The sequence below is a fragment of the Janthinobacterium sp. 61 genome, assembly GCF_002846335.1.
Classification (GTDB): Bacteria; Pseudomonadota; Gammaproteobacteria; order Burkholderiales; family Burkholderiaceae_D; genus Janthinobacterium.
Map to the genome: position 1 here is coordinate 395,544 of NZ_PJMQ01000001.1, position 56,323 is coordinate 451,866.

Below are 56,323 nucleotides of genomic sequence, written 5' to 3' on the forward strand. Positions count from 1 at the left end.
CGGCGCACAAGCTGCTGAAGGCGTGCGCTGGGAGTCGGCTGGCGAAGGCGACTACAGCATCGAGAACATCGACAAGCCGTCGCGCGGCACGGACATCATCCTGCACCTGCGCGAAGGCGAGGACGAATTGCTGTCGAGCTGGAAGATCAAGTCCATCATCCGCAAATACTCGGACCATATCTCGCTGCCGATCGTGATGCAGAAGGAAGAGTGGGACGAGGAGAAAAAAGAAACCGTCCTGAAGGACGAATTCGAAACCGTCAACCAGGCCAGCGCCCTGTGGGCCCGCAACAAGGCCGACATCACGCCGGAACAGTACGACGAATTTTACAAGCACGTGTCGCACGACTTCCAGTCGCCGCTGACGCACACGCATAACCGCGTGGAAGGGCGCAGCGAATACACGCAGCTGCTGTACATCCCGGCCAAGGCGCCGTTCGACATGTGGGACCGTAACAAGCGCGGCGGCATCAAGCTGTACGTCAAGCGCGTCTTCATCATGGACGATGCCGAGCAGCTGATGCCGACCTATTTGCGCTTCGTGCGCGGGGTGATCGATTCGGCCGACCTGCCGCTGAACGTGTCGCGTGAAATCTTGCAGGAATCGCGCGATGTGAAAGTCATCCGCGAAGGCTCGACCAAGCGCGTGCTGGGCATGCTGGAAGAATTGGCGAACGCGGACGAGCAGGACAAGAAGGACAAGTACGCCGCTTTCTGGAAGGAATTCGGCCAGGTGCTGAAAGAAGGCATTGGCGAAGACGCGGCCAACAAGGAACGCCTGGCCAAGCTGCTGCGCTTTGCCTCGACCGCCAATGACAGCGACGCGCAAATCACCGCGTTCGCCGACTACGTGGCGCGCATGAAGGAAGGCCAGGACAAGATTTATTACGTCACGGCTGACAATTACGCCGCCGCCAAGAACAGCCCGCACCTGGAGATCTTCCGCAAGAAAGGCGTCGAAGTGCTGCTGCTGACGGATCGCGTCGATGAATGGATGCTGTCCTTCCTGCAGGATTTCGAAGGCAAGGAACTGGTCTCCGTCGCAAAAGGTGGCCTGGACCTGGGCGCGCTGGAAGACGAAGCGGAAAAGAAAGAGCACGAAGAAACGGAAACCTCGTACGCCGACCTGGTGGGCAAAATGAAGACCGTGCTGGCCGACAAGGCCAAGGACGTGCGCGTGACGTTCCGCCTGACCGATTCGCCAGCCTGCCTGGTGGCCGATGAAAACGAATTGTCGGGCAACCTGCTGCGCATGCTGAAGGCGGCGGGCCAGAGCGCGCCGGAATCGAAGCCGATTCTGGAGATCAACCCTAACCACCCGCTGGTAACGCGTCTGAAGTACGAAGACGCGCAAGGCGGCAAATTCGGCGACTGGGCCAACATCCTGTTCGACCAGGCCATGCTGGCCGAGGGCGGCTCGCTGGCCGATCCTGCCAGTTTCGTCAAGCGCCTGAACGAATTGCTGCTCAATACGGCGAAGTAATCGCTTTGCTGTCGACGTAATCAAGCCGGCCCTTTCTTCGTGAAAGGGCCGGCTTTTTCTTTTGGGAGTCTCATGAAAATCCGCTTGATGGCGGGCCTGGGCGCGCACGCGCTGGGCTGCCTGCTGTTTATTGTATTGAGCTGGCTGGGTTTTTACCTGTACACGCAGCTGTTTGGCAGCCTCGGTTCGCGCGGCGTGGCCGGTGGCCTGGCCTTGCTGCTGGTGTTCTATGTGTATGCGGCGACGAATCTGCTGCTGGCGCTGCTGCCGCCCGGCAGGGTGAAACCGCTGCTGTGCGGCTTGCTGGGTGCGGCGGTGTTCGCGTATCTGCTGCCCCAGCATCCGTTGCGCGCCATCTATTTCAGCGTGCTGTCGGGCGCCTTGAGCTGGCTGGCCGTGCTGGCCAGTTCACGTTTAGTTGGGCGCCTGCGGGGCTGACAGACCCGTGAGAAAGGCGGCGACCGCGCCGGCGGCCGCTTCCGGTGCCGCTTGCAGCAGCATGTGCGGCGCGGCGATATCGACCAGCTGCGCGCCCGCTGCCTGCCGCAGTATCTGCAGGGCGTTTGCCGGCGGCACCAGGCGGTCATGGCGGGCGCGCAGATACAGCACGGGCAGGCTGCCGCGCGCGAAGCTGGGAGAGGCATCTGTTTCCAGCACGGCTCGCAGGCGCTGGCGCAGCACGCTGGGCGGCACCTGCGCCAGCGCCGCTGCCAGTTCCGCCTGCAGTGGCGGCGTGGCGTAGGGCGCCAGCAGCGCCTGGCGCAGGGCGAAGCCGGGCAGGGCGCCAAAGGGGACGAGGTCCAGCAGGTGGCGCAGTGGCGCCAGCATCGGGCGCGGATTGCGCACGAAGGAACAGCACAGGATCAGGGCGCGCATGCCGGGCGGCGGATCGGCGCGCAAAGCTGCCCCCAGCGGTCCCGAAAACGATTCGGCCAGCAGTACGAAAGGGCGGTCGCACGGCAAGCGTTCGCGCACGAACGCTTCCAGTGCCGCATAGTCCAGCGGTGCTGCCGGATAAGCGATGGCCCGGGTGTCGATGGCGGCTTGCGCGCGCAAGGCGGCATCAAAATGGTGAAAAAGTCGGGCCGTACCATCCATGCCGGGCAGGAGGACAAGCAGTGTCGAGGCGGGGGGAGAGATCGTCATTGCGGCCATCATAACAGCCGCACCGGCACACCCGCCGTCCGCCAGCCGCACCGCATGGGGGCTGGCGCCATGCTAGAATCAGCGGCGCGTCATGCGTGGCCGTCACAGCGGCCAAATTCCCGACAGACAGAATCATGCATATCATCTTTTCGAATTACCGCACCCTGGGCTGCGCCTTGCTGGCAGCGGCCTGCGTCCTTTCCCAGCCCGCCCGCGCCACGGCGGCACCCTCGGCGCCTGCCGGGAAAAGCCTGTCTTCCCTGGCGGCCGGCGGTCCCTTGCCGCGCCTGAGCGACGATGCGCAGGTGCGTGCGGCCCTGTTCGATTTCTTTGGCTATGCGCGCGGCAGCTACACGGAAGACGATGAACTGCTGCTGGCGCAGGCGCTTGAAGCGATCAGCGAAAAGCGCGACGCCACGCGCACCGTACTGGCCGATGGCCGCCAGTTGCTGGCGTCGATGAATGACCGCAAGCAGGGCCGTGAACGGGGCGCCATGCTGCTCGACAAGCGTGGCGCCATCATCGCCTTTGGCCTGGTCAACGGGCATTGCCGCCTTGAGGGCCAGCCGCTGGCGAAAGTCTGCAATCCCGACCCGAATGCAGTGCTGACGGTGTTCCACCGCAAGGGCATGCTGGTCGGCGAAGCGGCGCCCTTGCTGGCCTGGTCCCGGCAATTGCCGCCCATGCTGGCGCTGATCGCGGGCGACAAGGAAGCGGGCGCCGATGGGCAGAAGATCTCCAGCGTCGAATATGTGCTGGCGCAGCCGGCCTTGCCGGGCTGGAACCGCGCCCAGCTGCCGCCCGCGTATCCGCCGGCGCTCTTGCCGCTGCTGCTTGATAAATCCACGGTGCTGACCTCGGCCGGCGCGGGCATATTTGCCTATCCGCTCACGCTCAAGGGCAAGAAACAGGACAATGTGCTGGATCATGCCGAAGGCCGCCCGCCGCGCGACCTGGAAGTGGCGCTGCGCAGCTACGCCAGTTTCGATGCGGTGGTGGAACGCTACCGCCAGCTGGCCAAGGGCGCCCGGCTCCAGCGCAACGAACGCACTGCTTACCTCGATGGCGACATGGGGCAGGGCAGCTACCGCGTCTACATCCGCAACACGGGTGCGGACGGCGTGATGATCGACGTGGCGCTGTGGCAGCGCAAGCTGGCGGCCAGCCGCTAGCATCAATAGAAGCGCGCCTTGTCGTAGCCCAGTTGCGCCAGCTGCGCGGCGATGGCGTCATCGCGTGTTTTCCTGCCGGTGCGCAGGCGCGCATGCGTCAGGGACGCGGGCAAACCATGCGCCAGCAGCGCGTCGATGTCGAGCATGGTCTCGGATGCCGACAGCTGGCGCAAGGTGGGCAGTGTGGCGAGGCCGGGCAGGCTGTCGAGCGTCTTGCAGGTGTGCAGGTCCAGGCGTTCGAGCATGGGATTGGGGCCCAGTGCGATCTGCCGCAGCTTGATCTGGTCTTCCACCCATAGCGCCTGCAGGAAGGGGAAACGGCCAATATCGCCCAGCGTTTCCAGGCCGCGCACACGTATCACTTCCAGTTTCTTCAACAGCGGCGCCTCGATGTGCGCGAGCGATTCGCGGCCACCCAGCTGCAACAGCAGCCTGTCCAGGCGGGCCATTTCCGATATGAAATCCAGCGGCACCTTGTTTTTGATGCGGTACAGCGACAGCGCATGCAGCGCCGGCAGGCCAGCCAGGGTGTCGATATGCTGGTGGTGGCCCTCGATGACCAGGCTGGCCAGATGCGCATAGTGGCGCAGGGGGGCCAGATCGATATTGTTCCTGGCCGCCTCGCCCAGGTTCAGGTATTCGAGGCCGCGTAAATTTTCCAGCTGCAGGATGTCGGCTTGCGCCAGCTCGTACACGCCCAGGCTCAGGCGCTTCAGGTGGCGCAGCTCGCCCAACGCTTCCAGATGGATGGCTTGCCGGTGGCAATCGATGGACAGGCTGGCCACATGCGGCAGCGCGCGCAGGATGCGGGCATCGAACACCCTTGGGTCGTAACCGTAGATACGGATGGTCAGCGCCGTGCCGCAAGTAGCGGCCAGGGCGTCGAGGTCGGCCAGCAGCGGCTCCGGCTCGCCCAGGGCATTGAACTGCACCAGCACGTTCTGGTCGTTCGCGATGGCGGCGCGGATCGCCCCGGCGTCGATGCGCTCGGGGTTCTGGATGTACTGCGGCTGTCTTGCTTGCGTCATTGTCACAGTCCTATGGGGTAGTCCACCTGCCTGGCGGGCGGGCAGCCTTCCGGTCCCGGGAACGTCTGCTTGCCCGTGTCATCGAAGCGCTTGCCGCAATCGACGAGCACGCGTTTGCGGAAAGTGAAAATGCTGGCCACCTTGCCGTTCGGGTGGTAGCAGATATTGTCGCCATCGCGGTCGGCCGAGCCGTAGCTGATCATGCTCTGGCCATTCACCGTGCGTGTGCTGTGGCCGCTGCGCGGTTCCGTGCATTTGAGCTGGCCGCTTTCGTAATACGCGTTGACGACGGAAGTGTCGGCGGCGCGGTCGACCAGCAGTTCGTCCTTGCGCTTGCCGTTCGGGTAGTTCGAATAGCCTTCCTGGCGCTGGCCGTACTGGAAGGCGTAGTAATACTGCGGCTTGCCGTCCGGGTAGTACATGTGATGGTATTCGCATACGTCGTCGCGCGTGCTGCCGTACTCTTTGAAGGTGCAGCGGTGGATGTCGTTGAGCAGCTGGCCGTCTTCGTAGTATTCGCGCAGGTGCGTGAGGAGTCTGCCCTGGTCGATGACGGCCAGGCGCTCCGGCTTGCCGTTCGGGTAGTAGCGCGCGTCCAGGCCCTGCTTCTTGCCGTTGTCCCACAGCGTATCGAGGCGCAGGATTTTGCCGCTGTCGTCGAACGCCTGTTCGCGGCCATCGAGCTGGCCATTGCGGTAGGTGGCCGTGTAGATCACGTATTCCTTGCCGGCAGGACCCAGATAGCGCGTGCGCGCGCCTTCCAGCACCCCCGCCTGGTAATGGTCGCGCTGACGCAGCGCGCCTTGCGCATCCGTGTCGACTGCCTCGCCCTGTTTTTTGCCTTTCACGAAAGTGACGCTTTGCGTGACCTTGTCCTTGAGCTTGAGTTTCCACGGCCCGTCGCGCAAGCCTTCGATAAAGCTGCCGTCGCCGTCTTCCGTGATCCACGCTCCATGGCGCGTGCCGTTGACGTAGTTGCCGCGCGTTTGCAGCTTGCCTCCCATGCTGCGCTCGTGCGGCCCATTCAGCTGGCCGCCCGCGTAGGTGTCGAAGCCCGTCACCTCCTCTTCAGCGGCATAGTTGACGATTGTCCAGCGGCCTTCGCGCTTGCCGGCCCGGTACATTCCGCTCTCACTCTGTTTGGGATAATCGAAGTGCCACAGGCCTTCCTGCAGGCCGTTGACGAAATGTCCCTTTTCGCTTCCTTCGTGCATGCCTTCGCGTACCCACAGGCCCTGGCGCTTGCCTTTCACGTATTGACCCCGTTCGACCACCGAGCCATCGTCCCAGGCCAGGCTGTAAATGACGGACGGGCCGTCTGCGCTGCCAGTGAATTGCTTTGGCATCGTCTCCCACGTCACTTGCCACAGGCGGTAGTTGGGCAGGATGCCCGCGCCCGCGTCGCTGTACAGGGTGTAGCTGGCGGTGAGATAGCGGTCGCCTTTTTTCTGGAAGGTTTTCTTGTAGGTGATGGCGTCCTTGCCACCGCTCGCCACGGGCTTGCCGTCATCGCTGTAGTAGCCGACGATGGTGCCTTGCGTATGGTCGATGGCGTCGAAGTCCGCATTGCCGCTCTTGCCGCGCGGGACGCTGTAGTCCATCGGCGCCAGTTTCGCCAGTGCGGCCTTGACCTGTCCCGCGTTGGGAGCGCTGCTTTGCGCCACGATACGGTTCAGTGCCGGCTGCAAGCCGTCCAGGCGCCGGTATTTGCCGGAGCTGCGATGGTAGCGGTAGGCGCGTAAGCCATTTTTGTCGCCCTGGCGGAACAGCACCAGCATGGTTTGCACGCTGTCGTCCGTTTCCTTGTCCAGTGAGGCGTAGAAGACGGAACGGATGAGGGCATTGCCGAACTGGTCGAGCAAAACGGGTTTCGCGCTGCTGCTCTTGCACTCGCAGTAATAGCCGTTGACGCTTTCTTTTTCCTTGAGAAAGGCGACATCCAGGCCGCTGTCTTGCGAAGCGCTGATGGCGGGATGGGCGAGGCTCTTGCCTTCGTAGAAGGACGCGCCGTGGGCGAGGGCGGAGCAAAGCAGCAAGGGCAGAAGCAGACGTTTCATCGTGAGGCTGGCGCCAGAGCGCCGCAATGGAAAGGCCACGATTCTGCCTGTGTTCTTACTTGCGGGCAAATACTGGTCTATCGTGCGCGCCCCGATTCAGGGCTGGTGCGCGGCGCAAAAATCCAGCAGCATATGCTCGCCTTCCGGCCACGGGCCGTAGCCGGCATCGCCATTGACATGGCCGGCGTCGCCGATCATGGTGAGATCGCTGTCCCAGGCGGCGGCAAACGCGCGTGCCCGCGCGAAGCTGACATAGGGATCATCACCGCTGGCCACCACCAAGCTGGGAAACGGCAAGGCTTGCAGCGGCATGGGCGCAAAGCCCGTCGTGCCGGCGGGATAGGAGGGCGCCTCTACATCGCTGGGGGCGACGAGGAAGGCGCCGGCGATCCTGTGCGGCGAGCCGCTGGCCGCCCAATGGGCCACCAGCGCGCAGGCCAGGCTGTGCGCGGCCAGCACGGGCGGGCGCTCGCAGGCGGCGATGGCGCTGTCGAGCTCCGCCACCCATTCGTCCTTGTCCGGCGTCTGCCATTCCCGGTGCGGCACGCGCGACCATTGCGGGTGGCGCGCTTCCCAATGGGTTTGCCAGTGCTGCGGCCCGGAATTCCACAGGCCGGCCAGGGTCAGGACGAGAGGCGACATCGATGCTCCTTAAAGTTCGGTGCGTAGGGCGAAAAGCTCCGGGAACAATACCACGTCGAGCATCTTGCGCAAATAGCTCACGCCCGCCGTGCCGCCGGTACCTGTCTTGAAGCCGATGATGCGTTCCACCGTCGTCACATGGCGGAAGCGCCAGAAGCGGAAGGCCGTTTCCAGATCCACCAGCTTTTCTGCCAGCTCGTACAGGGCCCAGTGTTTCGACGGGTCGCGGTAGACTTCCAGCCAGGTCGCTTTTACCGAGGCGTCGGTGGTGGTTGGCAGGGTCCAGTCGGCGTTCAGGCGCTCGGGCGCGATGGGCAGGCCGCTGCGCGCCAGCAGCTTGATGGCTTCATCGTAGACGGATGGCGAGCGCAGGGCGGCATCGAGCACTTTGTAGGTGTCGGGTGCCGTCGTATGTACATTCAGCAGGGCGGCGTTCTTGTTCCCCAGGATGAATTCGATTTCGCGGTACTGGAAGGACTGGAAGCCGGACGAGGCGCCCAGGTAGGGACGGATGGCTGTGTATTCGGGTGGCGTCATGGTGGCCAGTACGTCCCAGGCATGCACCAGCTGGTCCATGATGCGCGCCACGCGGGCCAGCATTTTAAAAGCGGGCGCCAGGTCGCCGCTTTGCAGGTTGGCGCGCACGGCGTGCATTTCGTGCAGCATCAGCTTCATCCACAGTTCGCTCGTCTGGTGCTGCACGATGAACAGCATTTCGTTGTGGTTCGGCGACAGCGGATGCTGGGCCGTCAGGATGCGGTCCAGTGCCAGGTAGTTACCGTAGCTCATCGATTCACTGAAATCCATCTGCGCGCCATGCCACTGCGCATCCTGGGCGCCCGCATGCATGGGGCAGCCACTGGTGTTTTCCTTGTTCATATTCTTGTCGTCGCTCATGGGATGCTTCAGGTGACGGCATCGCGCTTGGCAGCGATGTCATAGGCTTGGGTGTCGAGGATGTCGCGCAGGATTTCCACGGCATCCCACACGTCGGCAAAGCTCGTGTACAGGGGCGTGAAACCGAAGCGCATGATGGCCGGCTCGCGGTAGTCGCCGATCACGCCGCGCGCGATCAGCGCCTGCATCACGGCATAGCCGTGCGGATGCGTGAAGCTGACCTGGCTGCCGCGCCGCGCATGCTCGCGCGGCGTGACGAGGCCCAGCGGATGGCTGGCGCAGCGCTGTTCCACCAGGGCGATGAACAGGTCCGTCAGAGCCAGCGACTTGCGCCGGATGGCTTCCATGCTCGTCTGCGCAAAGATCTCCAGGCCGCATTCGACCAGGGCCAGCGAGACGATGGGCTGCGTGCCGCACAGGGCGCGGGCGATACCGTCGGCGGGCGCAAAGCCCGGATCCATGGCGAACGGCGTAGCGTGGCCCCACCAGCCGGACAGCGGCTGGCGGAAGCGCGCCTGGTGTTTTTCGGGTACCCAGATGAAGGCGGGCGAGCCTGGGCCGCCGTTCAGGTATTTATAGGTGCAGCCAACGGCCAGGTCGGCGCCGGCGCCGTTCAGGTCCAGCGGCACGGCGCCGGCCGAATGGGCCAGGTCCCACAGCGCCAGCGCGCCTTGCGCGTGGCAATGGCTGCTGATGGCTGCCATGTCGTGCTGGTAGCCGGTACGGTAGTTGACGTGCGTGAGCATGGCGACGGCACAATCGGCGGCTATGGCCTGCGCCAGCTCCTCGGGGCTGTCGACCAGGCGCAGCTGGTAGCCGCGATCGAGCCAGGCGGCAAGACCTTGCGCCATGTACAGGTCGGTAGGGAAGTTGCTGCGTTCGCTGACGATGATTCTGCGCGCGGCATGCGCGGGATCGCTGGCCTGCATCTGCAGGGCGGCGGCCAGGGCCTTGAACAGGTTGACGGAGGTGGTGTCGGTGATCACCACTTCACCCGTGCCGGCGCCCAGCAGGGGGGCCAGGCGGTCGCCCAGGCGCTTGGGCAAGTCGAACCAGCCGGCGGTATTCCAGCTGCGGATCAGGTCGGTGCCCCATTCGGCCGTGATGACGTGCTGGGCGCGGGCAAGAGCCGCTTTCGGCCGCGCACCCAGGGAATTGCCATCGAGGTAAATCACGCCTTGCGGCAAGTCGAATTGCTGGCGCAGGGGCGCCAGGGGATCGTCGAGATCGCGCGCGCTGCAGTCGTGTCGAGAAATCATGGTGGCTTTCATGTTGATACTTGTCTCAATGGCATGATATTGCTTGAGGCTTAAAGTATTGTGCGGAAGCAGGCAGTGTAGCAAATCCCCGCCAAAATGCGGAATTTTCGCCCCGGATGGGGTGCGGAAAGTATCTCTTTGCCGGGCGTCAACGAAAAAAATCACGTTTTTTTTAAAATATTTTCAAATCACCCTAAAGTTTAGCCCGACGCCGCCGTCAACGATTACATGAACGGCGTCAAGCCGCCAAAAAGAATGCGGGTTTTTAAATATTTTTCAAAAAAACCCTAAAGTTCCTGTCAAGGCAGCCGTTATCTAGGTAAGCAGACTTGACTTTGGTCAAGTTGTTGTAAAAAAGTGATATTTTTTACAGGCCTGAAACTGGGTAAATCCCACACAGCGGCCACCTTCCACATCCGCGCCGCTACGGGCGTGCGACCATGATCGAGTAGTGTTTGTCAGACAAACACCTACGGTCCTGCCCGTCATTTCCCGACCAAAAATACAGTGCTTCGCCTCTGTTGCATTTGATGTTGCTCCTGCAGAATGTATCTCACTGGCAACATACAACGCCAGCTGAATTCAACGGATTGAGGAGATGGAAATGACTGCTAACGACATGATGGCTGAGATTCGCGACGCTAACCTGAGCTACCTGATGCTGGCCCAGCAAATGATTCGTGCGGACAAGGTAACGGCCATCTTCCGTTTGGGCATCGCCGCTGAAATCGCCGAATTGATCGAAGGCATGAGCAACGCGCAGATCCTGAAGCTCGCTGGCGGCAACATGATGCTGGCCCGCTTCCGCTTCGACGACAGCGCCATCCTGGGTATGTTGACGAACTATAATAAAGACCGCTCGCTGGCCCAGTCGCATGCCGCTATCCTGATGGCCGGCCAAGGCGTCGAAGAAATCGCCTAAGTTTTTAGATTAGTACTCGTCAGTCCCGGAGCAGTCAGCATGGCCAAGAAAAGTGTCGTATCGGAAGCGCAAGAAATCCAGCTGGCCATCGAGTTGATACAGCTGGGCGCACGCCTGCAACTGCTGGAGACGGAAGTCTCGCTGTCGCGCGAACGCCTGCTGAACCTGTACAAGGAATTGAAAGGCGTCTCGCCGCCCAAGGGTATGCTGCCCTTTTCCACCGACTGGTTCCTCACCTGGCAGCCGAATATCCATTCCTCGCTGTTCATCAATATCCATAAATTCCTTGTCGACCACGCTGGCGCCACCGGTATCGAAGCCGTGATGAAGGCGTATAAACTGTATCTGGAGCAGATGCCGCCCGAAGCCGGTGAAGAGCCGCTGCTCTCGCTGACGCGGGCCTGGACACTGGTGCGCTTTTTCAGCAGCAAAATGCTGGACATGGCACCCTGCGGCAAGTGTGGCGGCAAGTTTGTCGTCAACTGCCTCGACCTGAATTCCGATTATGTCTGCGGCCTGTGCCACATGCCTTCGCGTGCCGGCAAGACCAAGAAGGCGCGCGATGAAGCGGCCGCTGTTGCCCACCGAGCATAAGCACCTGAGATTGCTCCGCATCGTACCAGCCGGAGCCGGTCGCCAGACCGGGCTCCGGCTTTTTCATGCTGCTTTCGCTTACACTGGCGTTTTCCTCCGACGACTGTCCCATGCTGCAACAAATCCTGCGTGCGCCCGCGCTCAAGGCCATCCTGATCCAGGTGCTGGCTTTTCCTTTGATGTTGCTATTGGTCTATTGCCTGGCGCGCGCAGGGATGGTCATGTCATTGCCAGTCGTGGCCTTGCTGCAAGGTGTGCTGTCGGCCCTCATTACCTGGCGCGCTGGCCTGGCGCGCTGGTGGTGTGCCATCGGACTGCTGTTTGCGCCCGCGCTGCTGGCGGCCAGCCTGCTGCACTGGCCCCCGGCCGTGTTCCTGGCGGCCTTTGTTTTCCTGCTGAGCCTGTATTGGTCCACGTTTCGTACCCAAGTGCCGTTCTATCCGTCAGGGCCGCGCGTGTGGCATGCGGTCGCCGAGTTGATCGCGGACCGTCCCGGCGTGCGTCTGGTCGATATAGGTAGCGGCCTGGGCGGCCTGGTGCTGGACCTCGCGCAACGCCGTCCCGATGGGCAGTTTTCCGGCATCGAGCTGGCGCCGCTGCCGTGGCTGGCAAGCCGCCTGCGCGCGCGGCTGTCGGGAAGTCGCGCGCGCTTCCTGCACGGCGACTACGAAGCGCTCGATTTCAGCCGCTACGATGCGGTCTTTGCCTACCTGTCGCCGGCGGCGATGGCGGCCCTGTGGGGCAAGGCGGAAAGGGAAATGTTGCCCGGTAGCATGCTTCTTAGTTACGAATTTCAGATTGCGGCACGCGAACCCGATAAGACCATCGCCGCCACAGAGGGTGGCCCTTTGCTTTACATATGGTGCTTTTAAGCAATTGTCTGCGTTATTTGCTTGCCCGGAGGGCAATCTCACGTTATTGTAGTTCCACACGGCATTTTCTCGGAATTGCGTTGAAAAGCAGGGCATTTCAATTAACTTCCGGTTACTTTTTTTTGCCGCTGTCTTCGTCGGCGGCGCAGCCGCCAGAGGGCAGGAACAGGTTTGAACATGCCGGGCACACAGCCCCGGCCATTATTGGGAGTCAGGGCACTTGTTAGTCATAATCGGATACATCATCGTCTGCGCCTCGGTCTTTGGCGGCTTTGCGCTGGCCGGCGGCCATCTGGCGGCGCTGTTCCAGCCGCTGGAGTTGCTGATGATCGGCGGCGCCGCCCTGGGCGCCTTCCTTGTTGGTAACAATAACAAGGCGATCAAGGCGACGATCGCCGCCTTGCCCAGCCTGTTCAAAGGCTCCCGCTATACCAAAGAGCTGTACATGGAACTGATGTCGCTGCTGTTCGAAGTGCTCAGCAAGGTGCGCAAGGAAGGCTTGATGTCGATCGAAGGCGATATCGACAAGCCCGAAGAAAGTCCTTTGTTTTCCAAGTATCCGGCCGTGCTGGCCGATCACCACATCGTCGAATTCATGACCGATTACCTGCGCCTGATGGTATCGGGCAATATGGATGCCTTCCAGATCGAAAACTTGATGGACAACGAAATCGAGACGCACCATCACGAAGGCGCTGTGCCAGCCCACGTGATTGCCAAGGTGGGCGATGGCTTGCCCGCTTTCGGTATCGTCGCCGCCGTCATGGGCGTGGTGCACACGATGGAATCGGTGGGCATACCCCCAGCCGAGCTTGGCATGCTGATCGCGCACGCGCTGGTCGGCACCTTCCTCGGCATCTTGCTGGCCTATGGTTTCGTGGGCCCACTGGCCAGCCTGCTGGAGCAGAAGCTGGAAGAGTCGAGCAAGATGTTTCAGTGCGTGAAAGTAACCCTGCTGGCCAGCCTGAACGGTTATGCGCCGGCGCTGGCCGTGGAGTTCGGCCGCAAGGTCCTGTTCTCGACCGAGCGCCCGACGTTCAACGAGCTGGAAGACCACATCAAGAAATCGAAAACGAAGTAAGCAGTGAACATACGCCTGAACACCATGAGTCATTTGCAGCACACGGAAGGGGGACGCCATGGCCGATGAAGGCATGCGCCCGATTATTGTCAAGCGCATCAAGAAAACGGCCGGTGGGCACCATGGCGGGGCGTGGAAAATCGCCTACGCCGACTTTGTCACGGCCATGATGGCCTTCTTCCTGCTGATGTGGCTGTTGGGCTCCACGTCGAAGGGCGACTTGAACGGCATATCGGAATTTTTCAAGACACCCCTGAAAGTGGCGATGGCGGGCGGCTCCGGCAGCGGCGAGAGCAATTCCGTGATCCAGGGCGGCGGCCAGGACCTGTCGCGCCAGGATGGGCAAGTGCGCAAGGCGCAGGAAGAGCAGCAGCGCAAGTCGTTCGACCTCAATTCCGCCAAGGCCGCGCTCGAACGCGAGGAAGGCAAGCGCCTGCAGGCGCTCAAGGCGCGCATCGAAGCGACCATCGATGCCAATCCCCTGCTGAAAAAATACAAGAACCAGTTGCTGCTCGATATCACCAGCGAAGGCTTGCGCATCCAGATCGTCGACGAGCAGAACCGTCCGATGTTTGCACTCGCCAATGCGAATCTGCAACCATATACCAAGGAAATTCTGCATGCCATTGGCTCCGTGCTCAATGAAGTGCCGAACCGCATCGGCCTGTCCGGGCACACGGACTCGACGCCCTACATGAGCGATGCCGGCTACAGCAACTGGGAATTGTCGGCTGACCGCGCGAATGCGTCGCGGCGCGAACTGGTGATTGGCGGCATGAAGGAAGAAAAAGTATTGCGCGTGGTGGGACTGGGCTCGGCCGCTCACCTGGACAAGCTCGACCCCTTCAATCCGATCAACCGGCGCATCAGCATCATCGTCATGAACAAACGCACGGAAGAAAATGTCCTGCGCGATGGATCGGCGATAGAGCTGCCGGTGACCGATGCCGCTTCCGCCGCTGTTGCTTCGGGGCTGGCGGCCGGTGCGCCGCCTGCGGCGGCACCCGCTCCCGGCCCGGCAGCGGCGAAAAAATAACACGCATGGATGTCAACGCGTGGTGTATTGAAACAATGAGACCTTTATGACAAGAAAGAAAATACTTGGCTCGCATGTAAAGCGCCTGCTGTCTGGCGTATCGGACCATGGCCGCAAGCACTTGACGGAGGTGGAAACCGACCTGGTGCAGACCGGCATCTTGCTGGAAGAGGCGATCGAGAAGCTGTCCTTCAATTTCATGGCGATACACGCAGCCGTCGCTGCGCAGCAAGATACCATCGCCATGCTGCTCGAAGGCGGTATTCCGGCCGAGCAGCAGCGGGAAAAACTGCTGGCATTGCAGGACGAAGTTGGGGGGTACGTGAATGCCGCCATCACCAGCCTGCAGTTCCAGGACATGACCAGTCAGCTGATCGAGCGCACCTTGAAGCGCGTGACGGGCTTGCGCGAGTTCCTCGGTACCTTGGGCTCGCATGGCGCGGAGATGTTGCCGGAAAGCGACAATGAAGAAATTGTCGCTTTGCTGGGGCGGGTCAGCATGGCGCTGGCGATTCAAAGCCTGGAGTTGCGCAGCGTGCTGCGCAAGGCTGTCAGTCAGCAGCATTTGGAAAGTGGCGACATCGAGCTGTTCTAGCATGCCAGTGCGGAACACTTGCGGTTGCATGGATTGATTAATCAAATACTCGGGCAGGATGTCCGGAATAAGTGGGAGCAAAGATGGCCAAAACGATACTTGCAGTGGACGATTCCAGCTCATTGCGCCAGATGGTGGCGTTCAGTCTGAAAGCCGCCGGTTACCAGGTGGTGGAGGCCGTCGACGGCCAGGACGGACTGGAAAAAGCCAAGCTGCAAACCGTGGACCTGGTATTGACGGACCAGAACATGCCGCGCATGGATGGCCTGGAGCTGATCAAGTTGCTGCGAGAACTGCCGACGTACCAGAAGGTGCCCATTCTGATGCTGACGACGGAGTCGTCGGACGAAATGAAGTCGAAAGGACGTGCTGCCGGCGCCAATGGCTGGCTGGTCAAGCCCTTCGATCCGCAACGCCTGATCGAAGTGGTCAAGAAGGTAATCGGCTGATGCCAGCCGCGCAGCGCAACGATGCAAATGACGGAGTCACCCTATGACCATCGATATTAGCCAGTTTTTTCAGGTCTTTTTCGATGAGGCCGAAGAACTGCTGGCTGAAAAAGAACGGCTGTTGCTGGCCGTCGATATTGCGGCGCCCGACGCCGAAGACCTGAATGCCATTTTCCGCACGGCCCATTCGATCAAGGGCGGCGCATCGACGTTCGGCCTGAGCGACATGAGCGAGGTGACGCACATCCTCGAGTCGCTGCTCGACCGCATCCGCCAGGGCCAGATGGCCCTGACGGCGGAACACGTCGACGCTTTTCTGGCCGCCAAGGATATCCTCAAGATGCAGCTCGACGGCCATCGTCTTGGCAGCGCCGTCGACCAGGATGCCGTGGCCAATGTGCGCATGATGCTGCAGTCGTTCTCGCAGGACGTGCCCGTGGCCGCGCTCACGCCCGTCGCGCCAGCCTTCCATACGGCGGAAAAAGCAGCCGTCAGCCACGCCGGTGGCCAGCGCTACCGCCTGGAGCTGCCGAAGATGGAGGAGCGCGAAGTCGAGGCACTGGCGGCCGAGCTGGGCTTGCTGGGCGACGTCGCCATGTCCACCCTGGCCGACGCACGCAAGGTGCTGGAAGTGACGACGCATGAAAGCCTGGACGATATCCTGGCCATCTGCTCGTTCGTGCTCAATCCCGACGACATGGTGATCACGCAGGCACCGCCATTGGCGCCAGGCGAAGCCGAAGCGGCCCGCGCGGCGCAGGAAAAGGCCCAGGGTTATGGTTTCTTCGACCCGCTGCCAGGGGCGCCTGCCGCTCAGGGCGCGGTGGATCCCGGCTATGGCTTCTTCCAGCCGCTCGAGGATATCCGCGCCGCCGCCGGTGTGCAGAGCGAGGCCGAACAGGGCTACGGTTTTTTCCAGCCTTTGGCCCAGATCCGTGCCGATGCCGCCAAGGCGGGCAACGCCGGCGCTGCCGCCGTGCCGGCCGTGGCGAGCGCCGCGACCGAGGTAGAGCAGGAAAAGAAACCGGCCAAGAAAGAGGGCGACAAGGCTGGTGCCGAATCGTCGTCGATCCGCGTCTCGATCGAAAAAGTCGACCAGCTGATCAACCTGGTGGGCGAACTGGTGATCACGCAGGCGATGATCGAGCAGCGCGCCAGCGCGCTCGACCCGATGCTGCATGAAAAACTGCTCGACAGCGTCAGCCACCTGACGCGCAATACGCGCGACTTGCAGGAAGCGGTGATGTCTATCCGCATGATGCCGATGGATTTCGTCTTTTCGCGCTTCCCGCGCATGGTGCGCGACCTGGCGACCAAGTTGGGCAAGAAGGTCGACTTCATCACCAATGGCGCCGCCACGGAACTGGACAAGGGTCTCATCGAACGCATCGTCGATCCGCTGACGCACCTGGTGCGCAACAGCATCGACCACGGTGTGGAAATGCCGGCCGCCCGCGTGGCCGCCGGCAAGACCGAGGCCGGCCGTTTGTTCCTCTCGGCCAGCCACCAGGGCGGCAACATCATCATCGAAGTATCCGATGATGGCGCGGGACTGAACCGCGAGCGCATCCTGGCCAAGGCGCAGCAGCAGGGACTGGACGTGTCCGAGACGATGAGCGACGCCGACGTGTGGCAGCTGATTTTCGCGCCCGGCTTTTCCACCGCCGAAGCGGTCACCGACGTGTCGGGCCGCGGCGTGGGCATGGATGTCGTCAAGCGCAATATCAGCGCCATGGGCGGCGTGGTCGACATCCGTTCGGCGAAGGGTTTTGGTACGACGATTTCCATCTCGCTGCCGCTGACCCTTGCCATCCTGGACGGCATGTCGATCCGTGTCGGCGATGAAGTGTATATTTTACCGTTGGGCTTTGTCATCGAATCACTGCAGCCAGCCGTTGAGGATATCAAGGACATCAGTGGCAAGGGGCAAGTGGTGAAAGTGCGCGGCGAATACCTGCCGTTGATTCCCCTGTACCAGATGTTCGACATCGCACCGCGCTTTACCAGTCCATCGGAAGGCATCTGCGTGATTCTCGAGACGGAAGGGCGCAAGGCAGCCCTGTTTGTCGACGACCTGGTGGGACAGCAGCAGGTCGTGGTGAAAAACCTCGAATCGAATTACCGCAAGGTGGTCGGCATTTCCGGCGCCACCATCCTGGGCGATGGCGGCGTGTCGCTGATTCTTGATGTCGCCGCCCTGATCCGCTCCTCTCGCCAGTTAGCCGACGAGTCCATTTTTTCGTAATACCGATAGATAAAAGATAGGAAAACGCACCATGTCAGATACTCAACAAACATCCGGAAGCAATACGGGCGACGGCAAGGACATCGCCGGACGTGAATTCCTGGCCTTCACCCTGGGCTTCGAAGAGTACGGCATCGATATCCTGAAGGTCCAGGAAATCCGTGGTTACGAAGCGGTCACCCGCATCGCCAACGCGCCTGAATTCATCAAGGGCGTGATCAACCTGCGCGGCATCATCATTCCCGTGGTCGACATGCGCATCAAGTTCAACCTGGGCACGCCCGTGTACGACCAGTTCACGGTGGTGATCATCCTGAACATCGGTGGACGCATCGTCGGCATGGTGGTCGACAGCGTTTCCGACGTGACCACCCTGACGCCGGAGCAAGTGAAACCGGCGCCGGAAATGGGCACCGCCTTCTCGACCGACTACATGATTGGCCTCGGTACCATCGACGAGCGCATGCTGATCCTGGTCGACATCGACAAGCTGATGTCGAGCAGCGAGATGGGCCTGATCGACAAGCTGGCGGCGTAAGCAGCCGCATGGCAGCAAGGCGGCGCCCGGTGCGCCGCCGTTTTGGCACGCAAAGAATCACTACAGATATGCATGTACCGGCGCGAGCAGCATCTAGAGGCGCGCCGGCAGGCTGCAAGGTCCGATAGAGACCAGGCCACAACACGGCGCCGTCCGGTTGAACGGGCGCCGTTCACATAAATATTGGAGACTGTAATGAGTTTGCGCGATTTCAAGATAGGCACCCGGCTGGGGATAGGTTTTGGCAGCATCCTCGCCATCCTGGTGGTGGTGATCGTTTCGGCGAATGCACTGAATTATCGTAACAAGGCCCAGTTGCTCACGGGCCTGGAGCTGGCAAGCGAAAAAAATACGCAGGCGTCGTTGATGAAAAGCGCGATGCTGGAAACCGGTATCGCCATGCGCAATATCGGCCTGCAGGGCGATGTTGGCCTGATGCAGGTGGAGGAGGGCAAGGTGCGCGAGCAGCGCAAGCTGTACGACGGCGCACGCGCCAAGCTGTCCAGCCTGGGCCTGTCCGATGGCGAGAAGACGCTGCTGGCCAATATCGCCAAGGTCGACGGCGAAGTCGATGCCGCCTTCAAGGAGGCGATGGGGCAGGTGCTGGCGTTTAACAGCGAGGGCGCGGCCAAGGTGATTGCCACCCGCATCGACCCTTTGAACAAGACGACCCTGGCCGATATCAACAAGCTGCTCGCCTTGCAGCATGTGGCCCAGCAAAGCTTCATGGACGACTCGCTGACGGCTGACGCGCGCCTGATGACGGTACTGTTCATCCTGGGTGGGGCGGCGGTGGCGATCGGCGCCTGGTGCGCCATCTTCATCACGCGCTCGATCACGGTGCCCTTGTCCGGTGCCCTGGCGGTGGCGCAGAAGGTGGCAGCGGGCGAGCTGACATCGCACGTGGTGGTCGAAGGCAAGGATGAAACGAGCGCGCTGCAGCAGGCGCTCAAGGACATGAACGAGAGCCTGGTACAGACGGTCAGCGACGTGCGCAATGGGACGGACACCATCACCGTGGCGTCGCGCGAGATCGCCAGCGGCAATGCGGACCTGTCGGCGCGCACGGAAACGCAGGCCAGTTCGCTCGAAGAAACGGCGTCGTCGATGGAAGAGCTGACGTCGACTGTGAAGCAGAACGCGGACAACGCGCGCCAGGCCAACCAGCTGGCCGTGTCGGCATCGTCGGTGGCGGAGCAGGGCGGCAAGGTGGTGGCGCAAGTGGTCGATACCATGGGTTCCATCAAGGACAGTTCGCGCAAGATTGTCGATATTATCGGCGTCATTGACGGCATTGCGTTCCAGACGAATATCCTGGCGCTGAATGCGGCCGTCGAGGCGGCGCGCGCAGGCGAGCAGGGACGTGGCTTTGCGGTGGTGGCATCCGAAGTGCGCAATCTTGCCCAAAGATCCGCTGGCGCAGCCAAAGAGATCAAGGGACTGATCGGCGACTCGGTCGACAAGGTCGATGCCGGCAGCCGCCTGGTGGACGAGGCGGGGCAGACCATGGGTCTGATCGTCACGTCGATCCGGCAGGTGGCCGACATCATGGGCGAGATTACGGCGGCAACGCAGGAACAGAGCCATGGCATCGAGGAAGTGAACCAGGCCATCGCGCAGATGGACCAGATGACGCAGCAGAATGCGGCGCTGGTCGAGGAAGCGGCGGCCGCCGCCGAAAGCATGCAGGACCAGGCGCAGAAACTGGCCGACGCCGTCAGCATCTTCAAGCTGGGCGGCGAGAGCGCGGCGCAGGCGTCCATGCCGGCGCCCGTGAAGGCGGTGGCACGGCCGGCACCGAGTGTGGCGGCAAATACACGGCGGGTGGCAAAGGCGGCGCAGGCCGGCACGCCACCGCCTGCGAAAAAGCTGGCGGCGGCCGGCGGCGACGATTGGGAAGAGTTCTGACGCCAACCCGGTCCCGCTAGTTATACTTGCAAAGGCATTGGTCAGAGTAGTCATAGAGAGGTAAAAACAAATGCCGCAAACTAAAACGGATTCGGTCAAGGAATTTGATTTCACTGGCAAGGACTTCGAGCGGGTCCGCGCCATGATTTACAAGCGGGCCGGCATCGCGCTGGCCGACAGCAAGCAGGAGATGGTCTACAGCCGTCTGGCCAGGCGCCTGCGGGCGACCGGCATCTCCTCGTTCGTCCGCTACCTGGACGACCTGGAAGCGGGCCGCATGGGCGACGAGTGGGAAGCGTTCACGAATGCGCTGACGACCAACCTGACGTCGTTTTTCCGCGAGGCGCATCACTTCCCGTTGCTGGCCGAGCATGTGAAAAAACTGAGCGGGCCGATCACCATCTGGTGTTCGGCCAGTTCCACCGGCGAGGAGCCATACTCGATCGCCATGACGGTGTGCGAGGCGTTCAATACGCTCACGCCGCCGGTCACCATCATCGCCACGGATATCGACACGAATGTGCTGGCCACGGCCGCCAATGGCGTCTACAACCTGGACCGGCTCGACAAGATGCCGGCCGACCGTGCGCGGCGCTTTTTCTTGCGCGGCAAGGGCGATCGCGAGGGGCAGGTGCGGGTGCGCCCGGAACTGCGCCAGATGATCACCTTCAAGCCGCTCAACCTGCTGGCCGACAGCTGGCCCCTGACGGGACAGTTCGACGTCATCTTCTGCCGTAACGTGATGATTTATTTTGACAAGGCGACGCAGCGCAAGATTCTGTCGCGCTTTGTGCCGTTGATGAAGTCCGATGCCCTGCTGTTTGCGGGCCACTCGGAGAATTTTCTGTACGTGTCGGATTCATTGAAGCTGCGCGGTAAAACAGTCTATGAGCTCGACCAGCCGCGGGGCGCCGCACCCAAGGCATCGTCGCATCGTACATGAGAGTGAAATATGAGCCTGGAATCCAAAGAGCAATTTGCCACTAACGTCTATTACGACAGGACGTTCAATTGTGACGCCGCCAAGATCTTGCCTGGTGAGTATTACTTTACCAACAAGGACATGCTGATCGTCACCGTGCTCGGCTCCTGCGTCTCGGCCTGCATCCGCGATCGTGTCACCGGTCTGGGCGGCATGAACCATTTCATGCTGCCCGACGGCGGCAGCGATCCGAATAGCCCGATTTCAGCGTCGATGCGCTATGGCACCTACGCCATGGAGATATTGATCAACGATCTGCTGAAGGCCGGTGCGCGGCGCGAGAACATGGAAGCGAAAGTATTTGGCGGCGGCGCCGTGCTGCGCGGCTTCACGGCGATTAACGTCGGCGAACGCAATGCGGCCTTCGTCATCAATTACCTGAAGGCGGAAAAGATGCGCGTGGTGGCCGAGGACTTGAATGATATCCACCCGCGCAAGGTGTATTTTTTCCCTCGCAGCGGCAAGGTGCTGGTGAAAAAGCTGATGCAGACGCATAACGATACCTTGGTGCGCCGCGAGCTCGATTACGCAAGCCGTCTCAAGGTTGCGCCCGTGGGTGGCGAGATCGAGCTGTTCTAGTATCACCAGGCCCAACCTGCTGCGCGTCGTGCTTTGCGGCCTGCGATGCTCACCGTGCTTCAGCACGGTTGCGCTTCTTGGCCACAAATCACTGCCGCTCGCTACGGTTTTGTCTGGCGTTTTTACCGATTAAGAATAAGGGCCGCAAGGTCTGGAAGGGTATTGTATGAAGATCAAAGTATTGATCGTGGATGATTCGGCGCTGATCCGCAGCGTCATGACGGAAATCGTGAATAGCCAGCCCGACATGGAAGTGGTGGGGGCGGCGCCCGATCCGCTGGTGGCGCGCGAGATGATCAAGCAGACCAACCCCGATGTGCTGACCCTGGACGTCGAGATGCCGAAGATGGATGGCCTCGATTTCCTGGAAAAACTCATGCGTTTGCGTCCGATGCCGGTGCTGATGGTGTCGTCGCTGACCGAGCGCGGTTCGGAAATCACCATGCGCGCGCTGGAGCTGGGCGCTGTCGATTTTGTCACCAAGCCAAAGATTTCCATCCAGAGCGGCATGCGCGAGTACACCGACATGATTGCCGACAAGATCCGCGCCGCCGCGAAGGCGCGCATCCGCGCGCGCACCCTGCCGTCGGCCGGCGACAGGGTCGCCGCACCGTTGCCTGCGCTGCGCAGCCCCTTGACGTCGAGCGAAAAGCTGATCATCGTGGGTGCCTCCACGGGCGGTACGGAAGCGATCCGCGAATTCCTCATGCAGATGCCGTCCGATTGCCCCGGCATCCTGATCACGCAGCACATGCCGGAAGGCTTTACGCGTTCGTTTGCGCGCCGCCTCGATTCGCTGTGCAAGATCTCGGTGCAGGAAGCTGCAGGCGGCGAACGCGTGCTGCCCGGCCACGCCTACATCGCGCCCGGTCATTCGCACCTGACCTTGACGCGTAGTGGCGCCAATTACATGACCAAGATCGACCAGGGTGAACCGGTCAACCGTCACCGCCCCTCGGTCGATGTGCTGTTCCGTTCGGCCGCGCAATCGGCCGGCAAAAATGCCGTCGGCGTGATCCTGACCGGCATGGGCAAGGATGGCGCACAAGGCATGTTGGAGATGAAGGCCGCAGGAGCGTATAATTTTGCGCAGGATGAAGCCAGTTGCGTGGTGTTCGGCATGCCGCGCGAGGCGATCGCCATCGGTGCTACGCATGAGGTCGGCGCTCTGACGGCGCTGCCCGGCATGGTGCTGGGACACCTGGCTGCGCATGGCATGCGTGCTTTGCGCGTGTAAGCCACGTTTTATATGATCTGGGGCAAGTTTGTTCGCCTAAAAGCAACGAAAATGCTATCCTACAGCTTGCTGCCGTAGTGTCGACCATAATGTCGGCATTCATGTCGATATTATTAACAAACCGCTACAGAAACAACGGAGTTATTCATGGCTGATCCAAAGATGAAATTTTTAGTCGTTGACGATTTTTCGACGATGCGCCGCATTGTCCGGAATCTGTTGAAGGAACTGGGTTATGCCAACGTCGATGAGGCGGAAGACGGCGTGATGGGCCTGGCCAAGCTGCGCGCGGAATCCTACGATTTCGTCGTCTCGGACTGGAACATGCCTAACATGGACGGCCTGACGATGCTGCAGCATATCCGCGCCGATCCCGCACTGGCCAAGTTGCCCGTGCTGATGGTGACCGCCGAGGCGAAAAAAGAGAACATCATCGCCGCCGCGCAAGCTGGCGCCAGCGGTTATGTTGTCAAGCCGTTCACGGCCGCGACCCTCGATGAAAAGCTGAACAAGATTTTCGAGAAGCTGGAAAAAGCCGGCGCCTGATCACGGTTTGAACCGCTTCAGAAAAAACGCTGCCAGTGCGAACTGGCAGCGTTTTTTTTCGTCGGCCTGCACCTGCTTACACCAGGCCGCCGTTGGCGCGCAGGGTCTGGCCATTGACCCAGCGGCCGTCGGGGCCAGCCAGGAAGGCGACGGCGGCGGCGATGTCGTCCGGCGTGCCCAGGCGTTCCAGGGGGGCCATCTTGCTCATGCGCTGTATCGCTTCTGTCGTCTTGCCGTTCAAGAACAGGGCCGTGGCCGTGGGGCCGGGGGCGATGGCATTGACGGTGATGTTCTTGCCGCGCAATTCCTTGGCGAAGATGGTCGTCATCGTCTCGATGGCGGCCTTGCTGGCGCCGTAGATAGCATAGCCGGGCAGGGCCAGGCCAATCACGCTGCTCGAGAAGTTGATGACGCTGCCGCCCTGGCGCAAGCGCGTCGCCGCCCGGCGCATGGTGTTGAAGCTGCCCTTGACGTTGATGGCGAACAGGGTGTCGAAGGTGGCGTCATCCGTGTCTGCCAGGGCAGGCAGCGCGGGTGGCATGATGCCGGCGTTGTTGACCAGCACGTCAACGCCGCCGAAGGCCGCTTCAGCCGCAGCGAACAGCGCCTGCACCTCGTGCGCATTGGCCACGTTGGCCTTGACCGCGATGGCGCTGCCGCCGTCGGCGAGAATGGTTGCCACCAGCTCGTCTGCCGCCTCCTTGCCGCTCGCGTAATTGACGACGACCTGCATGCCGTCGCGCGCCAGGCGGCGGGCGATGGCCGCGCCGATGCCGCGCGAGGCGCCCGTGATGATGGCGACCTTGGCCGGGGTGGATGCTGTATTCATGGTGTTTCTCCTGTCGTGGTGGCAAGCCTGTGGAATGTCGTTGCGAGCCCGTATGGCGATTGTGATCTTTATTGTTGCGTGGATAAAGATGGCTGGAATAGTTTAAGTGTGCAATCCAGATTAACAATCCTGTTCAATCCGCTGCGCTGCCGGTCTGGCAAATGGGGTCACGCAGCCAGTTGCGGTATGGAATGAAATATTTCTGAAAGTTAACTTTACACGTCAACTAAAGTGGCTCATGATCGCAGCACTATTCCACCTCTGTCCCCGCCCCCGACAAGAAGGAGCGCAATATGCGCCGAGCACCCGTATTATTCTTTGCCCTGAGCACGGCCTTGCTGGCTGCTTGCGGCGTGAGCCTTGAACAAACCAGCGTCGCACCGGCCATCGTCGAGGCGCAGCCCGGCGATGTCCAGGAGCCGGCCACGCAATCGCCTGCCGAAGGCGATGGCCGGCATGCCTATCTGCACCGCCTGGGCGGCCACGATTACGTCAGCCTGAGCCAGTATGGCCCGCAGGGCGGCTTGCCGATCCTCACGGGGGCGCAGCGCGGTGCGCACGCCATCCGCCTGCTGGCGGCCGATCCGGCCCAGGCCAGGGCCATCCTGCGCAGCCTGAGGTTGCCTGCGAACCAGCGCAAGCTATGGTCGGGAGAGGAAATCGTGCTCGATGCGGCCAGTTATGACATGCTGCAGGCGGCACGCGGCCACAACAAGCCGCTGTTTGCCGAGCTCAAGCTGGTAGGGATGGAGAAGTAAGAAAAAGAAACGGGGCCGAACGGCCCCGCTGTGACTGCGCTTAAATTTCCAGGTTGTCGATCAGGCGCGTCTGCCCAAGCTTGGCGGCAGCCAGCACCACCAGCGGTTCACCGGCGGCCAGTTCGGCGGCGCTCGGCGCCTGCAGGTTGGCGCGCTTGCGCACGGCGATATAGTCCGACTTCCAGCCACGGCTGTTCAGTAGCTGCATGCTGGCCTGTTCCAGTTCAGCGACGGCCAGATTGCCCTTGCGCACTTCCTCGGCCACAAAATTGAGTCCCTTGAACAGTTCCGGGGCCTCGGCGCGTTCACTTTCCGACAGATACATATTGCGCGACGATAAAGCCAGGCCATCGTCGGCCCGGTACGTTTCGGCGGCAATGATTTCCGTCGGCAGCGCGAACTGGCGCGCCATGTTGCGGATGATCATCAACTGCTGGTAATCCTTCTTGCCGAACACGGCCACTCTCGGACCCACGCAGGAAAACAGCTTGGTGACGACCGTGCACACGCCTTCGAAGAAGCCGGGGCGGAATTCCCCTTCCAGGGTATTGCCCAGGTCATCAGGCGGGCGCACGCGGTATTCCTGCGGTTCTGGGTACAGTTCCTTTTCCGTCGGGGCGAACAGCACGTACACGCCTTCCTTTTCCAGCTTGGCGATATCGGCCGCCATGGTGCGCGGGTATTTTTCGAAGTCTTCGTTCGGGCCGAATTGCAGGCGGTTCACGAAGATCGAGGCGACGACGGGGTCGCCATGCTTGCGCGCCAGGCGCATCAGCGACAGATGGCCTTCGTGCAGGTTGCCCATGGTGGGGACGAACGCCGTGCGCAGCTGTCCGCTGAGCTGGTCGCGCAATTCTTCGATGTCGGAAATAATTTTCATGGATTGCTTTCGCTAAAACCCCGTTGTACGGTGGTCAGTGACAAAGGGAAGGGATCAGGCGGGCGAATACGCCAGCCGGACGTAGATGGGGGCAAACGGTTCTGCCTGCGTGATTTCGATCAGGGTTTCCTTGGCCAGTTCCAGCAGGGCCACGAAGTTGACCACCACCACGGGCACGCCGCCGGCAATGTCGAACAGCTCGCTGAACTCGACGAAGCGCGACGATTGCAAATGGCGCAGGATGCTCGACATGTGCTCGCGCACGGACAGTTCCTGGCGGCTGATGCGGTGGTGCTGGGTCAGCTTGGCGCGTTTCAGCACATCGAGCCACGCCTGCTGCAAGTCCACCGGTTCCACGTCGGGCCAGGTGGGCGTCAGGCTTTGCTCGATGAAAATCTGCGTGCGCACGAAATCGCGCTCGAACTGGGGAATGGCGTTCAGGTCGTAGGCGGCCAGCTTGATCTGCTCGTACTCGAGCAGGCGGCGCACCAGTTCAGCCCGTGGGTCGCCGCCATCTTCCTCGACGTCGCTCTTGCGCGATGGCAAGAGCATGCGCGACTTGATCTCGATCAACATGGCGGCCATCAGCAGGTATTCGGCGGCCAGTTCCAGGTTGCGCACGCGGATCTGGTCCACATATTTCAGATATTGCAGGGTCACCTGCGCCATCGGAATATCGAGAATATTGAAGTTTTGCTTGCGGATCAGGTAGAGCAGCAAGTCGAGCGGGCCTTCGAAGGCTTCGAGGAAGATTTCCAGCGCGTCCGGCGGAATGTACAAATCCGTCGGCATGCGCAGCATGGGCTCGCCATACAGGCGGGCGATGCCCAGGGGATCGGCGGCGGGCGCCGCATCCGTCACCGCTGTTGCAGAAGTTGCAGGGTCGCCGCCGCCGCCATCGCCGCCAGCGACGGTTTCGGGCAACTCGATGACTGCGCCTGCACCGGAGGCGTCGGCTTCCGGCGTGACTGCAGACTCTTCAGGCAACATCGTGCCGGGTCCAGGTCTTAGTTCTTGTTCTGGTAAACGTAAGCCTGTTGCTTGACGGCCGATGCCAGCTGGCGTTCCTGCTCATCGATGCTGACGGCCGGCTTGTCCCACAGCAGGGCGCGGCCCGCTTGCTGGCCCGCTTCCATGCCAGGATTCTTGGCCTTCAGTTCGGCGATGAACAAGGTGTGGTCGGATACGTAGTTGTTGTGTTTTGCAGGCAGTTTCATATTCTCTTCTGAGTGTCTTATAAGTAAGGTCAGCCGGCCGTATTTTACCGCGCCATGTCGCTTGGCGGGTTGTTGTATCGGCAAGTCCGGGGGCGAAATTGCTAAAAATCAATAACGCAACAAACGCCGCATCACCATCGGCGCCGGTTCGGCGGGGTTGGCGTGCGAATATTCCAGTTCTTCGGCCAGTTCGAATTCAAAGGCCGCATAAAAATCGATGAGTTTGCGCTGGTCGCGTCGCACGGCGAGGCGCAATTCCTCGGCCTGGCACGACAGGCCGTGATGAATGATGGCTTCCAGCAAGTGCTGCGAGACATGGCTGCCCCGGTAAGCGGGCAGCACGCCCATGCGTGAAATCTTCCAGATGGCGGGGTCGCTGTCGAGCGGCATCCAGCGCAGCGAGCCGGCTGGAATGTCGTCGATCAGCAACACAAAGCCGCCGCCGTGGCGCAGTTGCTCTTCCACCTGCCGTGCCGTCTCGTGGTGTCCACTGGACGAGGCCGCCACCTTGCCGGCCCACGCAGCGCGGGTCAGCTCGGCCATCAGTTGTGCATCGGCATTTGTTGCTTCGCGCACCACGATATTCATCATTGGTCCTTAGCGGATGCGCATGCCAGGTTCGGCGCCCGGCCACGGGTTCAGGATGTAGATGCCCGGATTCGCCTTTTCATCGGCGGCGGACGCTGCCATGACCATGCCTTCGGAAATGCCGAACTTCATCTTGCGCGGCGCCAGATTGGCTACCAGCACCGTCAGCTTGCCGATCAGTTCTTCCGGCTGGTAAGCCGAGCGGATGCCGGAGAATACATTGCGCAAACGGCCTTCGCCCGCGTCCAGGGTCAGGCGCAGCAGCTTGTCCGAGCCGTCCACCAGTTCGCAGTTGACGATTTTGGCGATGCGCAGGTCGACCTTGAGGAAGTCGTCGATCTTGATCTCGGGCGCCAGTTCCTCGATGGCGGCTGCTGCTGTGGTAGCGGCTGGCGCGGCGGCGTCATTGGCGGCGTCGCCGGCGGGCGCGGCAATAGCGGCGGCCGCTTGCGGCGCGTCGAACAGCGCTTCGATCATCTTTGCATCCATGCGCGTCATCAAGTGGCTGTAGGCGCCGATGGTGCGGCCCAGCATGCTGTTCGACACGGCGTCGCCAAACACTTGCGTGTCGGCCCAGGTAAATTGTTCGTCGTTGAGGAAGGACGCCACGTTCTTCGCCACGCCCGGCAGGACCGGCGACAGCAAGATCGTCAGCTGGCGGAACAGGATCAGGGCCGTGGTGCACACGTCGTGCAGCTCGGCCGTTTTTTCGACGTCCTTGGCCAGGATCCACGGTTTGTTTTCATCGACATACTGGTTGGTGATGTCGGCGATTTCCATGATTTCGCGCAAGGCCTTGCCGAATTCGCGGTTCTCGAAGTGCGCGGCGATGCTGGCCTGGCGCTCGACGATGACGCCGTTCACGTCCACCGTCAGTGCGCGGTTGATCCAGCTTTGCGCGCCTTCCGACAGCATTGATGCCAGCTTGCCGTCGAAACGCTTGGCGATGAAGCCGGCGCAGCGGCTGGCGATGTTCACGTACTTGCCGATCAGGTCGCTGTTCACGCGGGCCACAAAGTCTTCACCGTTGAAGTCCAGGTCTTCCACTTTGGAGTTCAGCTTGAAGGCGATGTAGTAGCGCAGCCATTCCGGGTTCATGCCCAGGTCCAGGTAGCGCAGCGGCGAAATACCGGTGCCACGCGACTTCGACATTTTTTCGTTGTTGACCGTCAGGAAGCCGTGGACGTTGACTTTCAGTTTGTCGATCACCGGGTGATTGGCAAATTTCAGCATGGCAGGCCAGAACAGCAGGTGGAAGGAAACGATGTCCTTGCCAATGAAGTGGATCTGTTCGGTTGTCGGGTCATTCAAAAAGGCGTCGAAATCGATGCCTTTCTTGTCGCAATAGTTTTTCAGGCTGGCCAGGTAGCCGACGGGCGCGTCCATCCATACGTAGAAGAACTTGCCCGGCGCATCGGGAATCGGGATGCCGAAGTAGGGCGCATCGCGCGAGATATCCCAGTCGGCCAGCTTTTCGCCCGCTTCGCCCAGCCATTCGCTGACCTTGTTGACCATTTCCGGCTGCAAGCGGCCTGGCGTATTGAGCCATTCCTTGAGGAATTCGAAGCAGCGCGGGTCGGACAGTTTGAAGAAATACTGTTCCGACGGCTTCATCACGGGCGTCGCGTTGGTAAACACGGAGAACGGGTTGACCAGGTCGGTCGGCTGGTAGGCTGCGCCGCACACTTCGCAATTGTCGCCGTACTGGTTCTTGGCGCCGCATTTCGGGCATTCGCCCTTGATGTTGCGGTCGGCCAGGAACATGCCTTTTACCGGGTCGAAGAAGCGGTCGACGGTTTTCGTGACGATCAGGCCCGTATCGCGCAGCTTGCGGTAGATCGATTGCGACAGGTCGACGTTTTCCGGCGAATCGGTCGAATACCAGTTATCGAAGGCGATATGGAAGCCATCGAGGTACTGGGCGCGACCGGCGGCGATGTTGGCGACGAATTGCTGCGGCGTGATGCCTTCCTTTTCGGCGGCGATCATGATGGGCGTGCCATGCGTATCGTCGGCGCCCACAAAGTGCACTTCACGGCCGGCTGCGCCATCGCGTTGCATTCGCTGGAACCGGACCCAGATATCAGCCTGGATGTATTCCATGATGTGGCCAATGTGAAAAGCGGCGTTTGCGTAAGGCAGGGCAGTGGTGACGAACAGCTTGCGAGTCATGATTGATGCACTTTTGGGATGGATAATAGGTCATTTTAACAGCGGAAAGGCAATAAGAGCAGATGCAGCGCCGGCAAGTGATGCTTTTGCCGCCATCGCGCCATGCAAATTTGCGCTAGACTGCGCGTATTGCACATATGTAGTACACACGGAGATTTACATGAGCATCACAGTAGAAGACGTCAAGGCCGCGCTGGCCCAGGTTATTGATCCAAATACACATAAAGATTTCGTTTCCAGCAAAACCGTCAAGAATCTGAAAGTCGATGGCAATGATATTTCGCTCGACATCGAGTTGGGCTACCCCGCCAAAAGCCAGATCGATCTGATCCGCAAATCCGTGCTGGCCGCCCTGCGCGTGCTGCCGGGCGTGGGCAACGTCAGCGTGGGCGTGTCGTCGAAAATCATTTCGCACACGGTGCAGCGCGGCTTGAAGCCGATGAGCAACGTGAAAAACATCATTGCGGTGGCTTCCGGCAAGGGTGGTGTTGGTAAATCCACCACGGCCGTCAACCTGGCCTTGGCCCTGGCCGCCGAAGGCGCCACCGTCGGCATGCTGGACGCCGATATCTATGGTCCGTCGCAGCCGATGATGCTTGGCATCAGTGGCCAGCCGAAGACCCTCGATGGCAAGAGCATGGAGCCAATGGAAAACCATGGCCTGCAAGTGTCGTCGATCGGCTTCATGATCGATCCGGACGAGCCTATGGTGTGGCGCGGCCCCATGGTCACGCAAGCCTTGCAGCAACTGCTGGACCAGACGAACTGGCGCGATCTCGACTACCTGATCGTCGACATGCCGCCAGGCACGGGCGACATTCAATTGACGCTGTCGCAGAAAGTGCCGGTCACGGGTGCCGTCATCGTCACGACGCCGCAGGACATCGCACTGCTGGACGCGCGCAAAGGCTTGAAAATGTTCGAGAAAGTCGGCATTCCGATTTTGGGCGTGGTGGAAAACATGAGCACGCACATCTGCTCGAACTGCGGCCATGCGGAAGAAATCTTTGGCGCCGGCGGCGGTGCGAAGATGTGCGCTGACTTTGGTGTGGAATTCCTCGGCGCCTTGCCACTGACCATGGCGATCCGCCAGCAGACGGATTCGGGCACGCCCACCGTCGTGGCTGAGCCGGATGGCCCCGTCGCCGTGATCTACAAGCAGATCGCCCGCACCATCGCCATCAAGGTGGCGGAAAAGGCGAAGGATATGACGAGCAAGTTCCCTAGCATCGTGATCAAGAACGATTAAACGTTGGGCTTGGCGCTCCCATGCGCCAGTGTCAGCGGGGGATGGTTTCATGCAGTCCGTGTTGTTATTAAACAAGAGGAGACATCATGCAATTGACCACCGTATTCCTGCGCCAGGCTGCAGTCCTGATTGCTGGCAGCCTGTTGGCCGCCAGCGCGTTTGCCCAGTCCGTTTCATTTGTCGAGCCGGTTGATGGTGCGACAGTGACCAGTCCGTTCAAGGTCAAGTTTGCCGTCAGCGGCATGGACGTCAAGCCGGCCGGCGACATGACGGCCAAGACGGGCCATCATCATTTGCTCATCAATGTGGGGTCGATGAAGGCGGGCGAGATGATACCCATGGATGACAAACATTTGCATTTCGGCAAAGGGCAAACGGAAACGGACGTCACCTTGCCGCCGGGCCAGTACACCTTGACGATGCAGTTCGCCAATGGCGCGCACCAGTCGTATGGGCCGGAGTTGAGCAAAAGCATCAAGGTGACGGTCAAGTAAGTCAGACCTATTCATCTGTTTCGGCAAAGGCCGGGTTCCAGCGATGGAGCCTGGCCTTTTTTATATTGTTGCCCCTTGTCATTATTGTGTCATATAGTCGGCGTATGCTGGCCGGTGGCCTAACTTTGGATGAGTGCATATGAGCAAGAATTTCTCCCTTTCCCGACAACTGGCGCAGGCCTTGCTGCTGGTGGCCAGCGTGGCGGCGTGCCAGGCGCATGCGGCCAAGGCCGTTCCTGCTGCTGCCACGGCGGCGCAGCCGAAGCTGGTGGTGGTGCTGGTGGTGGACGGCTTGCCGCAGGAGCAGGTGACGCGCTACCGCGACCAGTTCGGCCAGGGTGGCTTCCGCCGCCTGCTGGAGCAGGGCGCGTGGTTCAGCGATGCGCACCAGGCGCATGGCATCACGGTGACCGCCATCGGCCACTCGGCCGTGCTGTCGGGCGCCTACCCGTACCAGCATGGCGTGATCGGCAATAACTGGATCGATCCCGTCACGAAAAAATCCGTATATTGCACCGAGGATGGCAATTTCCATTACATCGGCGAAGAGACGAAGCCCGACGATGGCACGGCGCCGACCAAGCTGCGCGTGAGCACCCTGGGCGACGAGCTGCGCTATTCCACGGGCGACAAGGCCAAGGTCGTCACCGTCTCGGGCAAGGACCGTGGCGCCATCCTGCTGGCGGGGAAAACGGGCACGGCCTATATGTACATGGAAAAGACGGGCAACTTCGCCAGCAGCACCTATTACATGCAGCAGCATCCGCAATGGGTGCAGCGCTACCAGGCGACCAGGCCGCAGGACCGTTATTACGGCAAGAGCTGGACACCGCTGCTGGCCGATTCGGCCTATGCGCGGGACGCCCGTGATGAACTGGTGCCGGCCAAGCCGGGCACGCGCAACACCTTCCCGTTTGCCTACTACAGTGACAGCGGCAAGCTCGATGGTGAGTACTACAGCCGGTTGAAGTCCGGTCCCTTCCTCGACGAGCTGACCCTGGAATTTGCCCGCGCCGCCGTCGATGGCGAGAACCTGGGCCACAACCCGGCCGGCGTGCCCGATATCCTGGGCGTGAGCCTGTCCGCGCACGATTATGTGAACCACGCCTACGGTCCGGAAAGCAAGATGTCGCACGACCACCTGCAGCGCCTGGACCGCATGCTGGCCGGTTTCTTTGCCGACCTCGATAAAAAAGTCGGCATGGACAACGTGCTGGTGGTGCTGACGGCCGACCATGGTTTTGCCAACGTGCCTGAATTTACGGAAGCGCGCGGCGGCTTTTCCGCCAAGCGCATCGACGGCGACAAGCTGGTGGCGGCATTAAACCAGCACCTTGCCACGACCTTGGGCGCAGACAAGCTGGTGACGTCGTCGTCGCTGCCGAATATCTACCTCGATTACGCGCTGGCGGAAAAGAGCGGCGTCAATCGCGCTGCCCTGGAAGACGCGGCAGCCCGCTTCCTGCTGCAGCAGGACGGCCTGGCGCAAGTCTACACGCGCACGCAGATGGAATCGGGGGCGGTGGCCACGCGCATGGATACTCTGATGCGCCGTGCCTGGAACCGCCAGCTGTCGGGCGACCTGATGCTGGTGACGAAACCGGCCTGGTACTTCGGCAAGGGCGTTGGAGGCACCTCGCACGGCACGCCGTACACATATGACACCAATGTGCCGCTGATGGTATTCGGTCCCCGCTGGATCAAGCCGGGCGCCTATGGCCAGTACGCGGAAGTGGTCGACATCGCCCCGACCCTGGCCCATTTGCTGCGCATACGCCAGCCGTCCGCGTCGGAAGGGCGGGTGTTGACGGAAGCGGTGCGGTAAAAGAGGGGGCTACGTGCTTGTCGGGTTACGCGCTTTGCGCTAACCCGACCTACGATGACCTTGCGAAGAGCGTAGGTCGGATTAGCGGGGCAAAGCCCCGCGTAATCCGACAACAGTGTTGGCAAAACAGCTTACAGCAGCCAATCGATCGGCAGCACCGACAGAATCGCCACCCCCATGCGCTTCCACACGCTGGTGCCCGGCTCCGTGTCGTAGCGCGTGACACCGCCGTTGGCGTCGCGGGCGAGCCAGTACAGCGCGCCATCGTCGCCAAGCAGCACCTGGTAGGCGCGCTGCGGGATGGTGGTGCGCATGGCTTTCCCCAACTGGCTGGCCAGCGCGGGACTGTCGATGACGAGGCCCATTTCCGTGTTCAATGCGATCGAGCGCGGATCGAAGTTGAACGAGCCCACGAAGATGCGCTGGTCGTCGACGGCAAAGGTTTTTGCGTGCAGGCTCGATGCGGAGCTGCCCAGGTGACCCGGCTGCGCGCGCGCATCGCCTGCTTCCCACGAACGGCGCGATTCATATAGCAGCACGCCCGCTTCCAGCAGCGGTTTCCTCCACTTCGCATAGCCCGCATGCACGGCCGCCACGTCGGTTGCTTCCAGCGCATTCGTCAGGATGCGCACGCCCACGCCCTGTTTTGCCAGATCGGCAAAGGCCTGGGTGCCGGATTTGCCGGGAACGAAATACGGCGACACCAGGTCCACTTCCTTTTCCGGCACGCCCAGCAGGGTTCGCAGGTTTTCCGCCACGCCCGTGCCTGGCCGGGCCTTGTCCAGCACTTTCGCCGGGTCGTCGCTGACCATGCGCGTGCGCGCCCATTCGAAGGGCAGGGTGCGTTCCATCATCTGCTTGACGAAGGGCGAGGTGCGCAGCGCCTGCACGTATTCCCCGGCTGCCCTGGTGTCGTCGATGTGGTCCGCTTCGGCGGCGATGGTGGCAGCGTCGCCATCGACGGGGCTGGTCAGCAGCAGACTGGCCGGGTAGGCCGAGGCGCTGTTCCAGTAGCGGTCGAATTCCTGCGAGACCTCGTTGACGACGGGGCCGACGGCCAGTACGTCAAGGTCGGCAAACAGGACATCGCCGGCCGCGCCAAAATATTCATCGCCCACATTGCGCCCGCCCACGATGGTGGCCTGGTTATCGGCCGTGAACGATTTATTGTGCATGCGCCGGTTGAGGCGTGAAAAATCGGCGACAAAGGCCAGCGCGCGCGGCGCACGGGGCACGAAGGGATTGAACAGGCGAATTTCCAGATTCTGCTGCTTGCCCAGCATGGTCAGGGTCTGGTCCAGGCCCGTCGTGTTGTTATCGTCGAGCAGCAGGCGCACGCGCACGCCCCGTTCGGCCGCCTGGCGCAGGGCGTCGAACAGCACGGTGCCGGTGATGTCCTTGTGCCAGATGTAGTACTGCACGTCCAGGCTGCGCTGGGCGGCGGCGGCCAGCAGGGCGCGCGCGGCAAAGGCGTCGCGGCCATCGACCAGCGGGTAAATGCCGGACACGCCGGGATGCTGCGCCACCATGGGCGCTATGGCCGTGGCCAGCTGGGTGTGCGCCGTATCGGTGATGACGGTGGAGGCGCTGCGTCCGTCCAGCGAGGGCAGCGCGGCGCAGCCGGCAAGGACGGCGGACAGCAGCAGGGGCAGCAGGAAACGGGTGCTGCAGCGGGCAAGGGTGGTGGCGGGCATGGCGGGCTTTCATCGAGTTGCCCCGATGTTAGCAGATGCGCATGCCCGCACGGGGCGGGTATCGGAAACCGCTTAGAACTGTTCCAGCGCGATCAGTTCTGCCACTGTCTGGCGGCGGCGGATCAGCCGCGAAGCCTCGCCATCGACCAGGTATTCGGCCGCATGCGGGCGGCTGTTGTAGTTCGACGACATCGACGCGCCATACGCGCCTGCGCCTTCGAAGACGACGTAGTCGCCCACCTGCGCTGCGGGCAACAAGCGGGTTTCCACCACGCCGCCATCGCGCTGGGTAAAGACGTCGCCCGATTCGCACAGGGGGCCGCCGACCACAGTGGGGCATGCCGGGTTGGCATCGAGAGCGCGGCCGTCATGCGCAATCACCGACATTTCATGGTAGCTGCCGTACATGGCGGGGCGCATCAGTTCATTGAAGCCCGTATCCAGCAAGGTGAAGTGGTTGCCGCCCATTTGCTTGGTGGCGCGCACTTCGGCCACCAGCAGGCCCGCGTCGGCCACCAGGAAGCGGCCCGGTTCGATCTCCAGGTGCACGGCGTGGCCCAGGTACGCCTCGATCTGCTTGCGCGCCGCATCCCACAGCTGGAAGTAGTGGTCAGTGTCGACGGGCTGTTCGCCTTCGCGGTAGGGCACGGACAGGCCGCCGCCCGTGGAAATGGCTTCCAGGTCATGACCCATGTTTTTGACCAGATCGACCATGGTGCCGCAGACGGTTTCCAGGTGGCTGTAGTCAACGCCGGAGCCGATGTGCATGTGCAGGCCCACCAGGTGCAGTCCATGTGCGCGGATGACGGCCAGCGCCTCTGGCAGCTCTTCATGCCAGATACCGTGCTTGCTGTTTTCGCCGCCGGTATTGGTCTTGTTACTGTGGCCATGGCCATAGCCGGGATTGATGCGCAGCCAGACGCGGTGGCCGGGAGACACTGGGCCCAGCTGGCGCAGCATGTCGACGGAGCCGCAATTGACTTCGATCTTCGCCGCCGCCACGCGCGCCAGTGTGGCGCGGTCGAACAGGTCGCAGGTAAATACCACGCCGGCGGCGCCGTTGGTCTGCGCCGGCGTAAAGCCTGCCTGCAGCGCGCGTTCGATTTCGCCCAGCGACACGGCGTCCACGTGCACGCCAGCTTCGCGCATCAGGGTGAGCAAATGGATGTTCGAATTGGCCTTTTGCGCGAAGCGCACGGTATCGAACTGCGCCAGCTGCGCCACGCGGGCGCGGATGGTGGCCGCGTCATACACCCATAGTGGCGTGCCGTGTTCCTGGGCGAGTTGGGCGAGGGTCTGGTCGTTGACGGGCTTCATCGGGTGCTTTCGGGGGAATGGGGAGATGACTGCATGATGGCCGATTGCGCTTCGACTATAAAATATCCATTTGGGCCTACCTTATTCATTTATGATATGACCATGACTATCTCCTTGCGCCATATCGAGGTCTTCCGCGCCATCATGACGACGGGCAGCGTGACGGCCGCCGCCGCCATGCTGCACACCTCGCAGCCCACCGTCAGCCGCGAGCTGGCGCGCCTCGAGCACTTGACGGGCCTGACCCTGTTCGAGCGCGAGCGGGGGCGGCTGCGCCCCACGGCCCAGGCGCTGCAGTTGTTCGAGGAAGTACAGCGCGCGTATTTCGGCCTGGAGCGCATCGTCAGCACGGCGGCGGCCCTGCGCCAGTTCGACCAGGGGCAGTTGTCGATCGCCTGCCTGCCCGTGTTTTCCCAGTCGCTGCTGCCGCAGGCGTGCAAGCGCTTCGTGGCTGATTTTTCGAAGGTGAGCATCAGCATCACGCCGCAGGAGTCGCCGCTGCTGGAAGAGTGGCTGTCGGCGCAGCGCCACGATATCGGCCTGACGGAAGTGGGCAATGCGCCTCCGGGTACCGTACTCGATACCCTGATGTCCGTCGATGAAGTGTGCGTGCTGCCCGACGGCCATCCTTTGGCCGGCAAGATGACCTTGGCTCCGGAAGACTTTGCTGGCCAGCCTTTCATCAGCCTGGCCGCCGTCGACCCTTACCGCCAGCAGATCGACGCCATTTTCGCGCAGGCTGGCGTGGAGCGGCGCATGGCGCTTGATACGCATAGCGCCGCCTCCGTCTGCGCCATGGTGCGCGAAGGCGTGGGGCTGGCCATCGTCAATCCGCTCACGGCCCTCGATTACGCGGGGCAGGGCTTGCAAGTCCGCCGCTTCGCCGTGTCCTTGCCGTTCACCGTGAATCTGGTCAAGCCCCTGCATCGGCCCTTGTCGCAATTGGTCGCCCTGTTCGAGCTGGCGCTGCATGCCCAGGCGGACGAGGTGAAAAGTAGGCTGATGCAGCTGTGATGTCGCTTATGGAGCGGCGGCGGTCAACAGAGTAAAATGGTGTTTTTCTTCAAAGCCTGATTACTTCGATGACCACAACCGCTACTCCCGTTCGTACCCGTTTCGCTCCCAGCCCGACCGGCTATCTGCACCTGGGCGGCGCCCGCACCGCCTTGTACAGCTGGGCGTATGCCCGTCACTTCGGCGGCACTTTCGTGCTGCGCATCGAAGACACGGACGTGGAGCGCTCCACGCCGGAAGCCGTGCAAGCCATCATCGAAGGCATGAAGTGGCTGGGCCTGGACCACGACGAAGGCCCGTTCTACCAGATGCAGCGCATGGACCGCTACCGCGAAGTGGTGGCGCAGATGCTGGCCGAAGGCACTGCATATCACTGCTATTCGTCGCCGGAAGAAGTCGAAGCGATGCGCGAGCGCATGCGCGCCGCTGGCGAAAAGCCACGCTACGACGGCACCTGGCGCCCGGAGCCGGGCAAGACCCTGCCGGCCGTCCCCTTTGATCGCAAGCCCGTCGTGCGCTTCAAGAACCCGCTCGATGGCGACGTGACGTGGGACGACGTGGTCAAGGGCACGATCACGATTTCCAACCGCGAGCTGGACGACCTGGTGATCGCGCGCCCGGACGGCACGCCGACATATAATTTCTGCGTGGCAGTCGATGACTGGGACATGCAGATCACCCACGTGATCCGCGGCGACGACCATGTCAACAACACCCCGCGCCAGATCAATATCCTGCGCGCCATCGGTGCACCGCTGCCCCTGTATGGTCACCTGCCGATGATTTTGGGTGCGGACGGCGAAAAGCTGTCGAAGCGCCACGGCGCCGTCAGCGTGATGGATTACCCGGCGCAAGGCTTCCTGCCGGAAGCGATGCTGAACTACCTGGCGCGCCTGGGCTGGAGCCATGGCGATGATGAGGTGTTCTCGACCGAGCAGTTCTGCGAGTGGTTCAACCTGAATCACCTGTCGAAATCGGCGGCCCAGTTCAACAATGAAAAACTGGCCTGGCTGAACAACCACTATATCAAGCAGGCCGACAACACCCGTCTGGCCGACCTGGCCCGCCCGCAAATGCTGGCCGCCGGCGCCGTCTTCGAAGGCGCGCCTGATCTGGCGCAAGTGCTGGGCATGATGAAAGAGCGCGCCAATACGGTCAATGAACTGGCTGCCGCCTCGATGCTGTTCTTCCGCGAGCCGCAGCCGGAAGCGGAACTGGTGGCGCAGCACATCACGGATGCCATCAAGCCCGTGCTGGTGCAGTTTGCCGAGCGCATCGCCGCGGTGGAGTGGAGCAAGGAAGCCGTGGCCGCCATGATCAAGGAAGTGCTGGCTGCCAACACCATCAAGATGCCGCTGCTGGCCATGCCCTTGCGCCTGATCTTGACGGGCCAGCTGCAGACGCCGGCCATCGACCAGGTGGTGGTGATGTTCGGTCGCGAGACCGTGCTGGCGCGCCTGGCAAAGTGGCTGTAAGCATCGCGACGAAAGAACCGCAAAAACAGGGCGCGGAAACCTCTCCTATGAAAAGTTGCTCATAGGCGTAAAAGGGTATTTGCAGAGTGAAACTTCTTTGCTATACTCTTGTTTCTGCACCAACGGGGGTATAGCTCAGCTGGGAGAGCGCTTGCATGGCATGCAAGAGGTCAGCGGTTCGATCCCGCTTACCTCCACCAGCAGCAAAATCGCAGTCAGGTTTTGTTAGTCGTTGAAGTGGTGCAGATGTTGTTTGGAAGTTCCGCGGTCCCCATCGTCTAGAGGCCTAGGACATCACCCTTTCACGGTGAGTACAGGGGTTCGAATCCCCTTGGGGACGCCAAGTAGTTGTGGTATAGTAGTGGCAGTTGTTTGTACTGATTGTTGTAAGTTCAGGCCGGTAAAAAACGGGTTCTGGATGGAAAGCAAGTAGTGGAACAAAGTCGCCAAGTGCGGCTTTTATTATTTCTGCGCCCGGGGGGTATAGCTCAGCTGGGAGAGCGCTTGCATGGCATGCAAGAGGTCAGCGGTTCGATCCCGCTTACCTCCACCAACAGCGCAGAAGTAAGGTAGCAAACGTCGTTCCGTGGTCCCCATCGTCTAGAGGCCTAGGACATCACCCTTTCACGGTGAGTACAGGGGTTCGAATCCCCTTGGGGACGCCAGTTCAGTCTGGTGTTTTGGTAGTGAAGAAGTAATAGTGTTTCTGCGCCCGGGGGGTATAGCTCAGCTGGGAGAGCGCTTGCATGGCATGCAAGAGGTCAGCGGTTCGATCCCGCTTACCTCCACCAACAGCGCAGAAACAGCTAGTGAATAAATCAAAGTCGCCTCGAGCGGCTTTTTTTATTTGCGTCAGCGATTCCTTCGCTTGGGGGAATATGGCTAAGCTGTTAGCGCGCTTGCATGGCATGCAAGAGGTCAGCGGTTCGATCCCGCTTACCTCCACCAACAGCGCAGAAGTCATCGATAATCAAAGTCGCCTTGAGCGGCTTTTTTTATTTGCGCGACACTTTCCGCCACACCCCTCCGGGGAATATGGCTAAGCTGTTAGCGCGCTTGCATGGCCTGCAAGAGGTCAGTGCTTAGCTCCCGCTTACCTCCACCAACAGCGCAGAAACAGCTAGTGAATAAATCAAAGTCGCCTCGAGCGGCTTTTTTTATTTGCGCCAGTGATTTCTTCGCTCGGGGGAATATGGCTAAGCTGTTAGCGCGCTTGCATGGCCTGCAAGAGGTCAGTGCTTAGCTCCCGCTTACTTCCACCAACAGCGCAGAAACAGCTAGTGAATAAATCAAAGTCGCCTCGAGCGGCTTTTTTTATTTGCGCGACACTTTCCGCCACACCCCTCCGGGGAATGTGGCTAAGCTGTTAGCGCGCTTGCATGGCATGCAAGAGGTCAGCGCTTAGCTCCCGCATACCTCCACCAACAGTGCAGAAGTCATCGATAATCAAAGTCGCCTTGAGCGGCTTTTTTCACCTTTACTTTCTGCTTTCCTTGTTGCTCGCGCGCGGCATATCCGCATCATTTGCGTTTCGGAATGCCATTTTTACCATTCATCGCTTTGGGGTGGAGATTGTAGTGTCGGGTGTTTAAGATTTCTGGCGTTGAAGCTGCCGATAGTCAGGTTTGCGTATGCGGCAGTTTTTGCGCCTGTCAGTATTCATGGAATTACTTAACTCCGGAGGTGGAATGTCCCGTTTGCTTGTCAGCATTTTGTTTGCCGCTTTCTTTTCCGCTCCGGCTTTCGTTGCCGCGGCACCTGCTGCTCCCTTCGATCCCGCTGCCTACAAGTTGCAATCGGGGCGTATCAATGAGGTGATGGTGCTGGGCACGCCGCACCTGTCGCAGTTGCCGAAGTCGTTTGATCCCGCGCATCTGAGCACCTTGAACGCGCGCTTGCTGGGCTGGAAGCCGCAAGCCATTGCCATCGAGGCCTTGTCCGGTCTGCAGTGTGCGTACCTGCGCAGCTACCCGCAACGCTATGCGGACACGATCAAGTCCTATTGTTGGGATCCTGCCGCCGCGCATGCGGCGACCGGCCTGGATGTGGTGGCGGCCACCGTGCAGGCGCAGCGGTTGCTGGCCGCATGGCCGGCGGCACCATCCGCCGCGCAGCGGCGCACCCTGGCGTCGCTGTTCCTGGCTGGCGGCGAGCGGGCATCCGCGCTGGTGCAATGGTTGCGTCTGCCGGAGGCGGAGCGACGGGCGGGCGACGGGCTTGATGTCAGGCTGGTGAGCATGCTCAATGACCGGCTGCAGCGGGGCGGCGAGGATGTGCTGATCGCAGCCGTGGTGGCGGCGAAGAGCGGTCATGAACAGGTGTATGCCATGGACGACCATACGTCGGACGCGCCCGCCGACAATGCGCGGGAGGAAAAGGCTTCCGGCGAGGCGATCATGAAGGCGTGGGACAATCCGCATACGGCGCAGCGCAAGCGTAGCAGTGCAGCGCTGGAAGCGGCATTGGCGACGCCGGCAGGCGTGCTGGCCATGTACCGTGCCTATAACGAGCCTGGCCAGGCCGAGCTGGTCTTCCGCAGCGATTTCGGTGCGGCGCTGGAAGAGCCGTCGCCACAGCATTTCGGCCGCAATTACGTGGCCTACTGGGAGACGCGCAATTTGCGCATGGCATCGAATATCCGCGAAGTCATGATGGCGCGGCCTGGCATGCGCGTCCTGGTGGTGGTGGGGGCGTCGCACAAGGCTTACCTGGAAGCCTATTTGAACCAGATGCATGACGTGCGCATCGCCGGCACGGATGCTGTCCTGCGCCAGGAAGACTGATCGCCCGTTTGCTTGCCTTCCTGCCATCATCGCGTTTCCATGGGGGCGGGAAGTGCAATAAGATGGAAAATAAGAGGCCAGCAGTTGATTTCGTGAATCGCTTCGTGTTAAACTTCGCGCACGCTTTTTTGAGGGGCTAAGCAAAGCCTTCAACGAAGAGTCCGCTGAGAGTAAAGCCAGCACAGGTCCCCATCGTCTAGAGGCCTAGGACATCACCCTTTCACGGTGAGTACAGGGGTTCGAATCCCCTTGGGGACGCCAGGATTTAGTTGTAAGGTAATAGCGCAGTGCTGAACGGGCCTGACAAGTCAGGCTTTTTTTGTTTCTGCAACATTGCTGCAGTACCGGGTCAGGATGCGGAGTACTGCATTCAGGACAGATTTCTGTCCCCATCGTCTAGAGGCCTAGGACATCACCCTTTCACGGTGAGTACAGGGGTTCGAATCCCCTTGGGGACGCCAGATTCGCAAGTAGCAAGAGGTCGGGATGCAGGGTAGCGCATCCAGGACAGATTTTCTGTCCCCATCGTCTAGAGGCCTAGGACATCACCCTTTCACGGTGAGTACAGGGGTTCGAATCCCCTTGGGGACGCCAGACCGGCTGAATCAGCCAACAAAAAAGCCGCCTGGTAACAGCGCGGCTTTTTTGTTGTTTGCCGGCATGCCAACGTTTTCCCATCATTTTGCCTGCTCATGTCACTACCTAGCGATCGCGCACCATCCCTGGCTATCTTCTGCAAAGTCGTCGACAACTACGGCGATATCGGCATTTGCTGGCGCCTGGCGCGGCAGTTGAGCGGGGAGCACGGCGTTGCCGTCACCTTGTGGGTTGACGATCTTGTAAGCTTCCAGCGCATCTGCTCCGGCATCGACGTGGCGGCGGAAATACAGCAGGCCAGCGGCGTGACGGTGCGCCACTGGCGCGATCAGGATGGCGTGTTTGCGCCTGCCGATGTTGCCGACATCGTCATCGAGTTTTTTGCCTGCGACATTCCGCCCGGCTACATCGCGGCCATGGCGCAATGCGCGCCGCAGCCGGTGTGGCTGAACCTGGAAGGCTTGACGGCGGAAGAGTGGGTCGAGGGCTGCCATGCGCTGACGTCGCCGCGCCATGGCATGATCAAGCATTTCTTCTTTCCCGGTTTTACCAATAAAACGGGCGGCCTGCTGCGCGAAGCGGCGCTCGACGAAAAAAGGCTGGTATTCCAGGCTGATGCCGGCGCCATGGCGGCATTCCTGGGGCAATTCGGTGTGAGCCAGGCGGAAATGTCTGCTTTGAAAGTGTCGCTGTTTTGCTATCCGTCCGCCCCGGTCGCCGAGCTGTTTGGCGTTTGGCAGGCGGGCAGCGAACCCGTCACGTGCCTGGTGCCGGAAGGCGTCGCATTCGATGCTGTTCAAGCGTTTATCGGCGACGATGCCGCCGCAGCCGGTGCGGCGCGTACGCGCGGCGCGCTCACCGTGCGCGTGCTGCCGTTCGTGTCGCAAGACGATTACGACCGCCTGCTGTGGGCTTGCGACGTCAATCTCGTGCGCGGCGAGGATTCCTTTGTGCGCGCCCAGTGGGCCGGCCAGCCTTTTCTCTGGCATATCTACCTGCAGGATGAAAACTTGCACCACGTGAAATTGCGCGCCTTCCTGCAGCGCCATGCGGTGGATGCGGACGGTGCCATCGACAGCCTGGTGCAGGCGGCGCTGGCCTGGAATGGCGCCAGCGCGGATGCCTTGCCGTGGACGCTGTTGTGGCCTGCTTTGCAGGCCGACCTGGCGCGCATCCGGGCGCGCGCGCAGGCCTGGCAGATGCAGATGCAGTCCAATGGCGATCTGGCAAGTAACTTGCTGGCGTTCGCCGGCGCGACGAGATAGGCGCTTGCCAAAAATTAAGGTAAAATGCCCGGTTATTTCTAACGTATTTTTAACCGATCAAACGCAAGCTTGCGGCGCTGATGGCGCACAGGCGGCAGATGGTCTTCATGCAACCCACTTTTTACGTACATTCCTATGAAACCCGCAAAAGAAATTCGTGTTGGCAATATCATCATGGTCGACAGCAAGCCAATGATCGTGTTGCGTTCTGATGTCAACGGTTCGAGCCGCACGGGCTTCACCTACAAATGGAAGATGAAAAATCTTCTGACGAACACCCCGATGGAAAACGTGTTCCGCGGCGACGACAAGTTTGACGTTGTTGTTCTGGATAAAAAACCAGTGACGTATTCGTACTTCGCCGACCCGCTGTTCGTCTTCATGGACACCGAGTACAACCAGTACGAAATCGAAGAAGAAAACCTGGGCGATGCACTGCATTACCTGAAGGACGGCATGGAATGCGAAGCCATTTTCTACGACGGCAAGGCTATCTCCGTTGAACTGCCTACGACCATCGCCCGTCAAGTGGTGTACTCGGAGCCTGCAGTCAAGGGCAACACTTCGGGCAACGTCCTGAAAGAAGCCAAGATCGAAAACGCCATCGACGCACATCGCCACGTCGTGCAAGTACCGCTGTTCGTGGCACAGGACGACGTCATCGAAATCGACACCCGTACCAACGAATACAAGCGTGTCGTACGCAACTGATAGCTCGTCACGCTGCGCTGCTCGCAGGGCCCGGCAAACGCCGGCCTGGCTTGCTCCAGTGTCCGACCATCAAGAAACGCTGCCTTCGGGCGGCGTTTTTTTTGCTTAAAAATTAATGCCCGTCGACAACAATTGAGTTGCAAGGGCTGCTATGCTATGGATAGTGCATTATTGCGTTAGAAACACTTAAGTTTCCTGGAGATACCATGCAGCGTAGTCATATGGTGCGCAACGGCGCATATCGGGACGCGAAGCCTGTCGCGGCGGCCGTGCCAGCACGCGTGTCGCGCCCTGTGCTGCCCCGTGCCACAGCGCCCGCCAGCCCCATGGCCCATCTGCTCGATGCGGGCGTGTTGCCGCAACAGCAGATGATGCAGGCAGGCAAGCTCAGTTCCCATGCGCTGACGTCGCAGTACCTGGCCCGTATCCGCTCCCTGTGCAGCATCGGCGCGCGTGCCTATCCCGGCATTGAAATCAATCCCGATGCGCTGAAAATTGCCCTGGAAATGGACCGTGAGCGGCAGGGGCACAAGGTGCGCGGCCCCTTGCATGGCATCCCCATCGTTTTGCGCGACAATATCGCCACGGGCGACCGCATGAAGACGCGTACGCAGGCGCCGCTGGCCACGCATGCCAGCTGTGATTCCTTTGTCGCGGCGCGCTTGCGCGCGGCCGGTGCCGTCATCATCGGCAAAAGCAATTTGCGCCAGTGGGCCGCCGTCAGCGTGCCGCATGCCAGTGCCAGCTGGGCCGGCCTGACCATCCTGGCCGTGGACAGCGCGGCGGACGGTTCCATCGTCGCGCCCGCATCGACGTGCGGCCTGGTTGCCATCAAGCCCACGGGCAGGCCTGCCAGCGGGCAGGGCGGCGAGCCAGCCACGGCGGGGCCGATGGCACCCAGCGTGCGCGAGGCGGCCTGGCTGCTCGCTGCTCTGAATGGCGAGCGCCTGGCCGATGGCATGGTGCTCGATGTCGCCGGCTTGCATGGGCGCCGCATCGGCGTGGCGCGCCACCTGTTCGGCCAGTGTGCCGGGACCGATGCCGTGATCGAGCAGGCACTGCTGGTGCTGCGCGAACAGGGTGCGGAGCTGATCGAGCCGCCGCCCGCGTCCGAGCCCGGGGGCATCGCAGCGTTGCTGTGCTCGCATGGGCTCGATGCGCTGGTGGGACCCACGTGTCATGGGGTATCGCAGGCGCAGTCCGCCTTGCCGCACATTACGGTGCCTGCCGGCCTGGCAGGGGGCTTGCCCATCGGTTTGTCCTTCATCGGCCCTGCCCATGGGGAAATGCCGCTCATCGCGATGGCATATGCCTACGAGCAGGCGACCTTGCACCGGCGCACACCCGCATTGCCGTCCAGCATCATGCAGGCGCTGCGTTGACCATGATGATACTTTTCGCTTTCTATCGCTAAACTATGCTTGCAACCTTGCTGCTGAGTGTGGCCGTGGCCGCCACCCCGACTCCTTTTGATGCCGCGCAACTGTCTGGTAGCTGGTCCGACAGCGTGAATACCAATAGTGTTTGCGAAGAAGCGCGACACTTTACGCGCATGCAGCTGTCTGACGACCATCAGCGGCTGGCGATCTTCAACGACCGCACCTGGAAGAGCAAGCTCGGTGAAACCAATCGCTTTGCCGCGACCGTGGTGGCGGAAACGGAGCGCAGCCTGACTTTGCGCTATGACAATGAAACCCGCCTCAATGCCGCTGGCAAGCTGGTGGAATGGCAGTTGATCATCGTCGCACCCGGCGTGTACCGCTGGCGCGAGACGGGCTGGCCCGAAGGCAAGGTTAACGGGGTCGTCGGCATCCGCTGCTCTCCTTGATGCCGTTGTGCAAGCATGGCATTCTGCTATGCTGCCCGCATTACACTATGCTTTTAGGAGATGTCATGTCCGCACGTATGCTGTTCCCCTTGTTTCTGGGCGCCGCCGTAGCGCTGGCCGCCATGCCGGCACAAGCGCGAACGCCCAAGCTGTCGCTCGTTGAGCAAGCGCAGAGCTGCGACGGTGGCCACACCTGTCCGTATTTCCCCGACGTCTACAAGGCGGATTACGCCTTTCGCAAGGCCTTCAATGTGGGCTTGAAAAAAGCCGGCCTGAAGCGACAGCGCTGGGTGCCGGACGGCGTGGCCAGTCCGCTCAAGCCTGTGGAGATCGATGGCAAGGCACGCCTGCTGAGCAGTGTTTGCGAACCGCACAATTGCGGCCACCACTACACCATCCTGTACGATCCCGTCGAGCGCAGCATGACTGGCGTGTATATGGGCAGCGATGCCAAGGGCGGCTTGCGCACCGTGTACTTCGGCGAGCCCAGCATCGCCGAAGCTGACTTGTTGTTCAAGAACTGATGCGCGCGCCACTGCGCATTTCCAGCGAGCGCGACGAACTTGACATCCCCATGATCCACCGCTACCTGAGCGAACAGTCGTATTGGAAGCGCGGCGTGGCGATTGAAACGGTGGGCAAGGGGATCGCCAACGCCCTGTGTTTTGGCGGCTATGTCGATGGCCAGCAAGTGGCTTTCGCCAGGGTAATCACCGACTACACGGATTTTGCCTATCTGCGCGATGTGTTTGTGCTGCCCGCTTTTCAGGGGCGGGGATATGGCAAGCAGATGGTGGCCGCCGTGCTCGGCGATGCACGCCTGCGCGATGTCGCCTGGATGCTGGGGACCGATGATGCGCATGGTCTGTATGCGGGCTTTGGTTTTGCGCCACTGGAGGCACCGCAACAATACATGCGCCGCCCCGCGCCGTAGGAATTATCAAAAAAACCTTTGATTGGCAAGAAAACTATTAGCATTATTGTACTGAATAATGTTGCATTGATAATGACGTCATGTCATTATTCGCGCTCTGCAGCGTGCAGTGCGTTGCTGGTGCTGTGCTTTGTCGTCGCCTTCGGGCGCGGGCAATGTTGGTGAGCGGTCCGATTGGTCGTCCCTGGCACGTTTTCTCGTCACTTTAAAGGAATACATCATGAAACAATATGGAGCCGAATTTCTCGGCACGTTCTGGCTGGTGCTGGGCGGTTGCGGCAGCGCCGTACTTGCCGCTGGCTTTCCCGGTCTGGGCATCGGTTTTGCCGGCGTGGCGCTGGCGTTTGGTCTGACGGTGCTGACCATGGCCTACGCCATCGGCCACATCTCGGGTTGCCATTTGAATCCAGCCGTGTCGATCGGTCTGTGGGCCGGTGGCCGCTTTCCCGCCAATCAATTATTGCCATACATTATCGCCCAAGTGCTGGGCGCCATCGTGGCCGGCGGCGTGCTGTACGTGATCGCCAGCGGGCAGGCCGGCTTCGATGTCAGCAAGGGCTTTGCCTCGAATGGTTATGGGGCCCATTCGCCGGGCGGCTATTCGATGCTGTCGGCGCTGGTGATTGAAATCGTGCTGACGATGTTCTTCCTGATCGTCATCCTGGGTGCCACCGACAAGCGGGCGCCGGCCGGCTTTGCCCCACTGCCGATCGGCTTGGCGCTGACCCTGATTCACCTGATCAGTATCCCCGTGACGAATACCTCCGTCAACCCGGCCCGCAGCACGGGCGTGGCCTTGTACGTGGGCGACTGGGCCACCAGCCAGCTGTGGCTGTTCTGGCTCGCTCCCATCATCGGTGCCTTGCTGGGCGCGCTGGCTTACCGCTTGATTGCTGGCGAGAAGAAGTAGCCGACAATGCTGGCGGCGTGGCTTGTCGGCTTACGCGCGGCTGCGCCACGCTAAGCCGACCTACGAGGCTGGCATAGCGCCTGGTTGTCGGTGAAAAAGTAAGCCGACAATGCCGACAGCGTAGCTTGTCGACTTACGCGGCGCGCCACTCGCTGAGGTAGTGCTGCGGAGTGCGGCCCAGGATGCGGCGGAACATGGCGCTGAAGGCGCTGGGGCTGGCATAGCCCAGCGCATAGGCGATGGCCGCCACGCCTTCGCCCCGGTCCAGGCGGCAAAATGCCTCGGCCAGATGGACTTGCTGCAGCCATTGGCGGTAGTGCAAGCCCGTTTCCTTGGGGAATAGACGGATCAGGGTGCGCGCACTGGCACCCGCATCCTGGGCCCAGTCTTCGATGCTGCGCCGGCTGCCCGGCGCGCTCATGATGGCCGAGCAGACGGCCACCAGGCGGCGGTCGCGGGGCCAGGGTATGGCGATGGGCACGGTATCGGCCGCCGTCAGTTCAGACAGGATCAGGTGCGCGAGCCAGTCGCCGCGCCCCGCCAGCGCATATTCGATCGGTTCGGCCAGCAAGGCCAGGATCAGCTCGCGCAGCAGCCGGCTCACTTCCAGCACCTTGCAATCGGCGCCGTACGGGGCCGCCACCTGCGCATCGATGTACACGGTGCGCATGCTCAGTTCACTCAAGATATGGACTTCATGCACGACGCCCACGGGGATCAGCAGGGCGCGCCGGGGCGGCAGGATCCATACGCCGTGCTCGGTGGAGACGCGCATCACGCCTTCCGTTGCATACAGCAGTTGCGCCCGCACATGGCTGTGCGGCGCCGTATAGTCGCCCACTGCATATTGCCTGGACATGGCCGTCACGGGCCGCGGTACGTGCTGGTAATCGTGCGAGCTGGTGCTGCGGCTGAAGGGCACGCCGTCGGGGTGGGTCTGGGCGGGTTGCTGGGTGTACATGTGGGCCGTTGGATTCTCACTTAATTGTCACTCAGTTGTCACTTAAGCGACGATTATTGGAAGTTATCAGTTCGATGACCATACTATACTGGCTTCTTTGCCGGGCCGCCCGTCGTGCCCGATCATTGCGGAAGACACATGCACACAACACCACCTGCTCCAGCATTGGCCAAGTCCATGCCGGCGGCCCCCTCGCTTCATCGTTCCGAACAACAATCCGGTCTGGCCATGCACATCCTGGGCGCCGTTGCCTTCGTGCATTTGCTCAATGACTTGATCCAGGCCTTGTTGCCGTCGATTTACCCGATGCTGAAAGCCGAGTTTTCACTCAGTTTTACCCAGGTCGGCCTTATAACCCTGACGTTCCAGTGCACGGCATCGTTGCTGCAGCCCTGGATCGGCTTGTACACGGACCGCCGTCCGCTGCCATTCCTGTTGCCCATCGGCATGTGCTTTACCTTGGCCGGCGTGCTGATGCTGTCCATCGTCTCGACTTTCCCGACCCTGTTGCTCGCCTCTGGCCTGATCGGTGTCGGCTCGTCGACCTTCCACCCGGAAGCGTCGCGCGTGGCGCGCATGGCCTCGGGCGGGCGCTACGGCTTTGCGCAATCGCTGTTCCAGGTAGGCGGCAATGTGGGCTCTGCCCTGGGGCCGCTGCTGGCGGCGGCCGTCATCGTGAACCGTGGCCACGGCAATATCGCCTGGTTCGGCCTGCTGGCCGTGCTGGCCATCGGCGTGCTGTACAAGGTCAGCCATTGGTACAGCGGCCACCTGGCCAGCTTTAAGCCGAAGGCGGGCGGGCATGGGCCGAACTTGTCGCGCAACAAGGTGATGGGCGCGCTGGGCGTGCTGGCCCTGCTGGTGTTCTCGAAGTACATCTACATGGCCAGCCTGTCGAGCTATTACACCTTCTACCTCATCGACAAATTCCACCTGTCGCTCGGCGATGCCCAGCTATACCTGTTCCTCTTCCTCGCGGCCGTGGCGGCCGGCACCTTCATGGGCGGTCCCATCGGCGACCGGATCGGCCGCAAGCGCGTGATCTGGATTTCCATCCTGGGCGCGGCGCCGTTTACCCTGCTGCTGCCGTATGTCGACCTGTTCTGGACGGCCGTCTTGACGGTGATCATCGGCTTCGTGATTTCGTCCGCGTTTTCCGCCATCGTCGTCTTTGCGCAGGAATTGGTGCCGGGCAAGGTGGGCATGATCGCGGGGATCTTCTTTGGCCTGATGTTCGGCGTGTCCGGCATTGCCGCCGCCGCCATGGGCCACCTGGCCGACGTGTCGGGCATCGCCTATGTGTATAAAATCTGCTCCTACCTGCCGCTGCTGGGCATATTGACGGTGCTGCTGCCGCATATCGAGCAGGCGAAAAAATAGGCCAATGTCGCGGGCGGGCTTGACGGCCCGCCCGCGCGCATGCGATATTTGTTCTATGATCATCTTCATCCTCCCTCCAGTTCTTGCATACCGCGCCGCTGCTGCGCTGTGTCCGTGTACCTGGCTTCGTGAGGATGCGGCCCGGCGCCGTTAAACTTTTTACTCCTCATTCCGATGGCCACAGTGTTGAAAAACCTGTGGCCATTTTCTTTTTCCGCGCCACTCTGGAAGGACACGCATGACACTCCATCTGTACGACACGTATAGCCGCAGCCTGCGCCCGTTTGAACCCATCGCTCCGGGCCAGGCGGGCCTGTATGCCTGCGGTCCCACCGTCTACGATTACGCGCACATCGGCAACTTGCGCACCTATCTGTTCGTCGACGGCTTGCGCCGCGCGCTCGCGTTCAACGGCTTGCAGGTGCGCCACGTGATGAATATCACGGACGTGGGCCATTTGACGTCGGATGCGGACAGTGGCGACGACAAGGTCGAAGCGCGCAGCGCCCGCAGCGGCAAGTCCGCCTGGGACATCGCCTCTGAATTTACCCGCGCATTCGAGGGCGATCTGCGCCAGTTGAATATCCTGCCGCCTACCGTCTGGTGCCGCGCCACGGACCACATCGCGGAACAGATCGCGTTCATCGCCGACCTGGAAGCGAAGGGCTATACCTACCGCACCGCCGACGGCATTTACTTCGACACGACGCGCCAGGACGATTATGGCAAGCTGGCGCGCCTGAAGCGCGATGGCCTGCAGGCGGGCAAGCGGGTGGAGCTGGGAGAGAAGCGCGATATCTGCGACTTCGCGCTGTGGAAGTTCAGTGGCGTGCCGGGACAGCGCCAGATGGAGTGGGACAGCCCCTGGGGCCTGGGTTTTCCTGGCTGGCACATCGAATGCTCGGCCATGGCCGAAAAGCACCTGGGCGCGTATTTCGACATCCATTGCGGCGGCGAAGACCATGTGGCCGTCCACCACAGCAACGAAATCGCGCAGACGCAGGCGCGCCACGGCACGCGCCTGGCCAACTTCTGGCTGCACGGCGCTTTCCTCAAGACGCAGGAGGCGAAGATGTCGAAATCGTCGGGTGACTTCTTGCGCCTGCAAAGCCTGGTGGAGCAGGGAGTCGATCCGCTCGCTTACCGCTACCTGTGCCTGGGCGCCCATTACCGCAGCAGCCTCAATTTCACGGACGACGCCCTGCGTGCTGCCGCCAGCGGCCTGGCGCGCCTGCGCGTGGCCGTGCATGGCCTGGGTGATGCGGGCGGTGAAGCCGACCCCGCGTGGCTGGCGCGTTTTACGATCTGCATCAACGATGACTTGAATTATCCGCGCGCGCTGGCCGTGGCCTGGGAACTGCTGAAAAGTGATGTACCCGATAGCGCCAAAAAAGCGACCTTGCTGCGCTTCGACGAGGCGTTGGGCCTGGACTTGCTGCGCTGGCTGCCGGCGCAGGTGGACGTGCCGCAGCCGGTGCAGACATGGATGGCAGAGCGGGCCAGCGCCCGCGCGCAGCGCCTGTGGGCCGAGGCTGACCGCTTGCGCGCGCTGGCGCGTGCGGCCGGCTACGACATCGAGGATACGCCGCAGGGCCAGCAGGCGCGCGCCTTGTGAGTGCCTTATGCGTGCCGGCGGGGCATAATGTCCGCCTGATGAACGCGGGAGTTGCCGTGAAGCGTAGTGTGCTGCTATTGAGTTCTTGTCTTGCCTTCTCGTCCGCCCAGGCGGCCAGTGAATGTCCCGGCTTTCCCGCCCTGGCTACGTCGGGCGAGGCGCTGCTGGCGCAAGTGCGCGCGCTGCCGCCCGTCGGCATTGACCGTGAGCTGCAGGCGTGCGCGCCGGCGACCGTCATCGATTTCGCCTACAGCGGCGGCACCTTGTGCCGCTTTGGCGGCGAGGTCGATGCCGCGACAGCCGCCGTCACGCGCCTGGCGGAGGGCGATGAACTGGTCGAGTACTTGTATCTGTTCCCGTATGCGCCCGCCTCGCACGCGCGCTTGCTGGCGCTGCTGGCCGCGCATTTCAGCCAGGTCGACAAGGCGGCTTATCCACCCTTTCTGCAGGCCGCCAGGGCGGGCAAGGAAACCACGGCCCTGTTTGCGCATGGCGGCTACTATATCTCGCTGGGCAAGCCCACTGATGGCGATTCCGCCGCATGGTATTCGAATGTGATCTTTGAAAAAATGGACAAGCCCGCGCTGGGCGTGCGCAAAGTCTGCCAGGATGCTGCCGATGACTGAAGCCGACGCCTTTCCGGCGGCATTGTCCGGCACCTTGGCGGGGCTGTTGCCCGCGCTGTCCACAGGCCAGCTGCACGCGCCGTCGGCACCGTTTGACGTGCATCAGGATGGCAGGCCGCTGCGCATTCCCGTGCGCACCTATTACCAGCGCGAGCAGCTGCTGGCCTGTACGCAGCTGGCAGGCGACGCGGGCGTGCTCGCCCTGTGCCTGGGCACGCGCCACCATGACGGCCATTTGCGGGAAGCCTGTTTACGACAGTTGCTGCTGCAGGAGCGGGCATGGACGGCGCCGTTCGTCGTGCACCTGTGCGGCGAATACGTGCTGGAGATTGTCGAGGCAATTGAGGTGGCGCTGCCAGCCTGGAATGCGGAAGCGCTGGCGCGCTATCTGCGGGAGAATCCCGCGTATGTGGCGACGCTGGAGCGGCGCGCCGTCAGCTACTGGAACTGCTACTATCGTTGGCAATATCCCGTGTGGAAAGCGTATCCGGGAAGCAGGGCCATGGCGGCCCTGCGTGCCTTGCAGGCGCTTACGCCTCGATAAAGCGCATCTTGAAGCTGCGGCCCTTGATGTTGCCAAAGTCGCGGCCCAGCGTATTGCCCGCGTTCAGGCGCTTGAAGGCCGCTTCGGCCACCTTGCGGTCCAGCGCCACGTAGGTCATGAACTCGAATACGTTGATCTTGCCCACCTGCTCCTTGGTCAGGCCAGCGTCGCCCGTCAGTGCGCCCAGCAAGTCGCCCGGGCGCAGCTTGTCCTTCTTGCCGCCCATGATGCACAGGGTGACCATGGGCGCCGGCAGCGCCTCGATCCCGTCATCTTCAGCCAGTTCCTTCAGGTCGTGCCATTCGGCGGCGCTGTTCTGGTACTGCTCGATCAGCTTGACCCATTTTTTCTCGTTTGGCGCGCACAGTGACAGGGCCAGGCCCTTCTTGCTGCCGCGGCCCGTGCGGCCGATGCGGTGGATGTGCACTTCCGTGTCTTTCGATACGTCGACGTTGATCACGGCGCCCAGGTCGGATATATCGAGGCCGCGCGCGGCAACGTCGGTGGCCACCAGCACGGAGCAACTGCGGTTGGCGAACAGCACCAGGATTTCATCGCGCTCGCGCTGTTCCAGCTCGCCGTACAGGGCCAGCGCGGAAAAGCCTTGCTGGCGCAGTTCTTCGGCCAGTTCGCGGCAATGGACCTTGGTGTTGCAGAAGGCCAGGGTCGATTCCGGCTTGAAGTGTTTCAACAGCTTGCCGACGGCGCTATTGCGTTCGTCGAAGCCGATTTCATAGAAGCGCTGCTCGATCTTGTCGTTGTCATGCTGCGCCTCGACCGTCACTTCCAGCGGATTGACGAGGAACGATGCCGTGGCGCGGCGAATGTCTTCCGGATACGTGGCCGAGAACAGCAGGGTCTGGCGGCGTGCCGGGCAGGCGCTGACGATGCCGGCGATTTCCTCGTAAAAGCCCATGTCCGTCATGCGGTCCGCTTCATCGAGCACCAGGGTCTGTACGTGGTTCAGGTTGATGGTGCCGCGGCCCAGGTGGTCGCGCATGCGGCCCGGCGTGCCGACGACGATGTGGGCGCCATGTTCCAGCGAGGCGATTTGCGGGCGCATCGGTGCGCCGCCCGTCAGGGTCAGGATCTTGATGTTGCCGGCCGCGCGGGCCAGACGGCGCAGCTCATTGGCCACCTGGTCTGCCAGTTCGCGCGTGGGGCACAGCACCAGGCCCTGCACGGCAAACCAGGCCGGATTGAGCTTGTGCAGGATGCCGATACCGAAGGCAGCGGTCTTGCCGCTGCCCGTTTTCGCCTGGGCGATCAAGTCGCGGCCATCGAGCACCGCCGGCAGGCTTTGCGCCTGGATGGTGGTCATCTCGTGGTAGCCGAGCGAGTCCAGATTGGCCAAAAAGGCGGGCGTCAGCGGCAGGCTGGAAAAAGAATTGGTGGTGGCAGTGGTCGTGTTCATAGGGGCGGAGCCGGTAAAAAGCGGGTGGATGGGCACAGTCTACAGGCTTACGCCCTTGTGCGGTGGTGTGGAAGCCGGCGGCAAACGGCCGCCCGCATGGGGTGTTAATTATCGGGCGCCCAGATGGGCAAACCGGTCAGATCGAGTCCGGCGTCGCGTGTCCACACGGGCAAGCCAGTGGCGTCCGTCGGCTCCAGCAATTCGAGCTGTACCTGCTTCAGCGCCACCTTGCGCACGCGCGTGCGGCGCTGCGGTTCCGGCGCCGGCTCTGGCGCCTCGTGCGCTGGCAGCGGGCCGAAGCCGGGCAGGTCGATGGTGGCGTTGTCTTTTTTATCTCTCATTTCTGAACCTCTGGTCCCTGGCCGCGAAAAATGGCGCCGGGGAGCGGGCAAAAAGCTGTCCGCTGTGTGAATACTCTGTGCGTCTCGTCCACAAAACAAAAGCCCGGCTACTGGAGTCGGGCTCATTGTTGGAACAACCGTCAGGAATACCTGCCCTGCGGATTTAAGTGCGGCACGCAGTGTATCACAGGCGTGCCGCACTGTGGGAGGCGCCGCGATGTACCGATGCTTTATCAGCGGAAGCTCAGGGCGCCCGTCAGGTCACCCGGCGGCAGCGCGCCACGGGCCGCGAAGGCATCGTTGCGCACTTTCAGGCCTTCGAGCAGCGGCAAATCATGCAGGCGCGTGATCAGTCGCAGGATCGAGGTCGTGTCATAGAAACTGTGGTCGACGGCGCCTTTCTTCGCGTAGGGCGAGACGACGATGGCGGGAATGCGCGTGCCCGGACCCCAGCGGTCGCCCTTCGGCGGCGCCACGTGATCCCACCAGCCGCCGTTTTCATCGAACGTGATCACCACGATCATGTCTTTCCACTGCGGCGATTCCTTCAGATGCTGGATGACGTTGGCCACGTGCTGGTCGCCCGATTCGATATCTGAATAACCGGCGTGCAGGTTCAGATTGCCCTGCGGCTTGTAGAAGGTCACGGCGGGCAGCTTGCCTGCCACGGCGGCGGCCAGGAATTTGTTCGAGATCGGGCTGTCGCCAGTGCCGCCGTCGCGCAGGTGCTCGGCGCGCGCCGCCGTGCCAGGCGCGAACTGCTTGAAGTAGTTCAGCGGCTGGTGGTGGAACTGGAAATTCGGCTTGCTGCCGCCGCCCTTCTGGTCGAGCGCTGCTTGCCAGCCGCCGCCATACCATGCCCAGCTGATGCCCTTGCGCGACAGCAGGTCGCCGATGGTGTCATAGGTTTGCGGCGGCAAGGTGTTCGCGTCAGCCGGGTCGGCATGCAGCGGATCGCCATCAAAGGCGGGGCGGACGTAACTCGGTTGATATGGCGGCGCCATGGTGTTGACGGCATAGCCGTCCGGCGTGAGCGCGCCGTCGTTCACGTACTTCGGCTTGCCATCGAGCGCCGAGGCGGGGCACTCGGGGGAGATCGCCAGGCGCACGCCTTGCGGGCCGTCGGACAGCACGGCGATCTTTTTCTTCGCTGCCGTCTCGGCAGCATTGAAATATTCGTTGGCGCGGCCCGTCACCAGGAACTGGTGGTTCATGTAGGAGCCGCCGAAGGCCGCCATGAAGAAGTTGTCGCACAGCGTGTACTGCTCGGCGATCTGCCACAGGTTCAGGTTTTTCGACGTTTCGCCGTAATGGCCCATCACCAGGCCGCCGCTGTCGGCCCACGCGGCAAAGCCGTCGTTCTTGCCGCCGTTGATCTGCATCTGGTTGTTATAGAAGCGGTGCACGAGGTCGCGCGTGATGATGCTCTCGGGCAGGGGCTTGCCGGCCGCGTCGCTCAATTTGTAGGGAGCGTTGGGCAGGCCGGAAATCTGGTCTTCCTTGATCAGGTAATCGATGCCGCCGATATTTTGCTGGTTCGGCACCAGGCCGCCCCAGATTTTCGGCAGGGTGGCCAGCGGCTTGCCGTCGCGGTCCAGCTGCTGCGCCTGTTCGGCCGTGACGGCGGACAAGGG

At 61.6% G+C, this 56,323-nt stretch carries 53 protein-coding genes and 8 tRNA genes (2 of these 61 only partly in view); 43 read left to right on the top strand and 18 right to left on the bottom strand.

The window, feature by feature from the left end; translation table 11 throughout:
• On the top strand, window positions 1-1,483 hold the 3' portion of the coding sequence (htpG, locus tag CLU92_RS01830; protein WP_101480485.1) for a molecular chaperone HtpG. Its footprint begins 437 nt before the window's first position; the window shows 1,483 of its 1,920 coding nt (coding positions 438-1,920); the start codon falls outside the window, past its left edge; the stop codon is at window positions 1,481-1,483.
• Window positions 1,484-1,555: 72 nt separating this feature from the next.
• Window positions 1,556-1,921, top strand: a complete 366-nt coding sequence (locus CLU92_RS01835; protein WP_101480486.1) for a hypothetical protein — start codon at window positions 1,556-1,558, stop codon at window positions 1,919-1,921.
• Here the strand turns inward: CLU92_RS01835 and CLU92_RS01840 are convergent.
• Complete coding sequence (locus CLU92_RS01840) at window positions 1,898-2,629, bottom strand: alpha/beta fold hydrolase (protein ID WP_101480487.1); 732 nt, start codon at window positions 2,627-2,629, stop codon at window positions 1,898-1,900. The genes CLU92_RS01835 and CLU92_RS01840 overlap by 24 nt on opposite strands.
• Window positions 2,630-2,763: 134 nt before the next feature.
• Here CLU92_RS01840 and CLU92_RS01845 point away from each other — a divergent pair, with 134 nt between their 5' ends.
• Entirely contained in the window at window positions 2,764-3,801 is a 1,038-nt protein-coding gene (locus tag CLU92_RS01845) for a hypothetical protein (RefSeq protein WP_101480488.1), read from the top strand.
• 2 nt (window positions 3,802-3,803) lie between these two features.
• Here CLU92_RS01845 and CLU92_RS01850 read toward each other — a convergent pair whose 3' ends face one another.
• The 5 genes from CLU92_RS01850 to kynU all read right to left on the bottom strand — a co-directional run bounded on the left by CLU92_RS01850 (window position 3,804) and on the right by kynU (window position 9,684).
• Window positions 3,804-4,829 (bottom strand): hypothetical protein, encoded by a 1,026-nt coding sequence (locus CLU92_RS01850; protein ID WP_101480489.1) that lies wholly within the window; start codon window positions 4,827-4,829, stop codon window positions 3,804-3,806.
• A 2-nt stretch (window positions 4,830-4,831) separates the two neighbouring features.
• The gene (locus CLU92_RS01855; protein WP_143452513.1) at window positions 4,832-6,886 is read right to left on the bottom strand and encodes a toxin-antitoxin system YwqK family antitoxin; all 2,055 of its coding nucleotides are present in this window, start codon (window positions 6,884-6,886) and stop codon (window positions 4,832-4,834) included.
• A gap of 96 nt (window positions 6,887-6,982) precedes the next feature.
• Window positions 6,983-7,528, bottom strand: a complete 546-nt coding sequence (locus CLU92_RS01860) for an alpha/beta hydrolase (RefSeq protein ID WP_101480491.1) — start codon at window positions 7,526-7,528, stop codon at window positions 6,983-6,985.
• A gap of 9 nt (window positions 7,529-7,537) precedes the next feature.
• A complete protein-coding gene (gene kynA, locus CLU92_RS01865) occupies window positions 7,538-8,425 on the bottom strand; it encodes a tryptophan 2,3-dioxygenase (RefSeq protein ID WP_101480492.1) in 888 nt (295 codons plus the stop codon).
• Window positions 8,426-8,433: 8 nt separating this feature from the next.
• Window positions 8,434-9,684, bottom strand: a complete 1,251-nt coding sequence (gene kynU, locus CLU92_RS01870) for a kynureninase (protein WP_101484447.1) — start codon at window positions 9,682-9,684, stop codon at window positions 8,434-8,436.
• Window positions 9,685-10,288: 604 nt separating this feature from the next.
• On the opposite strand from kynU, the gene flhD reads away from it, so the two are divergent.
• From flhD to cheY, 14 genes are all read left to right on the top strand, one after another.
• Window positions 10,289-10,606, top strand: coding sequence for a flagellar transcriptional regulator FlhD (flhD, locus tag CLU92_RS01875; RefSeq protein WP_034758381.1), 318 nt, complete (start codon window positions 10,289-10,291; stop codon window positions 10,604-10,606).
• Window positions 10,607-10,645: 39 nt separating this feature from the next.
• A complete protein-coding gene (gene flhC, locus CLU92_RS01880; RefSeq protein WP_101480493.1) occupies window positions 10,646-11,200 on the top strand; it encodes a flagellar transcriptional regulator FlhC in 555 nt (184 codons plus the stop codon).
• A 65-nt stretch (window positions 11,201-11,265) separates the two neighbouring features.
• Window positions 11,266-12,072 carry a cyclopropane-fatty-acyl-phospholipid synthase family protein gene (locus tag CLU92_RS01885; protein ID WP_257560853.1) on the top strand — a complete coding sequence of 269 codons (807 nt, stop codon included), beginning with the start codon at window positions 11,266-11,268 and terminating at the stop codon, window positions 12,070-12,072.
• Between the two features lie 220 nt (window positions 12,073-12,292).
• On the top strand, window positions 12,293-13,153 hold the full coding sequence (motA, locus tag CLU92_RS01890; RefSeq protein ID WP_077401985.1) for a flagellar motor stator protein MotA: 861 nt from the start codon (window positions 12,293-12,295) through the stop codon (window positions 13,151-13,153).
• A gap of 58 nt (window positions 13,154-13,211) precedes the next feature.
• Window positions 13,212-14,189 (top strand): flagellar motor protein MotB, encoded by a 978-nt coding sequence (gene motB, locus CLU92_RS01895; RefSeq protein ID WP_101480495.1) that lies wholly within the window; start codon window positions 13,212-13,214, stop codon window positions 14,187-14,189.
• Between the two features lie 46 nt (window positions 14,190-14,235).
• On the top strand, window positions 14,236-14,784 hold the full coding sequence (locus CLU92_RS01900) for a chemotaxis protein (protein ID WP_101480496.1): 549 nt from the start codon (window positions 14,236-14,238) through the stop codon (window positions 14,782-14,784).
• Between the two features lie 83 nt (window positions 14,785-14,867).
• On the top strand, window positions 14,868-15,233 hold the full coding sequence (locus CLU92_RS01905) for a response regulator (RefSeq protein WP_034758362.1): 366 nt from the start codon (window positions 14,868-14,870) through the stop codon (window positions 15,231-15,233).
• A gap of 43 nt (window positions 15,234-15,276) precedes the next feature.
• Window positions 15,277-17,478: a chemotaxis protein CheA gene (gene cheA / locus CLU92_RS01910; protein WP_101480497.1), complete on the top strand. Its 2,202-nt coding sequence runs from the start codon at window positions 15,277-15,279 to the stop codon at window positions 17,476-17,478.
• Between the two features lie 31 nt (window positions 17,479-17,509).
• Window positions 17,510-18,016: a chemotaxis protein CheW gene (locus CLU92_RS01915; protein ID WP_101480498.1), complete on the top strand. Its 507-nt coding sequence runs from the start codon at window positions 17,510-17,512 to the stop codon at window positions 18,014-18,016.
• 195 nt (window positions 18,017-18,211) lie between these two features.
• Entirely contained in the window at window positions 18,212-19,924 is a 1,713-nt protein-coding gene (locus tag CLU92_RS01920; RefSeq protein ID WP_101480499.1) for a methyl-accepting chemotaxis protein, read from the top strand.
• A 70-nt stretch (window positions 19,925-19,994) separates the two neighbouring features.
• Complete coding sequence (locus CLU92_RS01925) at window positions 19,995-20,867, top strand: CheR family methyltransferase (RefSeq protein ID WP_070278818.1); 873 nt, start codon at window positions 19,995-19,997, stop codon at window positions 20,865-20,867.
• 9 nt (window positions 20,868-20,876) lie between these two features.
• Entirely contained in the window at window positions 20,877-21,485 is a 609-nt protein-coding gene (gene cheD, locus CLU92_RS01930; protein WP_071078257.1) for a chemoreceptor glutamine deamidase CheD, read from the top strand.
• Between the two features lie 166 nt (window positions 21,486-21,651).
• Window positions 21,652-22,722: a chemotaxis response regulator protein-glutamate methylesterase gene (locus CLU92_RS01935; RefSeq protein ID WP_101480500.1), complete on the top strand. Its 1,071-nt coding sequence runs from the start codon at window positions 21,652-21,654 to the stop codon at window positions 22,720-22,722.
• Window positions 22,723-22,869: 147 nt separating this feature from the next.
• The gene (gene cheY, locus CLU92_RS01940; protein WP_010396677.1) at window positions 22,870-23,268 is read left to right on the top strand and encodes a chemotaxis response regulator CheY; all 399 of its coding nucleotides are present in this window, start codon (window positions 22,870-22,872) and stop codon (window positions 23,266-23,268) included.
• A 76-nt stretch (window positions 23,269-23,344) separates the two neighbouring features.
• Here cheY and CLU92_RS01945 read toward each other — a convergent pair whose 3' ends face one another.
• Window positions 23,345-24,097 (bottom strand): SDR family oxidoreductase, encoded by a 753-nt coding sequence (locus CLU92_RS01945; RefSeq protein WP_101480501.1) that lies wholly within the window; start codon window positions 24,095-24,097, stop codon window positions 23,345-23,347.
• 293 nt (window positions 24,098-24,390) lie between these two features.
• Here CLU92_RS01945 and CLU92_RS01950 point away from each other — a divergent pair, with 293 nt between their 5' ends.
• The gene (locus tag CLU92_RS01950) at window positions 24,391-24,855 is read left to right on the top strand and encodes a hypothetical protein (protein WP_101480502.1); all 465 of its coding nucleotides are present in this window, start codon (window positions 24,391-24,393) and stop codon (window positions 24,853-24,855) included.
• A gap of 40 nt (window positions 24,856-24,895) precedes the next feature.
• Here CLU92_RS01950 and panC read toward each other — a convergent pair whose 3' ends face one another.
• The 5 genes from panC to metG form a co-directional block, all read right to left on the bottom strand.
• Entirely contained in the window at window positions 24,896-25,735 is an 840-nt protein-coding gene (gene panC / locus CLU92_RS01955; protein WP_101480503.1) for a pantoate--beta-alanine ligase, read from the bottom strand.
• 54 nt (window positions 25,736-25,789) lie between these two features.
• Window positions 25,790-26,725 carry a ScpA family protein gene (locus CLU92_RS01960; protein ID WP_101480504.1) on the bottom strand — a complete coding sequence of 312 codons (936 nt, stop codon included), beginning with the start codon at window positions 26,723-26,725 and terminating at the stop codon, window positions 25,790-25,792.
• A gap of 17 nt (window positions 26,726-26,742) precedes the next feature.
• A complete protein-coding gene (locus CLU92_RS01965) occupies window positions 26,743-26,952 on the bottom strand; it encodes a DUF3460 family protein (RefSeq protein WP_034778041.1) in 210 nt (69 codons plus the stop codon).
• 108 nt (window positions 26,953-27,060) lie between these two features.
• Window positions 27,061-27,540, bottom strand: coding sequence for a GNAT family N-acetyltransferase (locus tag CLU92_RS01970; RefSeq protein WP_101484448.1), 480 nt, complete (start codon window positions 27,538-27,540; stop codon window positions 27,061-27,063).
• A gap of 9 nt (window positions 27,541-27,549) precedes the next feature.
• Entirely contained in the window at window positions 27,550-29,712 is a 2,163-nt protein-coding gene (gene metG, locus CLU92_RS01975) for a methionine--tRNA ligase (RefSeq protein WP_101480505.1), read from the bottom strand.
• A 160-nt stretch (window positions 29,713-29,872) separates the two neighbouring features.
• Here metG and apbC point away from each other — a divergent pair, with 160 nt between their 5' ends.
• From apbC to CLU92_RS01990, 3 genes are all read left to right on the top strand, one after another.
• Window positions 29,873-30,961, top strand: coding sequence for an iron-sulfur cluster carrier protein ApbC (gene apbC, locus CLU92_RS01980; protein ID WP_101480506.1), 1,089 nt, complete (start codon window positions 29,873-29,875; stop codon window positions 30,959-30,961).
• Window positions 30,962-31,047: 86 nt separating this feature from the next.
• Window positions 31,048-31,455 (top strand): DUF4399 domain-containing protein, encoded by a 408-nt coding sequence (locus CLU92_RS01985; protein ID WP_101480507.1) that lies wholly within the window; start codon window positions 31,048-31,050, stop codon window positions 31,453-31,455.
• A gap of 139 nt (window positions 31,456-31,594) precedes the next feature.
• Window positions 31,595-33,280 carry an alkaline phosphatase family protein gene (locus tag CLU92_RS01990; protein WP_101480508.1) on the top strand — a complete coding sequence of 562 codons (1,686 nt, stop codon included), beginning with the start codon at window positions 31,595-31,597 and terminating at the stop codon, window positions 33,278-33,280.
• 131 nt (window positions 33,281-33,411) lie between these two features.
• Here the strand turns inward: CLU92_RS01990 and CLU92_RS01995 are convergent, their stop codons facing one another.
• Both CLU92_RS01995 and lysA read right to left on the bottom strand, forming a co-directional pair.
• Window positions 33,412-34,974, bottom strand: coding sequence for a phospholipase D family protein (locus tag CLU92_RS01995; RefSeq protein ID WP_101480509.1), 1,563 nt, complete (start codon window positions 34,972-34,974; stop codon window positions 33,412-33,414).
• A gap of 72 nt (window positions 34,975-35,046) precedes the next feature.
• The gene (lysA, locus tag CLU92_RS02000; protein WP_101480510.1) at window positions 35,047-36,291 is read right to left on the bottom strand and encodes a diaminopimelate decarboxylase; all 1,245 of its coding nucleotides are present in this window, start codon (window positions 36,289-36,291) and stop codon (window positions 35,047-35,049) included.
• A gap of 102 nt (window positions 36,292-36,393) precedes the next feature.
• Between lysA and CLU92_RS02005 the strand changes: the two genes are divergently transcribed.
• From CLU92_RS02005 to aqpZ, 18 genes are all read left to right on the top strand, one after another.
• Window positions 36,394-37,305, top strand: a complete 912-nt coding sequence (locus CLU92_RS02005) for a LysR family transcriptional regulator (protein WP_101480511.1) — start codon at window positions 36,394-36,396, stop codon at window positions 37,303-37,305.
• Between the two features lie 68 nt (window positions 37,306-37,373).
• Window positions 37,374-38,780, top strand: coding sequence for a glutamate--tRNA ligase (gene gltX / locus CLU92_RS02010; protein WP_101480512.1), 1,407 nt, complete (start codon window positions 37,374-37,376; stop codon window positions 38,778-38,780).
• Window positions 38,781-38,904: 124 nt separating this feature from the next.
• Window positions 38,905-38,980 (top strand) — tRNA-Ala (locus CLU92_RS02015).
• Between the two features lie 67 nt (window positions 38,981-39,047).
• Window positions 39,048-39,123: transfer RNA gene (locus CLU92_RS02020), tRNA-Glu, on the top strand.
• Window positions 39,124-39,257: 134 nt separating this feature from the next.
• A tRNA-Ala gene (locus CLU92_RS02025) sits at window positions 39,258-39,333 on the top strand.
• Between the two features lie 36 nt (window positions 39,334-39,369).
• A tRNA-Glu gene (locus tag CLU92_RS02030) sits at window positions 39,370-39,445 on the top strand.
• Window positions 39,446-39,495: 50 nt separating this feature from the next.
• A tRNA-Ala gene (locus tag CLU92_RS02035) sits at window positions 39,496-39,571 on the top strand.
• An 897-nt stretch (window positions 39,572-40,468) separates the two neighbouring features.
• Window positions 40,469-41,563: a DUF5694 domain-containing protein gene (locus CLU92_RS02040; protein ID WP_101480513.1), complete on the top strand. Its 1,095-nt coding sequence runs from the start codon at window positions 40,469-40,471 to the stop codon at window positions 41,561-41,563.
• A 185-nt stretch (window positions 41,564-41,748) separates the two neighbouring features.
• Window positions 41,749-41,824 (top strand) — tRNA-Glu (locus CLU92_RS02045).
• Window positions 41,825-41,948: 124 nt separating this feature from the next.
• Window positions 41,949-42,024, top strand: a tRNA-Glu gene (locus tag CLU92_RS02050).
• 57 nt (window positions 42,025-42,081) lie between these two features.
• Window positions 42,082-42,157 (top strand) — tRNA-Glu (locus CLU92_RS02055).
• 98 nt (window positions 42,158-42,255) lie between these two features.
• Window positions 42,256-43,425, top strand: coding sequence for an elongation factor P maturation arginine rhamnosyltransferase EarP (gene earP, locus CLU92_RS02060; RefSeq protein WP_101480514.1), 1,170 nt, complete (start codon window positions 42,256-42,258; stop codon window positions 43,423-43,425).
• Between the two features lie 135 nt (window positions 43,426-43,560).
• Window positions 43,561-44,136: an elongation factor P gene (locus CLU92_RS02065; RefSeq protein WP_101480515.1), complete on the top strand. Its 576-nt coding sequence runs from the start codon at window positions 43,561-43,563 to the stop codon at window positions 44,134-44,136.
• A gap of 206 nt (window positions 44,137-44,342) precedes the next feature.
• Window positions 44,343-45,518, top strand: a complete 1,176-nt coding sequence (locus CLU92_RS02070; RefSeq protein WP_101480516.1) for an amidase family protein — start codon at window positions 44,343-44,345, stop codon at window positions 45,516-45,518.
• A 35-nt stretch (window positions 45,519-45,553) separates the two neighbouring features.
• Complete coding sequence (locus CLU92_RS02075) at window positions 45,554-45,964, top strand: hypothetical protein (RefSeq protein WP_101480517.1); 411 nt, start codon at window positions 45,554-45,556, stop codon at window positions 45,962-45,964.
• A gap of 65 nt (window positions 45,965-46,029) precedes the next feature.
• Window positions 46,030-46,488 (top strand): Ivy family c-type lysozyme inhibitor, encoded by a 459-nt coding sequence (locus tag CLU92_RS02080; RefSeq protein WP_166674827.1) that lies wholly within the window; start codon window positions 46,030-46,032, stop codon window positions 46,486-46,488.
• Window positions 46,488-46,898 carry a GNAT family N-acetyltransferase gene (locus tag CLU92_RS02085; protein WP_101480519.1) on the top strand — a complete coding sequence of 137 codons (411 nt, stop codon included), beginning with the start codon at window positions 46,488-46,490 and terminating at the stop codon, window positions 46,896-46,898. Before CLU92_RS02080 ends, CLU92_RS02085 begins: the two co-directional genes overlap by 1 nt.
• A 220-nt stretch (window positions 46,899-47,118) precedes the next feature.
• Window positions 47,119-47,808 (top strand): aquaporin Z, encoded by a 690-nt coding sequence (gene aqpZ / locus CLU92_RS02090; protein WP_101480520.1) that lies wholly within the window; start codon window positions 47,119-47,121, stop codon window positions 47,806-47,808.
• Window positions 47,809-47,941: 133 nt separating this feature from the next.
• On the opposite strand, the gene CLU92_RS02095 is transcribed toward aqpZ, so the two are convergent.
• Window positions 47,942-48,769, bottom strand: a complete 828-nt coding sequence (locus tag CLU92_RS02095; protein ID WP_101480521.1) for a helix-turn-helix domain-containing protein — start codon at window positions 48,767-48,769, stop codon at window positions 47,942-47,944.
• Window positions 48,770-48,946: 177 nt separating this feature from the next.
• Between CLU92_RS02095 and CLU92_RS02100 the strand changes: the two genes are divergently transcribed.
• The 4 genes from CLU92_RS02100 (at window position 48,947) to CLU92_RS02115 (ending at window position 52,934) form a co-directional block, all read left to right on the top strand.
• Complete coding sequence (locus CLU92_RS02100; protein WP_101484449.1) at window positions 48,947-50,149, top strand: MFS transporter; 1,203 nt, start codon at window positions 48,947-48,949, stop codon at window positions 50,147-50,149.
• 238 nt (window positions 50,150-50,387) lie between these two features.
• Entirely contained in the window at window positions 50,388-51,764 is a 1,377-nt protein-coding gene (gene cysS / locus CLU92_RS02105) for a cysteine--tRNA ligase (RefSeq protein ID WP_101480522.1), read from the top strand.
• Between the two features lie 56 nt (window positions 51,765-51,820).
• Window positions 51,821-52,390, top strand: a complete 570-nt coding sequence (locus CLU92_RS02110) for a hypothetical protein (protein ID WP_143452514.1) — start codon at window positions 51,821-51,823, stop codon at window positions 52,388-52,390.
• Window positions 52,383-52,934 carry a hypothetical protein gene (locus tag CLU92_RS02115; protein WP_143452515.1) on the top strand — a complete coding sequence of 184 codons (552 nt, stop codon included), beginning with the start codon at window positions 52,383-52,385 and terminating at the stop codon, window positions 52,932-52,934. The genes CLU92_RS02110 and CLU92_RS02115 overlap by 8 nt, the downstream gene beginning before the upstream one ends.
• Here CLU92_RS02115 and dbpA read toward each other — a convergent pair.
• The 3 genes from dbpA to CLU92_RS02130 form a co-directional block, all read right to left on the bottom strand.
• Window positions 52,921-54,348, bottom strand: a complete 1,428-nt coding sequence (dbpA, locus tag CLU92_RS02120; RefSeq protein ID WP_101480525.1) for an ATP-dependent RNA helicase DbpA — start codon at window positions 54,346-54,348, stop codon at window positions 52,921-52,923. The genes CLU92_RS02115 and dbpA overlap by 14 nt on opposite strands.
• A gap of 104 nt (window positions 54,349-54,452) precedes the next feature.
• On the bottom strand, window positions 54,453-54,689 hold the full coding sequence (locus CLU92_RS02125) for a hypothetical protein (protein WP_101480526.1): 237 nt from the start codon (window positions 54,687-54,689) through the stop codon (window positions 54,453-54,455).
• 233 nt (window positions 54,690-54,922) lie between these two features.
• Window positions 54,923-56,323: the 3' portion of an acid phosphatase gene (locus CLU92_RS02130; protein WP_101480527.1), read on the bottom strand. The gene runs 264 nt beyond the window's last position; 1,401 of the gene's 1,665 nt are visible here — the last part of the coding sequence; its start codon lies beyond the right edge, outside the window — the gene reads right to left on this strand; the stop codon is at window positions 54,923-54,925.

Bases quoted from the DNA above. Each gene is read 5' to 3' on its own strand.
- CLU92_RS01835 (WP_101480486.1), top strand. From the start codon at position 1,556: ATGAAAATCCGCTTGATGGCGGGCCTGGGCGCGCACGCGCTGGGCTGC.
- CLU92_RS01840 (WP_101480487.1), bottom strand. From the start codon at position 2,629: ATGACGATCTCTCCCCCCGCCTCGACACTGCTTGTCCTCCTGCCCGGC.
- CLU92_RS01845 (WP_101480488.1), top strand. From the start codon at position 2,764: ATGCATATCATCTTTTCGAATTACCGCACCCTGGGCTGCGCCTTGCTG.
- CLU92_RS01850 (WP_101480489.1), bottom strand. From the start codon at position 4,829: ATGACGCAAGCAAGACAGCCGCAGTACATCCAGAACCCCGAGCGCATC.
- CLU92_RS01855 (WP_143452513.1), bottom strand. From the start codon at position 6,886: ATGAAACGTCTGCTTCTGCCCTTGCTGCTTTGCTCCGCCCTCGCCCAC.
- CLU92_RS01860 (WP_101480491.1), bottom strand. From the start codon at position 7,528: ATGTCGCCTCTCGTCCTGACCCTGGCCGGCCTGTGGAATTCCGGGCCG.
- kynA (WP_101480492.1), bottom strand. From the start codon at position 8,425: ATGAGCGACGACAAGAATATGAACAAGGAAAACACCAGTGGCTGCCCC.
- kynU (WP_101484447.1), bottom strand. From the start codon at position 9,684: ATGATTTCTCGACACGACTGCAGCGCGCGCGATCTCGACGATCCCCTG.
- flhD (WP_034758381.1), top strand. From the start codon at position 10,289: ATGACTGCTAACGACATGATGGCTGAGATTCGCGACGCTAACCTGAGC.
- flhC (WP_101480493.1), top strand. From the start codon at position 10,646: ATGGCCAAGAAAAGTGTCGTATCGGAAGCGCAAGAAATCCAGCTGGCC.
- CLU92_RS01885 (WP_257560853.1), top strand. From the start codon at position 11,266: ATGCTGCTTTCGCTTACACTGGCGTTTTCCTCCGACGACTGTCCCATG.
- motB (WP_101480495.1), top strand. From the start codon at position 13,212: ATGGCCGATGAAGGCATGCGCCCGATTATTGTCAAGCGCATCAAGAAA.
- CLU92_RS01900 (WP_101480496.1), top strand. From the start codon at position 14,236: ATGACAAGAAAGAAAATACTTGGCTCGCATGTAAAGCGCCTGCTGTCT.
- CLU92_RS01905 (WP_034758362.1), top strand. From the start codon at position 14,868: ATGGCCAAAACGATACTTGCAGTGGACGATTCCAGCTCATTGCGCCAG.
- cheA (WP_101480497.1), top strand. From the start codon at position 15,277: ATGACCATCGATATTAGCCAGTTTTTTCAGGTCTTTTTCGATGAGGCC.
- CLU92_RS01915 (WP_101480498.1), top strand. From the start codon at position 17,510: ATGTCAGATACTCAACAAACATCCGGAAGCAATACGGGCGACGGCAAG.
- CLU92_RS01920 (WP_101480499.1), top strand. From the start codon at position 18,212: ATGAGTTTGCGCGATTTCAAGATAGGCACCCGGCTGGGGATAGGTTTT.
- CLU92_RS01925 (WP_070278818.1), top strand. From the start codon at position 19,995: ATGCCGCAAACTAAAACGGATTCGGTCAAGGAATTTGATTTCACTGGC.
- cheD (WP_071078257.1), top strand. From the start codon at position 20,877: ATGAGCCTGGAATCCAAAGAGCAATTTGCCACTAACGTCTATTACGAC.
- CLU92_RS01935 (WP_101480500.1), top strand. From the start codon at position 21,652: ATGAAGATCAAAGTATTGATCGTGGATGATTCGGCGCTGATCCGCAGC.
- cheY (WP_010396677.1), top strand. From the start codon at position 22,870: ATGGCTGATCCAAAGATGAAATTTTTAGTCGTTGACGATTTTTCGACG.
- CLU92_RS01945 (WP_101480501.1), bottom strand. From the start codon at position 24,097: ATGAATACAGCATCCACCCCGGCCAAGGTCGCCATCATCACGGGCGCC.
- CLU92_RS01950 (WP_101480502.1), top strand. From the start codon at position 24,391: ATGCGCCGAGCACCCGTATTATTCTTTGCCCTGAGCACGGCCTTGCTG.
- panC (WP_101480503.1), bottom strand. From the start codon at position 25,735: ATGAAAATTATTTCCGACATCGAAGAATTGCGCGACCAGCTCAGCGGA.
- CLU92_RS01960 (WP_101480504.1), bottom strand. From the start codon at position 26,725: ATGTTGCCTGAAGAGTCTGCAGTCACGCCGGAAGCCGACGCCTCCGGT.
- CLU92_RS01965 (WP_034778041.1), bottom strand. From the start codon at position 26,952: ATGAAACTGCCTGCAAAACACAACAACTACGTATCCGACCACACCTTG.
- CLU92_RS01970 (WP_101484448.1), bottom strand. From the start codon at position 27,540: ATGAATATCGTGGTGCGCGAAGCAACAAATGCCGATGCACAACTGATG.
- metG (WP_101480505.1), bottom strand. From the start codon at position 29,712: ATGACTCGCAAGCTGTTCGTCACCACTGCCCTGCCTTACGCAAACGCC.
- apbC (WP_101480506.1), top strand. From the start codon at position 29,873: ATGAGCATCACAGTAGAAGACGTCAAGGCCGCGCTGGCCCAGGTTATT.
- CLU92_RS01985 (WP_101480507.1), top strand. From the start codon at position 31,048: ATGCAATTGACCACCGTATTCCTGCGCCAGGCTGCAGTCCTGATTGCT.
- CLU92_RS01990 (WP_101480508.1), top strand. From the start codon at position 31,595: ATGAGCAAGAATTTCTCCCTTTCCCGACAACTGGCGCAGGCCTTGCTG.
- CLU92_RS01995 (WP_101480509.1), bottom strand. From the start codon at position 34,974: ATGCCCGCCACCACCCTTGCCCGCTGCAGCACCCGTTTCCTGCTGCCC.
- lysA (WP_101480510.1), bottom strand. From the start codon at position 36,291: ATGAAGCCCGTCAACGACCAGACCCTCGCCCAACTCGCCCAGGAACAC.
- CLU92_RS02005 (WP_101480511.1), top strand. From the start codon at position 36,394: ATGACTATCTCCTTGCGCCATATCGAGGTCTTCCGCGCCATCATGACG.
- gltX (WP_101480512.1), top strand. From the start codon at position 37,374: ATGACCACAACCGCTACTCCCGTTCGTACCCGTTTCGCTCCCAGCCCG.
- CLU92_RS02040 (WP_101480513.1), top strand. From the start codon at position 40,469: ATGTCCCGTTTGCTTGTCAGCATTTTGTTTGCCGCTTTCTTTTCCGCT.
- earP (WP_101480514.1), top strand. From the start codon at position 42,256: ATGTCACTACCTAGCGATCGCGCACCATCCCTGGCTATCTTCTGCAAA.
- CLU92_RS02065 (WP_101480515.1), top strand. From the start codon at position 43,561: ATGAAACCCGCAAAAGAAATTCGTGTTGGCAATATCATCATGGTCGAC.
- CLU92_RS02070 (WP_101480516.1), top strand. From the start codon at position 44,343: ATGCAGCGTAGTCATATGGTGCGCAACGGCGCATATCGGGACGCGAAG.
- CLU92_RS02075 (WP_101480517.1), top strand. From the start codon at position 45,554: ATGCTTGCAACCTTGCTGCTGAGTGTGGCCGTGGCCGCCACCCCGACT.
- CLU92_RS02080 (WP_166674827.1), top strand. From the start codon at position 46,030: ATGTCCGCACGTATGCTGTTCCCCTTGTTTCTGGGCGCCGCCGTAGCG.
- CLU92_RS02085 (WP_101480519.1), top strand. From the start codon at position 46,488: ATGCGCGCGCCACTGCGCATTTCCAGCGAGCGCGACGAACTTGACATC.
- aqpZ (WP_101480520.1), top strand. From the start codon at position 47,119: ATGAAACAATATGGAGCCGAATTTCTCGGCACGTTCTGGCTGGTGCTG.
- CLU92_RS02095 (WP_101480521.1), bottom strand. From the start codon at position 48,769: ATGTACACCCAGCAACCCGCCCAGACCCACCCCGACGGCGTGCCCTTC.
- CLU92_RS02100 (WP_101484449.1), top strand. From the start codon at position 48,947: ATGCCGGCGGCCCCCTCGCTTCATCGTTCCGAACAACAATCCGGTCTG.
- cysS (WP_101480522.1), top strand. From the start codon at position 50,388: ATGACACTCCATCTGTACGACACGTATAGCCGCAGCCTGCGCCCGTTT.
- CLU92_RS02115 (WP_143452515.1), top strand. From the start codon at position 52,383: ATGACTGAAGCCGACGCCTTTCCGGCGGCATTGTCCGGCACCTTGGCG.
- dbpA (WP_101480525.1), bottom strand. From the start codon at position 54,348: ATGAACACGACCACTGCCACCACCAATTCTTTTTCCAGCCTGCCGCTG.
- CLU92_RS02125 (WP_101480526.1), bottom strand. From the start codon at position 54,689: ATGAGAGATAAAAAAGACAACGCCACCATCGACCTGCCCGGCTTCGGC.